The sequence below is a fragment of the Vreelandella aquamarina genome, assembly GCF_044805175.1.
GTDB classification, from domain to species: Bacteria; Pseudomonadota; Gammaproteobacteria; order Pseudomonadales; family Halomonadaceae; genus Vreelandella; species Vreelandella aquamarina_B.
In genome coordinates this window covers 2,635,587-2,692,906 of sequence record NZ_CP085232.1, presented here as the reverse complement: position 1 = coordinate 2,692,906, position 57,320 = coordinate 2,635,587, and the positions used below count along the sequence as shown (strand labels likewise).

Below are 57,320 nucleotides of genomic sequence, written 5' to 3'. Positions count from 1 at the left end.
GATCAAAAGTAATAATAGGGGAATGATTATGAAGAAAATCTCATCAACGTTGTTAGGCCTGAGCATGGCGCTAGCGGCGGCTTCCGCCCATGCAAACGACAAGCAGTTGGTCATTGGTACCAATAACTGGGCCGAAAATATTGCCGTCGCCAATATGTGGAAAATCGTGCTGGAAGAAGAGCACGGCTACGATATCGAACTCACCGATGTGGGCAAAAGCGTGCTGTACAGTGGGCTAGCCAATAATGATTTCGATATCTCACTGGAAATCTGGCTACCTACTACGGACAAAGATTTTCTTGCGCCCTATAAAGATGAGATCGATGTGCATGACGTGTGGTACGAAGGTACTGGCCTAGGCATTGTGGTACCTAGCTATGTTGAGATCGACACCATTGATGCACTGCGCGATAACGCCGAGCAGTTCTCTTATCAGGGTCGTCCCACCATCATTGGTATCGATTCCGGCTCGGCCATTGCCGGGCTGACCGACGATGCGATTGAAGCCTACGACCTGCCACTGCGCCAAATCTATAGCTCGGACCCAGCGATGATGGCCGCTCTGAACGATGCGTATCAGCGCGAAGAGCCTATCGCTGTGACACTATGGAATCCGCACTGGGCTTTTGCTGAGTATGATCTCAAGTACTTGGAAGATACCCAGGGCGTTTACGGCGAAAGCGACGATATTTTCTGGTTCTCTCGCAAAGGGTTTGCTGAAGACGACCCATGGCTCACTCAAGTGCTGAACGAGTGGCATATGGATGACGATACCTTGGGTAGTCTGATGGCTATGATTGAACAGCAGGGCGACCCTGTAGAGGGGGCGCGCAGTTGGATTAATGAAAACCGCGCGTTGGTCGATACCTGGCTGGCCGCTGGTGAATAGCCTGTTAATACAACCTTTTATAACGCCCTGACGCTGATGCGCGGGGCGTTTTGCTAAGTAGACACCTGAGGATAACTCACTGAGTTGCCAAGACCGACCTTCGATGGCTTCCTTTCGCTTGCTAACTGCCTACAATGGGCGTGTGCCTGTTGCCTTTCACTGGGCCGGGCATCTCATAAGAACCGCAAAAAGTATTGATAAAAAAGAACGGATAAAAAGGATCGACAATAATGACGCTGACACGCTCTATGGCTCGTTTAACCGCTGGCTTGGCTGGCGCTGCACTGCTCTCGGCTGCTTTTTCCGCGCAAGCCCGCGAACTCTCGGTCTCTACCGTGCTCTCAGACGCTTTCCCTTGGGGCCAAGCCGCTGAGAAGTGGGCGGAACTCGTCGAAGAGCGCAGCGGTGGTGAACTCACTTTGCGGGTTTACCCTAACTCGCAGCTGGTGTCGGGAGACCAGACCCGTGAGTTTTCTGCCATGCGCTCTGGGCTGATTGATGCCGCCGTGGGTTCAACGATTAACTGGTCGCCACAGGTGCCAGAACTCAACCTGTTCTCTCTACCGTTTTTTATTCCCGATGAAGCGGCGGTAGACGCTGTGACTGGAGGAGAGGCAGGTGAGATGGTGTTTGAAGCCATTGAGTCCCGTGGTGTTATGCCGCTGGCTTGGGGTGAAAATGGTTTCCGCCAACTCTCCAACTCCCGCGGCCCGATTAGCCAGCCGGATGATCTGGAGGGTCTAAAGATCCGCGTGGTAGGTTCGCCGCTGTTCCAGGATACGTTCTCCGTGTTAGGCGCTGACCCCACGCAAATGAGCTGGACTGATGCTCAGCCCGCCCTGACTACTGGCGCAGTGGACGGTCAGGAGAACCCGCTATCAGTATTTGATGTGGCGCGTATTGACCAGGTGGGGCAGGAACACCTGACCCTCTGGAACTATATGAACGACCCGCTGATTTTTGCTGTTAACCAGCAGGTATGGCAGTCATTAAGTGAAGAGCATCAGACCCTGCTGCGCGAAACGGCAGAAGAAGCGGGCGCGTGGGAAATCGCCATGACCCGTGAGCAGGAGAGCGAGCGCTTAGCTGCAATTCAAGAGCGGGGTGTGACGGTCACCGAACTCACCGATGAGCAATACCAAGCGTTCGTGGATGCCACTCAGTCCGTATATGAGAAATGGGCTCCGCGCATTGGTGAAGAGGTGGTTGAGGCCGCTCAAGCCGCTATCGACGCCCGTTAATAACTGAATGTTTCGACTGCCGCCTGCAAAGGGCGGCAGCTTGCCGATGTGAGGCTGCCATGAAAGGCTTTCCCGATGCGCGCCCCGAACGTTGGCTTGGCGCGCTCTCATTGATTGTAATTGCGCTGATTAGCCTGGGTAATGTGGTTACACGCTATTTAACAGGAGGCTCATTTTCGTTTACTGAAGAGTTTTCCGTATTTCTCCTGGTTGTGCTTACGTTTGCCGGAGCGTCAGTTGCCCTAAGGCGAAACCGGCATATTCGTATTGGCCTGCTAGAGCGTGCATTGCCTGAGCGCTGGCGGGGCGTGCTAATTCTCTTTCAAGCCCTGTGCGGGATGATCGTGCTGGGGTTGATTACTTGGTACGGCGGCAAACTGGCGTGGCAGGAGTATCAGTGGGAGTCGCTGTCGCCGGGCTTAGGGCTACCGCAGTGGTGGTACTTAGTGTGGCTGCCTATTTTGTCTGCTGCCATGATGTGGCGCTTGGTGCAGCAAACCCGTGACCGTTTGAAAGGGGAGCTGACCAGTGACAGCTGATATCTGGATGATTCTGGCGTTTGCCGGACTGCTGATTGCCGGCGTGCCGGTAGCATTTTCTTTGGCGCTTTCTGGGGCGGTGGGCATTGTCCTTGGGCTATCACCGGATATGCTGGCCACCCTGGGCACCAATACCTATAACAGCATTGCCAAGTACCCCTTGATTGCCATTCCACTGTTTATTCTCACCGGGCTGATCTTTGAACGGGCAGGCGTGGCGCTGCGTTTGGTGCGCTTTGCCCAGGCGCTGATTGGACCTCGGCACGGCGGGCTGGCGCTGGTCGCGGTGCTGGTATGTATGATCATGGGCGGCATGAGTGGCTCTGGCCCCGCCGATGCGGCGGCAGTTGCAATGGTTATGTTACCCAGCATGACCAAGGCAGGTTACCCCAAGCCGTTTTCTGCCACGCTAATTGCGGCCTCGGCCTCGACGGCGATTTTGATTCCCCCCTCCGTTGCGCTGATTCTCTACTCGATTGTGGTGCCGGGCGTTGATCTGCGTGCGCTGTTTGCTGCAGGACTCTTCCCAGGCGTACTGGCTGGGCTGGCGCTGCTAGTGCCAGCGATGATAGTCGCCAAGCGGTACGGCTGGGAAGGTACGCCAGCAGAAGGCGCTGAAACCCTAACGGTAAAGGGAACGTTTCGCGAAGCGCTGCCTGCGCTGTTTGCTCCAGTGCTGATTTTGGGGGGACTGCGCTCGGGGTTATTTACCCCCACCGAAGCGGCAGTCGTGGCGGTTGCCTATGGGGCGATTGTTGGTCTGTTTCTTACCCGAGAGCTGACACTTCGGGATGTGTGGGAGTTACTAGGCGAAGCAGCTATTATCTCTGGCGTAGTGATGCTGATTATTGCGCTGGCAGGAATTTTTGCCTGGGCAGGCACCATGCTTGGCACCTTCCGCCACTTAGCCGAGTGGATCATTAGCCTGACCGATAACGGCGTGTTGCTACTGATACTGGTGATGCTGGCGGTGCTGGTGGCGGGTATGCTGCTGGATGCGATCTCGATTTATCTTATTATGATGCCAATTCTGATTCCGGTGATGCAGCACTTTGAGTGGAACCCGGTATGGTTTGGCATTTTACTGGCGATGAACATTGCCATCGGCCAGTTTACACCTCCCGTGGCGGTGAACTTAATGGTAACCACCGAAGTGGCCAAGATACGCTTGGAGCATACAATTGGCTGGGCGCTGCTCTTTGTGGTTGCTATGGGGTGTGCCTTGGCACTGGTGGCAATATTTCCAAGCATTGCCCTGTGGCTACCCACGGTGTTGGGCTATAACGTCTAGTGGTCAAACGGGATAACCAATAAGCGATGGCCTATGCCAACATGGCATAGTGTTTAATGTTTACTAAACGTTACAGGCCACTAGACTGAGCCGCATGCGCGTGCGTAAGAGAAAATTGCGAGAGTTCTCAAGGGAAAGCTCTTAAGAAAAGCGCTTAGGTAGTCAGTAGGGCAGTGCTGTTGCGCTACAACAGGCATAAAATTATATCGTGTTTCGCCAATTAGCATTTTTTTCGCTAAAGTAGGAACAGTCGGCACTCAATGCCGAGGTTGATAACAGATTGTCTTGACAACGTTTTGGAACCGAAACACCTGAAGGGAACCGTTCTGCAGGTGGCTTCAAAGCGCATAACGCTCACAACATCAAGATAAAGAGGTGTGTTCATGAAACGCCATGTATTTTCTACCGCGGCCTTCTCAGGCGCGTTAATCGCTGCAGCAACTTTTGCCTCTCCGGCTGTTGCTCAGGAGCGCTACATTACCATCGGTACTGGTGGCCAAACCGGTGTTTACTATGTCGTTGGCCAGTCGGTATGCCGCATGGTGAACCGTGGCAGCGATGAGCACAACATCCGCTGTAACGCTCCGTCTACCGGTGGCTCCGTGGCAAACGTCAACGGTATGAAGAGCGGTGAGCTGGATATGGGCGTCGTACAGTCTGACGTTCAGTACCGCGCTTACCACGGTGAAGCCAACTTTGAAGAGGAAGGCGCTTGGGAAGATATGCGTGCTGTCTTCACTATGCATGGCGAGCCGCTGACCGTGGTTGCCCGCGCTGACTCTGGTATTGAGAACATCAGCGATTTCCCAGGCAAGCGTGTCAACATCGGTAACCCGGGTTCTGGCCAGCGCAACACCATGGATGTAGTGATGGATGCGTTTGGCTGGACAGAAGACACCTTCGCGCTGGCCTCACAGCTAGATGCTGCTGAGCAGGCGGCTGCCCTGTCAGACAACAACATCGACGCGATGGTATACGTGGTAGGCCACCCGAACGGTTCTATCCAGGAAGCCACCACGACCGTTGATGCGCGCTTAGTATCAGTGACTGGCGAAGAGATCGACGGCCTGATTGAAGAGTACCCCTACTACACCCGTTCTGTTATTCCGGGCGGTCTCTACCGCGGTAACGATGAAGATGTCGAAACCTTTGGTGTGGCGGCAACCTTCGTTTCTTCCACTGCCGTTGATGAAGACATCGTTTACGAAACGGTGAAAGCCGTGTTTGAAAACTTTGATCGCTTCAAGCGCCTGCACCCGGCGTTTGAGAATCTGAACGAAGAAGACATGATCTCTGACGGTCTGACTGCACCGCTGCATGATGGCGCGGCACGTTACTATCGTGAGCGTGGCTGGATCGAATAAGCTGTAGATAAAGTGACGCTATTGACGAAAGGTGAGTAGCGTCGCTTTGAGTTGCAAAGCGCGGGCACCTTGGGTGTCCGCGCTTCTTGTTGAGAGCGCTGATTGACAGCGCTGACCATTAGGCAGGGCAAGCGTATGCGTGATGACAAACAACCTTCGGCAGCCGCTGCGAACGACCTGGAGGATATGGTCGCTTCCAGCGATACAGGGGCACGGAAACCCCTAGGCGCACCCGGCAAGCTGCTTGTGAGTATTGCAGCGGTTTGGTCGCTGTTTCAGCTATGGATTGCGTCGCCACTTCCTTATATTGTTGGCTTTGGCGTGTTTAGCGCCACGGAAGCGCGCTCGATTCACTTAGCGTTTGCGCTCTTTTTGGCCTTTATGGCGTATCCCGCCTTCAAGCGCTCCCCCCGTGACCGCGTGCCCCTGGCGGATTGGGTACTGGCAGCGGTAGCGGCGTTTTGTGGCGCTTACCTGTTTATTTTTTATGCTGATTTGGCCCAGCGGCCTGGGTTGCCGATTACCCAGGACATCGTCGTGGGCATTATTGGCATTTTAATGTTGCTGGAAGCGACCCGCCGAGCATTAGGGCCACCTCTAATGATCGTTGCGGCAATTTTTATTGCCTATTCGCTGTTTGGCCCCTACATGCCAGGTATTTTGGCGCATCGTGGCGTCAGCCTGGGTGGTTTGATTAACCACCAGTGGCTGGGTACTCAAGGGGTCTTTGGCATTGCGCTAGGTGTCTCCACCAGCTTCGTTTTCCTATTTGTGCTATTTGGCGCACTGCTGGACAAAGCGGGCGCGGGTAACTACTTCATCAAAGTGGCGTTCTCCCTGCTTGGCCACTTCAAAGGCGGCCCGGCCAAAGCGGCAGTCGTTGCCTCTGGTATGACCGGCTTGATCTCGGGGTCGTCGATTGCCAATACCGTTACCACCGGCACCTTTACGATTCCGATGATGAAGCGAGTCGGCTTTAGTGCAGAAAAGGCAGGCGCGGTCGAAGTCTCCTCTTCGGTGAATGGCCAGATTATGCCGCCCGTGATGGGCGCGGCTGCGTTTTTGATGGTGGAGTACGTGGGCATTCCCTATGTCGACGTGATCAAGCACGCCTTCTTACCGGCGCTGATTTCCTATATTGCGCTGATCTACATTGTTCACCTGGAAGCGCTCAAGGCCAATATGAAAGGCCTGCCGTCCAGCAACCCGGCACGCCCGTTGCTGAACAAAGTGATCGGCTTTATGACCGGTTTGCTGCTGCTGATGGGGCTCTCCATCGCCGTCTACTACGGCCTAGGCTGGTTGAAGCCGGTGCTGGGTGAAGCGACCCCATGGGTGGTCTCCGTCGGCTTGGCGGTTGTGTATGTTGGCTTGCTGAAAGTCGGTGCTAACTACCCTGAGTTGGAGATGGACGACCCCAACTCCGAAGTGGTGAAACTGCCGCAAACCCGCCCGACGGTCATGGTCGGCCTGCACTATATTCTGCCGGTTGTGGTGCTGGTGTGGTGCTTGATGGTAGAGCGTCTTTCGCCTGGGTTGTCAGCGTTCTGGGCCACCATGTTCATGATTTTCATCATGGTCACCCAGCGCCCGATTATTGCGATTTTCCGTGGCCGCAGCCAGATGGCCGCTGATATCAAAGAGGGCTTTAAAGACCTGTGGGATGGCCTGGTGACCGGCGCACGCAACATGATCGGTATCGGCATTGCGACCGCCACCGCAGGGATTGTCGTAGGTGCAGTATCTCAAACCGGCGTAGGTTTGGTGTTGGCAGATGTCGTCGAGATCCTCTCCGGCGGCAACCTGATGATGATTCTGCTGCTGACAGCACTGCTCAGTTTGATTCTCGGCATGGGCTTACCCACGACCGCCAACTACATCGTGGTATCGGCGCTGATGGCCCCGGTGATCGTGCTGTTGGGCCAGCAAAATGGCCTGATCGTCCCGCTGATTGCCGTACACCTGTTTGTGTTCTATTTCGGCATTATGGCGGACGTCACGCCACCGGTGGGGCTGGCTTCTTTTGCTGCGGCAGCGGTATCTGGCGGCGACCCGCTGCGTACCGGCTTCCAGGCGTTTTACTATAGCCTGCGTACAGCGGCGCTGCCGTTCCTGTTCATCTTCAACACGGATTTGCTGTTGATCGATGTCACGGTGATGCAGGGCATTGTGGTGTTTATTGTCGCCACCATCGCCATGCTGATCTTTGCGGCAGGCACTCAGGGCTACATGCTGACTCGGAACCGCTGGTATGAGTCGCTGCTCCTGCTGTTAGTGGCCTTCACCTTGTTCCGCCCTGGCTTCTGGATGGATAAAATCCACGACCCCTACGAGTCGGTGCCACCTGCCCAGTTTGCTGAAGCGTTAGGACGAGTTGATGATGGTAGCAACCTGCGCGTGCAAATTGCCGGTGAGGATGATTTCGGCGCGCCCATGACCACCTATGTGCTGGTGCCTGTACCCCGCGGCGAAACAGGCGAAGAGCGCATGGCTAACCTGGGTATAGAGCTTTACGAAGATGGCGACCAGACCCTGGTTGACTTTGTAGAGTTTGGCAGCCAAGCAGCTGAGTTAGGCTTCGATTTCGACCAAGAGATTATCGAAGTGCTGGCCCCGGTAGATCGCTGGACCAAAGAGTGGATGTGGCTACCCGCACTGGGCATCTTTGCGCTTGTCGTCGTCATGCAGCAGCGTCGGCGTCGTCACGAGAAGCCCGATAAAACCGCCGCCGCTGCCTAATGGAGGTTGCTATGTACCATAAAGTGCTACTCCCCGTGGACTTAAACGAAGAGGCTTCATGGAAGAAAGCGCTGCCCACAGCGGTAACGCTGTGCCAAACCTTTGGTGCATCGCTGCATGTGGTCACGGTACTACCGGAATTTAAAATGCCCATGGTAGGGGCTTATTTTCCAAAAAACTTCTCCGAAAAAGCGCATGATGCGATGAAGGAGGCACAGCACAAATTCATTCAGGAGCATGTGCCTGAAGGAATTAAAACCCAGAGTGTGATTGTTGACGGCTCGCCGTGGGAAGCCATCATTAAGGTAGGCAAGAAAATTGATGCTGACCTGATTGTGATGGCATCCCATACCAAGCGTAAGTTCGTTGATTACGTGTTGGGCCCCAACGCAGAGCACGTTGTTCACCACGCTAAAGTGTCGGTGATGATCGTGCGCTAGACGGTGGTATAGGTTGAAAAGCTCCAGGCCAATGGTCTGGAGTTTTTTTGCCTAAAACATGCGTTTTTTCTAATGCATCGATTTAATTGCTGTTAACAGCGCTAAACAAAGATTTTTTGTACGGCTTGCCACCATAAGCACTCAACAAGCAGTGGCTCAGCTACATTAAAAGAACATTAAGCCATTAACGTTGGATTAATGGTGTCAACACACATGGTAGCTATTTACCTTGGTGCTTGGGTCAGTGACAGCGATTTGGGGTAAATCACAGGAGTTACGCCATGAATGCAACAACAAAAACACACGACCACTCAACCGGTGCGCCTAACGTCAAAATCATTATCAATAAGGTAGGAATGGACAGGCCACGTGCTTGGCTTGCCGCAGGTATGGAGGACTTTCGTCGTGCGTCCGCTATTAGCCTCGCATATGGCATGTTTTGGGTAGGGTTAAGTATTGCCATTACCTTAGGTGCTTATACGCTGGGCTACTGGCACTGGTTACTGCCAATGATTGCAGGCTTTATGTTTATTGGGCCACTGGTGGCCGTTGGCTCCTACGGTATTAGCCTGGCGCTTGAGCGTGGGCGAGTCCCCAATTTAGGTGATGCGTTTGGCAGCTGGCGACCCCACGCGGGGCAGCTAGCCATGATGGGGGTGATGATGATGATTTTCTTCCTCGCCTGGATACGGCTGGCCACGCTGCTATTTGCGCTGTTCTTCGGCTTTGAAGTACCTAGCCCGGCAACACTCTACACTACGCTGGTGACCACCCAGGAAGGCCTAAGTATGCTGGCGGTAGGCACCGTAGCAGGCGGTGTTTTGGCATTTGGAGCCTTTGCGATCAGCGTGGTCGCGATTCCCACGTTAATGGATCAAGATCTCACCTTTATGGAAGGTATTGAAGCCAGCGTGCGCTGTGTGGCTCGCAACTTCCGGCCTATGCTGCTCTGGGCGGCTATTTTGACCGGTTGCGTGCTAGTAGGTGTGATGACCTTCTACATTGGTCTAGCACTTATTCTGCCCGTGCTTGGCCATGCGAGCTGGCATGCTTACGAAGATCTAGTGCGATTTGAACCCGTTGAACAGTTGAAAACCTAACGGTTTATTGTCACGTACCTCTGTGTAATGTTACTCACTACTTACTAAAATCATCGTAATTAGCCTGACCGACGAATTGAGATGGCGTACCCTAAGCGTCATCTCTTTTTTATTGCTTTTGGCGCTCGCAGGTACCACTGCGTGTGTCTGGGGCGCTACGATATGAGGAATTTGTAGTGAAAGCGTTGTTATTGGGGTGGACGATGCTGGTGCTCAGCCTTCCCCATACGGGGCTAGCTGAGACATCAGATGCATTGGCAGCGCCAAGCGGGCCGGTGATTTTAAAAGTGGATGGTGATATTGCAGCGGCTAATGTGGGTGAAGAGGCCCATTTTGACCGCGCGATGCTTAGCGCGCTACCGCAGCATGAATTTACCACCGGAACACCATGGACAGAGGGGGCCAGCCACTACCGTGGGCCGCTGATGCGCACTCTTCTTGAGCATATCGGCGCAGAAGGCGAGGCCGTATACGTGTCGGCGCTTAACGGCTATGAAGCCGAGATCCCCGTAACAGACTTCTATGATTATGACGTTATTTTGGCCTTAGAGCGCGACGAGAAAGCCATTCCTATCCGAGAATATGGGCCTTTGTGGGTGCTTTACCCCTTTGATCATGATGAAGCGCTGTTAAGCGAGCGAATGCGCTTTAGATCCGTTTGGCAGGTAATGCATATTAATGTCCGCCAGTGAACCTATTGCACGGGCTCCTCGCCTGTTTCGCTATCCACGGCGTCTTAAACTGGTTGCGATCATCACCGTGCTGCTATTTGCGGCGGCGCTAGTGGTAGCAGCACTGTCAGCGTGGCGGCAGGATAATCTAACGCAAAGTTTGCGAGAAGATACCGCTTGGGTGGTCTATAAACTTGACCGTGACGCCATTCAGTTACTGAACCATCTGCTGGCGGAAACGCGGGGCTCGCTCTCTCCTAGCGCTCAAGACGCGCTTAACCTGCGTTTTGAGCTTCTCTACAGTCGTATCACGCTGTTGCGAGAAGGGGAGGTTAGTTCACTTCTGCAAAGTATTGGGCCAGCCAGTGAACTGCTTGACCAAATCCAGCAGCAGCTTGACACCCTAGACCCCATGTTCGAGCCCCATGATGAGTTGGCGCAGATGCCGGTCGTCGCTCTGGAAAACGAGCTTCATGCGCTAACACGGCTTACCGAACGTTTTGTCATTGCCATCAATGGTTACCTAGCCGAGTCCGCGACGGAAGAACGGGCTCTGCTTAGTACGCTTTATAAACTCTTGATGTCGCTGCTAATAGGCATGAGCCTGGCGGTGCTGCTGGTGATTATCTTCTTGGTGCGTGAAATGCGCGAAAGCGCCGCCGCACGCCGAGAACAAGAGCAGCTTAGTAAACAGCTGCAGGTAACGGCTAAGCAGGCACAAGCTGCTAACCATGCGAAATCCGATTTTCTGGCAATGGTGAGCCATGAAATCCGTACACCGCTGAACGGTGTGATCGGCATGAGCGAGCTGCTGCGTGAGCCGGCAACTCCTGACCAGGTAGAGGATTACGCACGCACTATCCACGACAGCGCCAACCAGCTGCTGGCAATGATTAACGAGATTCTCGATTTTTCCAAAATCGAGGCGGGCCACTTAACCTTAGAAACGTCGTCTACCGCCGTCACCCCGTTGGTAGAAGGAGTAATGGCGCTGTTTGAGCCGCGTGCCCAGGAAAAAGATCTGCAGCTCTCGCTATATATTGACCCGCTAGTGCCTGCCTGGATCATGGTCGATGCAGGTCGGCTGCGTCAGATACTGCTCAACCTGATTGCGAATGCGATTAAATTTACCGATCACGGCAGTGTCTCCATTCGCGTCACCTCAACGGTAGAGCATCTGCTGTTTGAAATTAGCGACACCGGCTGCGGGCTGAACAGCGAGCAGCAAGAGACGCTTTTCGAGCCGTTTCAGCAGGCGGATGAGAGCGTTGCCCGCCGTTACGGCGGCACCGGCCTAGGGCTAGCCATCTGCAAGCGGCTAAGCGATGCGATGCAGGGAAGGTTAGGGGTCACCAGCACACCCGGTCAAGGCAGTACTTTTTGGTGTGAGCTACCGCTAGTCGAAGCTAGTCCTGCCAACACGGCGTTGCCATCGGCAGAACCCGCTCGGAACTTTAGCGGCACGTCGCTGCTGTTGGTGGAAGATAACGCGGTAAACCGTAAAGTGGCGATTGGGCTACTGTCGCGGCTAGGGTGTGAGGTGGTGTGCGCTGAAAATGGCCACGATGCGCTCATGATGGTTCAGCGTCAGCCGTTTCATCTGATCTTTATGGATATTCAGCTGCCGGATATTGATGGTGTAACCGTTACCCAGAAGTTGCGTGCATTTGGCGATTGGTGCAGTGATGTGCCCATCGTGGCAATGACGGCAGGCGGTGCTGAAGGTGTTCGCAAGCGCTGTTTGGCCGCCGGGATGGATGACTACATCACCAAACCGCTCTCGCTGTTGGCGTTAAGCAACGTGCTAGCGCTGCAGCTGGCTCACACCCAAGGCAGCCAGCCGCCGCCTGAACTGAGCGAGCCGGCTTGCGGGCAAAGCCAGGCGGCGTTAGTGAATCACGATACCTTAGCGGCCTTAGTCAGCTCGCTAGGCGCTGATAGCGTTACTCAACTGATGACGCTTTATCATCAGCAACTGCGCGACTACCTCCACCAGATGGCTGACTATGTGATGCCCCAGGCGGGCACTGCAGCGGAGCAAGCGGCCCAACAAATAGCGCGCCTTGCCCACCAATTGCGAGGTGAGTCGCTAAGCATCGGTGCCGAGCAGCTAGCCGCTCAGGCAAAGCAGTTAGAGCAGCTGGCGGGTCAGCCAGCCGCCTTAACTGTTCAGCTTGAAGAGGCTTTTAGCGCGCTGCAACACTGTGCGGCACGCACCCAAGCTGCGTTGGAGCAATGGCGTTATGACCACCCGCTTAACTAACAAAAGTGGCCTGATAACCGCTGCAAGCCGCGCATCCGACCCTTATGTCGCGGCTAACGAGCTGGCGGCGTCGCTCTACCATGAGCATGCGGGCTTTGTGCTGTTTTTCTGTAGTGCAGAGTATCCGCTGGCCGCACTTGCCCAGGCGCTAAGCAGTGCGTTTGGCGAGCTGCCTATTAGCGGCTGCACCACCGCAGGCGAGCTAACGCCGGATGGCTATGACCGCGGCTCAGTGGTGGCGATCTGCTTTGATCAGCGCTTTTTTGCGGTAGAAACCGCGTTGATTGATGACTTGGAGCACTTTGATCTACCCACCGCGCAGCCCCTGGTGGATAAACTGTTAGAGCGCTGCCGTCGCCAAGCCGTTGCGCCGGTCAACGAGCACAGCTTTGCTCTGACGCTGCTGGATGGGCTATCCAGCCGTGAAGAGCAAGTGCTGGCAACGCTGGATGCGGCCTTGGGGCGCATTCCAAGCTTTGGCGGTTCCGCAGGGGACGATAACCACTTAACCCATACCCATGTATACGCTAACGGGCGCTTCCATACCCGTGCGGCGGTGGTGGTCATGATGAATACTCGGCTACCGTTTGAAGTATTCTCCACCCACCACCTTGAGCCACTTGAGCACAAGCTGGTGGTTACCGCTGCGGATCGTGAGCGCCGCCGCGTGCTGGAACTTAACGGTGTCCCCGCGGCCGAACTGTATGCCGCGCTGGTGGGCTGTTCGGTTGAGGCGCTTGCGCCTCCCATTTTTGCTCAGCACCCGCTGGCGGTACACCTGGGCGGCCAGCACTATATTCGCTCGATTCAACGGGTCAATGACGATGGCAGCCTAAGCTTCTACTGTGCGGTGGAAAATGGCATCGTGCTCACCGCCATGCAGCCCACGCCGCTGCTCACCGATTTAGCCCATATGCTGCAGCGAGTGGAAGCCCGCTTAGGGGAACCTGCCGCGATTATTGGCTGCGACTGCTTTTTACGCCGAATGGCACTGGAGTCGTTAGGGCAACTGGACCAAGCATCGACGCTGCTGCGCCAAGCCCGCGTCGTGGGGTTTAATACCTACGGTGAGCAGCACCACGGTATGCATGTAAACCAAACCTTTACGGGGGTGGCCTTTGGCGCTCTTCCAACTCCCTGATTCGCAGCAAGGCGACGATATTGCGGCCCTGCGTGAGGAGAACCACCGGCTACGCAAAGTGTGTGCGGCGTTAATGGAGCGAGTGGAGTCTGGCGGTAGCCCTAATGGCGCGCCCTATGCAGCCTTTGAGCGCTCGGTGCTGCTGGCAGAGCAGGTACGCGAGCGCACTGATGCGCTGCACCGCACCCTGGACGAGCTAAGCCAAGTCAATGCCCGTTTGCTGGCGGCGAATGCCGAAGCCCACGCGGCTAACGTCTCTAAAACCAAGTTTTTAGCCGCCGTGAGCCATGACCTTCTACAACCGCTCAATGCGGCACGGCTGTTTGCCAGCGCCCTGGAAACCCATGCGCTACCTGAGTCCTCCCAGGCACTTGTCGGCCACATCGGGCGCTCGCTGAAAGATGTCGAGGGCTTGCTGGGCACGCTGGTGGATATCTCCCGTCTGGATGCCGGAGTGCTTCACGCCGATAAGGCGCCCTTTGCCGTAAGTACGCTGCTGGATGCGTTGGCGGAGGAGTATCGCCAAGTGGCGGGGGTACGCGGGCTCACCCTTCACTATGTACCTTCGCGGGTGTGGGTGGAGTCCGATTTAGCGCTGCTGGCGCGGGTGGTGCGTAATTTCCTTAGCAATGCGGTGCGCTACACAGAGCACGGCCACCTGCTGTTAGGCTGCCGCCGCCGGGCCAATGGCCTGGAGATTATGGTGGGTGATACTGGCCCCGGTATTCCAGAGCCACAGCGCAAAGCCATTTTTCTGGAGTTTCGTCGCGCCAGCCAGCCCCAGGCCAACCACAGTCGCGGCCTGGGGCTGGGCCTAGCCATTGTCGATCGTATTAGTACCATGTTGGATCACCCCGTCACACTGGCATCACGGCTAGGTTATGGCTCGCTGTTTTCTATTTTGGTGCCTTACGCAGCCTCCTGCGGCGCAGTAGAAGGCGCACCCAGCCCGGTGCCATCCGCGCAGTGGGGCGATGACCCGCTGCAGGGCTGCGTAGTGTGGGTAGTGGATGATGACCCCGCCATTACCGAAGGTATGCAGGCGCTGCTGGGCAGTTGGGGATGTCGAGTGCGGGCCGCAGCAACGGTAAGTGCGCTGGAAGCGGCGAGCGATGGCGAGCGCCCGGCGGTGCTGCTGGTGGATTACCATTTAGGGGAACACCGCGAGAACGGCATCGACTTAGCTGCCCGGCTGCGCCGCCGCTATCCTGGGTTAGCCACAGTGGTGATTACCGCCAACCACGAAGCTTCGGTAAAGCGGGCTACCCGGGAGGCAGGGATGCACTGCCTACTAAAGCCGCTTAAACCACTGCGTTTGAAGATGCTGTTAGGTACGCTGTTAGAGGGCCGCTAACGCGCCATTCGCTTGGCGATATAGCCGTTTAAATCCTCCTCTCCGGCCATCACAATAGCGTGTACTCGGCTGGTGGCGTCCAGTTTTCGCAAAATAGCCGATACATGGGTCTTTACCGTGGTTTCGGCAATGTCCAGTTCTCGGGCTATCTGCTTGTTGGACATTCCCTGGCTCATGCAGCTCAACACGTCTAGCTGTTTGTCGGTGAGCTGGGGCAGGCGGCTCGGTTTATCCTCCGAATCTTCGCCTGCTGCTGTAGGTTTTGCCCGAGGAGGAGGGCGGCGCATGATATCGGCGGGCAGATAGAGCTGACCCTGGAGAATTTGCTGCAATGCGGCGAGAAGTTGCTCTCTAGGGGTGGATTTCGGGATATAGCCTACGGCCCCCAGAGTAATGGCATCAAGCACGAGCTGGCGCTCCTGGTGGGCCGAGACGATGGCCACCGGCAGCCAGGGGTATGTCTCGCGCAGGATTTTCAGGCCCTCTAACCCGTCGGCATCCGGCAGGCTTAAATCCAATAGCAACAGGTCCAGACCCTCCTGCGCCTCGATGCGTGCCATGGCCCCCGCTAAGCTGTCGGCCTCAAACAGTTGGGTATCGGGAAGCCCACTGCTAATGACCGCATGAAGCGCGTCGCGGAACAGTGGATGGTCATCTGCCACTAACAGCGAGTACATGGCGTCTCCTACCAAGGGATGAGGGTGCGTCCTGCCATCGGGCTATACCGTGAATGGCGTGGGTGGCCAACACTGGGTAGGCACCTTTTAATAATCATAATACCCAGGAGCAGTATCATGATCTACGCCAACCCAGGTGAAGCGGGTTCTGTCGTTTCGTTTGAAAAGCGCTATGGCAACTACATCGGCGGTGAGTTTGTACCCCCGGTGAACGGTCAATACTTCGACAACATTAGCCCAGTAAACGGCAAAGTGTTCTGTGAAATTCCCCGCTCCAGCGCTGAAGATATCGAGAAAGCGCTGGATGCCGCCCACAAAGCCGCCCCGGCTTGGGGGAAAACCTCGGTGCAAGAGCGCAGTAACATCCTGCTTAAAATCGCCGACCGTATTGAACAAAATCTCGAAATGCTGGCCGTCGCCGAAACCTGGGACAACGGTAAGGCCGTGCGTGAAACCCTGAATGCGGATATTCCGCTAGCCGTCGACCACTTCCGCTACTTTGCGGGTTGCCTGCGTTCCCAAGAGGGCACCGCCGCCGATATTGACGCCAACACCGTGGCGTACCATTTCCACGAACCGCTAGGCGTGGTGGGGCAAATCATCCCCTGGAACTTCCCGATTTTGATGGCCGCTTGGAAACTAGGTCCGGCGCTGGCAGCAGGCAACTGCGTCGTACTCAAACCCGCCGAGCAGACTCCCGCTTCCATTCTGAAAGTGGTCGAGCTGATTGGCGACCTGTTGCCCCCGGGCGTGCTCAATATCGTCAACGGCTTCGGCGCGGAAGCGGGCCAAGCGCTGGCGACCAGCAAGCGTATTGCCAAGATTGCTTTCACCGGCTCGACGCCCGTGGGCGCGCATATTCTCAAATGTGCGGCAGAGAATATTATTCCCTCCACCGTCGAGCTGGGCGGTAAGTCTCCCAACATCTACTTTGCCGATATTATGAACGCCGAACCAGCGTTTATTGATAAGGCGGTAGAGGGGCTAGTGCTGGCCTTCTTTAACCAGGGCGAAGTATGTACCTGCCCATCGCGGGCGCTGATCCAGGAGAGTATGTACGACGAGTTCATGGCAAAAGTCATCGAGCGCACCAAGACCATCAAGCGCGGTAACCCGCTGGATACTGACGTTCAGGTAGGTGCCCAGGCCTCCCAGGAGCAGTTCGACAAGATCATGTCGTACATGGATATCGCTCGGGATGAAGGCGCTGAATTCCTTACCGGTGGTAATAAAGAGACACTGGATGAAAGCATTAACAGCGGTTACTACATTCAGCCCACGCTGCTGAAAGGTAACAACCAGATGCGCGTGTTCCAGGAGGAGATCTTTGGTCCAGTAGTGGCGGTAACCACCTTTAAAGACGAAGAGGAAGCGCTGGCGATTGCCAACGACACCGAGTTTGGCTTGGGCGCAGGCGTGTGGAGCCGCGATATTAACGTGGCCTTCCGCATGGGGCGTGGTATTCAAGCGGGTCGCGTCTGGACCAACTGCTATCACCAGTACCCCGCACACGCCGCCTTCGGCGGCTACAAGAAGTCGGGGGTAGGCCGCGAAACCCATAAAATGGCGCTTGAGCACTACCAGCAAACCAAAAACCTGCTGGTCAGCTACGATATCAACCCGCTAGGTTTCTTCTAAGCGTTAACGATTAGTCATCGCTCTCATCGCATCCCGGCGATAAGCACATCGCCGGGATGTTTTTTTATGGCGTGGTACCTTTAGCGTGCGTGACCCAACCAGCGGCGCGCCATGCGCTCGGCGTGGGCGAGGTTGCTTACCACGGCCAATTTACCAACTTCACGATGAATGCCCGCACGCTTTATTTTCAGCGCCAACCGGGGCGGCAGCCCGACGAACATGACGCCTACACCTTGCTCACCCATTTCACGGCGTAGCGTATCCAGCGCCACCATGGCGGTGGTATCCAGGCTCGGTACATCGCGCATATCCAGAACCACAATTCTCACGTTGTGATCAATCACCCGCAATGTGGCAATGGCTTTCTCTGCAGCCCCGAAAAATAGCGGGCCGGTCATTTTGTAAAGCGCGACTTCCGGCGGGAAGTGCTCGCCTGAAGAAGGCGCGGTTAAGCGTTGTGTATGGGTCAACTGGGCCATACGACGAATAAACAGCGCCGCGGCTAGGCCAATACCCACGGCCACTGCGATGACCATGTCAAAAATGACTGTCAGCGCGAAGCAGATCACCAGTACCCACACATCGCTGGCGGGGGCACTCCTTAACGTATGCATAAAGTGGCGGGCTTCGCTCATGTTCCAGGCAATGACAAACAGTAGTGCAGCCAGGGCCGCCATCGGCACAAACCCTAACAGGCCTGCCAGCGCGACCACGGCCAGCAATACCACCAGCGAATGCACCACAGCGGCAATGGGCGAAAAGGCACCGCTTTTAATATTGGTGGCGGTACGGGCCATGGCGGCTGTCGCGGTGATGCCTCCAAAAAAGGGCACCACTAAGTTACCAAGCCCCTGGCCGATTAGCTCTGCGTTAGGGTCATGGCGGGTGCGGGTTAAACCATCCGCCACCACGGCACACAGCAGCGACTCAATGGCGGCGAGTAGTGCAATCGCTAAGGCGGGGCCTAATAGTGATTGAACAAAATGCTGCCGCATTCTGCGATTCGATTCTTTGAATGAATCGTCAGTCAAGGCAGCGCAAGGCGTTAGCCTTGCTTGTTTATGCTACTGGTTGGATATATAGTTTTCGTATGCCGATTATCCGCTCTGACACCCTCACCCTTCAGGTTACCAATGCCGAACAACAACAGGCGCTACAGGATACGCTGGCGCTGTATCGGCGGCTAGTGCGTGATCTGATGACGGTGGCTTATACCCACTGGCCGACGGTGGGGGCCTCGCAGGGCAACGAAGCAGTCAAGATCATTGAGGCGCTGATTCATCCAACGGCTAAGCGCCCGCATGTACGCTATACCTACTTTGCCAGCCGCTACTACAAATTTCCTTCCTATCTTCGCCGCGTGGCCATCATGGATGCAGTGGGCCAAGTCCGCTCGTTCGTCACGCGGTTCGATCAGTGGCGATGTGGCCGACGCAAGCACCCGCACGCGAAACCGCCGCGCTTAACGGCCAGCACCAAGACCTTTCCCAGCCTCTACGGCAGCCAGTGCGCCAAGCTCAACGCCGATGCCAGCCATGCCTTTATCAAGGTGCGTTGGCAGAATGACTGGATTTGGATGGGATTTGGGCTAAAGGGCACCTGCCGGTTCCGGGGAAAAGGCAAGGCGAAGTCACCGCTGCTGACGTACAACGGGCGGCAGTGGAAACTATCGCTGCCCGAGCAGTTCGACCCACCCAAACCCGTCAAAAGCGCACCGGAACGCGTGCTGGCGGTGGATGTGGGCATTAACACGACGGCCACCTGGGCGGTAGTCGATGCTCAAGGCACTGTCCACGCGCGGGGTTTTATCGCGCGCACGGATAAAGACCGGGAGTATCGACTCATGACCCGCATTCGCCAGGCCGCTAAAAAGCACACGCGCCACGGTAGCCGCTTACCCCCTGGCTTTTGCGGCCGCGACCACCAACGGCTGACCCGTCTCGCCGATAACCAGGCCCACCAGATCAGTCGGCAGTTGGTCAACCTCGCGCTCAATCATCACTGCCAGGCGGTCGTGGTCGAAAATCTGAAAGGCTGGCGACCCAAAGCGGGAAAAAAGCGTACTCCGATGAAGGCGCGGTTTCACCGCTGGTTTCATCGTCAGCTGGTAACACGCATCGGTAGCAAAGCCGTCGAGGAGGGGCTTCGCTATGTGGCGGTCTATGCCCGTGGCACGTCCCGCCAAGCCTTCGACGGATCAGGGCCGGTAAAGCGCGATAAGGGCAACTACAGCCAGTGCACGTTTAGCTCTGGCAAGCGCTACCACGCCGATCTGAATGCTGCCTATAACATCGCCGCCCGCGGCCATGTTTACTACCAGGGGCGGCGCCGCAAGGCAGCGCCCCGTGCCGGCTCGCAGAAGTCGACCGGTACACCGAGAACCCCGGTATCGCTCTCCTTGCTCTGGCAACAGAGCGCGTGAGAGGGGTAAGAATCCGCGATTCTATTCTTGGAATGAATCGTCGTAGGGTTCAATCAGGGCAAAGTTGATCTCAAGTGGTGTGCCGTCTGCCCCCGGAAAATGCCAGGGCGCGGTAAAGCTGGGCGCGAAAGGGGGGATGCCGGTGCCGCTTTCACCCTCGAACTCCCAGCTAAAGCGCGAGGCGATGGTATCTACTTCGATGCCGCCCCACAGTAATAGCGTGGCGGCCAGCGTGCCCACAGCTAAGCCAACCAGCGGTGCGGGAACCGGCGTTTTTAAGCGTGGCCACGTTAACAGCGCTGACAACGTGACAAGCCCTACACTGATTTCTGCTACCGACAACGTCGGCAGCGCTTGGCCAATCAACACGAGATTATGTAGGGTGCTGTCGCCGAGTGCGACGCCGCTTAAACCGAGAAAGTCAGGTAGTTGCAGCAGCGCAATCACCACGCCGATGCCTGCGGTGAAGCCAAGAATCACCGGGTAGGGAACGTACTGAATCAAGCTGCCTAGCCGGGAAAGCCCGAGCGCCACCAAAATAGCGCCTGCCATTAACGTGGCGATGAGCAGCCCGCCCAAGCCATGCTGGGCGACAATAGGAAAGAGAATAACCACGAAAGCCGCGGTAGGGCCTGAGATGTTAAACCGAGACCCGCCGGTTAGCGCAATCACGGCACCCGCGACAATAGCGGTGTAAAGCCCGTGTTGGGGTGGCACTCCCGTGGCAATCGCTAATGCCATGGAAAGTGGTACGGCGACCACGCCTATTGTTAGCCCCGCCATTATATCGCGCTTCAATTTGCCCAGCGTATACCCTTCACGCCAAGCGCTGAATAGTGCACTGCCTGGCATCGGGAGCACATATCCCGAGGAGCGATGGTTGCGGGACATGGGGCAAACCTCCTAAGTGAGAGGGAAAACAAGCTATTACGCTACTCCTGCTCTTGGATTCTCACAACAAGGCGTTAGTCGCGGCGTTGTGCTCGCACAAAAATCCCGGCACGCAGGCCGGGATTGTGTTTGCAGTTTAAATGCTGATGCCGCTACATCTGCGCGTCTTCCGGCGGCTCTCCGATGGTGCCGGGCATGGCCTGTACATGGCCCATCTGTTGGCCCGCCAGGGTGAGGAAGTGCAGGTGGCGTTCGTACTCGGCCACCAAGTCACCAATCACCTGACCGCGGGTGTAGCCATTCAGGTCTTTTTCCTGGCCGCCTTCGGCAAGGTACACATCCAGGCGCACGTAGAAGTCATCGTCTGCGGGGATAAAGCTGGGTGTCCGCATACGGTGCGGGCAGACCTGATAAACAAAGCTGGTGGCGTCGCCAAATTCAACCTGCAGCATTAGGTTAGGCAGGGATTCACCCTCGACCTGCTCTTCAGTGACGTTAGCGGTTTGGCCGCGGCTCTCCAGCTCTTGGGCAAACTGCGTCATCGCGGGGCGAATCGAGTGCTTAATGGTGGCTGCGGCACCTGCGCGGTTGGAGGTGTCCAGTGCGCGATCCAAACGCTCCCGCCAGTCGCCACCGGGGGCTCCACCGGCAATCATACGGCGTGCGTCGGCTTTGCTACCTTCCAGCTTCAGCGCTTTGTAAGTGCCCACCATAATGGCGAAGATCACCACTGAGAAGGGCAGCGCGGTAATGACAACGGCACTTTGCAGGGCGTTCAAGCCGCCCGCCATCAGTAAGGCAACGGTAATCAGGCCAATCACCGCCGACCAGAAGATACGCAGTTTCACTGGCGCATCGTGGTTCACGTCGCTCAAGATCGAGGTGAAGTTGGCTAGTACCAGCGCACCGGAGTCTGCCGAGGTAATAAAGAACACAATGCCTAGCACGGTCACCACGGCGGCGGTAATGCCCACATAGGGGTAGTACTCCAGCAGCGTATAGAGCGTGGTTTGCGGCGAATTCAGCGCCTGCTCACCCAGTTCGACAACGCCCTGGTTAGCGACCAGCTCGATGCCGCTATTACCGAAAATTGACATCCATACCATCATGAACGACAGCGGAATAAACAGCGCGCCGGCAACAAACTGACGAATAGTACGGCCACGGGAAATGCGCGCCAGGAACAATCCCACGAAGGGCGTCCAGGCGATCCACCAGCCCCAGAAGAAGATGGTCCACCACATTTTCCACTCTTGGGCGCCTTCATCGGCAAAGGCGTAGGTGTCGAAGCTGGCAGCGACGAAGCCAGAGAGGTAGTCGCCTGCGTTGTTGACCACTTTATCCAGCAGTACCAGGGTGTCGCCGGAGAAGAGCACGAACAGCATCAGCGCCAGGGCCAACAGCATGTTGAACTCGGAGAGACGGCGGATGCCTTTCTCAACGCCGGTCACCACCGAGATGGTGGCGAGCACGACCACCAGCACGATCAAAATCACCTGGACCGTCAGGGTTTCCGGCACGTCGAACATATAGTTCAAGCCGTAGTTCAGCTGAATCACCCCGATGCCTAGGCTGGTGGCAATACCGAACACGGTAGAGATAACGGCGGTGATATCCACTGCGTTACCAATCGGGCCGTGAATACGCTTGCCCAGTAGCGGGTAGAGCGCACTGCGAATGGCCAGCGGCAAGCGGTGGCGGTAGCTGAAGTAGGCCAGCGCCATGCCCATCAGCACGTACAGGCCCCAACCGGAAAGCCCCCAGTGCAAATAGGTTTGAACCACGGCGTTACGCATGGCCTCTTGGCTTTCAGGAGTTAGGTCGGGCGGTGCCAGATAGTGGGCAACCGGCTCGGCAACGCTGAAAAACAAAAGGTCAATGCCAATGCCTGCGGCAAACAGCATGGCCGACCAAGACAGCAGCGAGAACTCTGGGCGTGAGTGGTCTGGCCCCAGGCGGATGCTGCCATAGCGGGACATACCGATGAGCATGACGAATACCAGATACGCCACAATCGCCAACATGTAGTACCAGCCAAAAGTTTTGCTCACCCAGGCAAGGCCTGCATCGAAGAAAGCGCCTGCTTGTTCAGTGAACAGCATCGTCATGATTAAGAATACGAGAATACCCGCGACGCTGCCGTGGAAGACCACGGGGTTCAGGCGGTCTCGTGAGGGGAGGGTGGGATTGTCTTTCGCCATGGAGGCGGACTCCTGTTGTTAAGACAAGAATAGGGAAAATTCTTTATTTTTAAATGAACGTTCAAATAAAATACGCGGTTTATGGGTTTACTTCAAGCCAATAGGGAAAGCACAGAAGAGGGGCGGTGGGCGCAATAACGGAGTATAGAAACAAACGCGCCCAGCTAGGCTGGGCGCTTGGGGCGTGTTCGACGCTAAATAAACGCTTACTCTACAGCGGCTTCTTCGGCGTCCATTTCATTGGCTGAGTCGCTATGGTAGCCGCGCTTGCCGTGGCCACTATGGCCATGCTCCTGGCGGTATTCCACGTGCATTTCGTGCATGGCATCACGCAGCGCCTGCTGCTCCTCTTCCGAGAGGATCTCGGCCACGCGTGCCTGATGCTCTTCACGCAGTGCCAGAACGGCTTCACGGTGCTGAGCATGGGCTTCGTTCAATGCAGCTTGCTGCTCTTCGCTCAAGCCTGCACGTTGATAAACGGCTTGGCGACGCTCTTCCATGCGCTCCATCATGGCTTCACGATTCATTCTCTGGCCTTCATGTTCATGATGGCCTGCCTGGGCGGCAAACGCTAACGGCGTAAGAGCAACCGCAAGCAGAGCTGGGGCAAACAGTTGGCGGAGTGACATCTTCATGGCATACCTCATGGATGAATATATGATCGTTTGACGATGTCAGTATTTACGGGCTTGGTGTAAAACGTTTGCACAAAGTGTGCAACAACCGTGACCTTCTCAAAGAGAGCACAGGGTCGCGGAGGCAGGTATCGGTGAGGGGAATCATGACCTATCGTCTAAAAGGAGATAAGCATGCCAGATTTAAGTGGCCTACGCCGATTCGTGAGCCTTGGCACCTTGGCCTTGCTACTGAGCGGCTGTGGCACCACCCACCAAGTAAGCCAGGGGGCACCTGCCATTGAGCAGAGCGAGCTTCGCGAACCTCAACCGTTTACCCGCCTTGCTCCCCAGCGCTATACGCCTGACAACTGGCCCGAAGCCTTACGTGCCCACGTGTTGCTACCCGAGTCGCAAAGTGAGGGACTGCGCCCTGCCGCACTGGTGGTACATGGTGGAGGCTGGCGCAACCGTGGGCCGGAAGATATGGAAGGCATTGCTGAACAGCTAGCGGCCCAAGGGTATGTCACGATGAATATCGAGCACCGCTTTGCACCAGAGTACCGCTTCCCCACGCAGCTGCATGATTTACAGCAGGCCATGGCCTGGATACACAGTAACGCCGCCGCTTGGCAGGTCGATACCGACCGCATTGTCGGCGTGGGGTTTTCCTCCGGTGCACACTTGGTCAGCCTGCTGGCGCTTGCAGGCAGTGAAGGCCCGCTGGCAGAACCCTATGGCGGCGAACACGCCCGCTTGGCAGCGGTGGTCGCAGGCGGGCTGCCCAGCGACCTGCTGAAATTTAACGATGGCCGCCTAGTCGTTGATTTTATTGGCGGCACCCGAGCCGAGCGGCCTGAAGCCTATGCATTGGCATCCCCAGCACGGCAAATCACCGCGAACGCGCCGCCGTTTTTTCTGTTTCACGGCAGCTGGGATCAGCTTGTGCCGGTTGACCACGCCACCGACTTCTACGCAGCGCTAAAGGCCCAGGGCATTCCCAGCGAGCTGTACCTTCAGCGCGGCCGGGGTCATTTCACCAGTTTCTTGCTACGCGGCAGTGCCATTGAAGCGGGCATTGCGTTTTTGAACCGCCACGTACAGCCTGAGTAAGCGGCCCTTACCCCTCGGGCTGGTATTTATAGCCCACCCCATAGACCGAGCGAATAATCTCTTGGTCGGGGAGGGCTTCGGTGATTTTTTTACGCAGCTTCTTAATATGGCTATCAACCGTGCGCTCCGAGACGATGCGGTTGTCGCGGTACATATGATCCATCAACTGTTCGCGGCTGAAGATGCGCCCGGGTGACTGCATCATAACGCGTAACAGCTGAAACTCCACGGCGGTCAGGCCCAAATCGTGACCGTTGGCGAGCGCCTGCCAGCCCTCTTCATCTAGCGTGACCGGGGTGTGCTTGGCAGTGGTTGGGGCCTCGCCTTGGGCAGCGGCATGGCTTCTGCGCAGCACGGCCTTTACTCGCGCCACCACTTCACGGGGGCTGAAGGGTTTGCAGATGTAATCATCCGCGCCCAGCTCAAGCCCCAGTAGTCGGTCTACCTCTTCCACCTTGGCGGTCACCATGATGATCGGCAGCGTTGGCCACTGTTGGCGGATTTCCCGGCAGAGCGTTAGGCCATCCTTACCCGGCAGCATCACGTCGAGCAGCACCAAGGACGTGGCGTGTTGGGTAAGCCAGGGCATGACCTCGCTGCCGTGGCTGATAATGGTCGGGGTAAAGTTATTGCTTTGCAGGTAGTCGGCCATTAACCGAGCGATTTTGGGCTCGTCCTCAACAATTAATAGGGAAGCATCCTGGGGTAAGCCATCTTGGGGTAATGTGTCGAGATGTGAAGCACTCTGAGACATAGTCAGCTCTCTTAGGGTTTGGTTAAGAGGCGGTTAACAGCGGAAACCGTAGGGTCCAGGTCAAGCCGCCAAGCGTCGAAGCGCTGGGGGTGAGCGTGCCGCCATGGGCCGTGACCAGCGCGCTGGCAATGGAGAGACCCAAGCCGCTGCCGCCGCTGGCGCGGCTGCGGGAGCCTTCCACACGATAAAGACGCTCGGTCAGCCGGGACAGCTCCTCCTCGGGAACGCCTGGGGCGCTATCCTGCCAGGTAATCACTGCTTCGCTCCGCTCGCAGGTAAGGGAAACGTTCAGTTGTCCAGGCGGCTGGGTATAGGCGCAGCTGTTATCCAGCAGGTTGCTCCACAGCTGGCGCAGCCGCTGAGCGTCGCCGCGAATCATCACGTTGTCGGCCAGGGTGGTGGTGAGAGTGAGGCCACTCTCTTTCAACCAGCGGTCGGCATCGCTTAGGCGGCTCGCCAGGCTCTCGCTTAGGTTCATGGGGGCAAGCTGGATATCCAGTGCACCTGCATCGCTTTGGGAAAGTAGGCGTAGGTCCGCCACCAAGCGCTCTAACTGGGCCACTTCCTGGGCCAGTGAGCCCAGGTTTTCCTGGTTCAGCGGGCGGATGCCATCCTGCATAGCCTCAATTTCACCGCGCAGCACGGCCAGCGGGGTGCGTAGCTCGTGGGCGGTGTCCGAGACCCACCGAGCACGGGCTTCACGGCTGGCTTCTAGCGTGGCGGCCAGCACGTTGAAATCCCGGGCAAGGCGGGAAAGTTCATCTTTGCCACGCTCTGGCAGGCGGGTGTGGTAGTCGCCTTCGGTTAAGCGCAGCGTAGCACCGGCCAAGGCGCGGGTGCGTCGTCCAAGCCACCAGGAGAGCCCCCCCGCCAGCAGCAGCGAGGCAAGGCCGAGTGAGATTACAATGAGTACCAGATTGCGCTGCTGGCGCTCCAGAAAACGGCTCTCCATGCGCTCCATCATCTCTTGCGGCGGGCGGAACCCCAGTGTACCGATGGCTTCCCGCTGGCCGCTTGGGGTCAACTCGCTATACAACGTTAGCCAGCGCCAGCCCATCGAGCCGCGTGGTGCATCCACGGGGGGCACCACGTAGTCGCCTTCGCTATCGCGTAGGGCGAAATCTTGGGCTTCGCCGAGGGTAGAGGGGCGGTCGCGGTGCTCCTGGCCTAGCTCGAATCGTACAATATAGGGCCAACGCTCCGGTGATGCCCTTAGCCACGCCCAGTCGCCCTGGGTTTCCCAGCGGGTAATCAGTCCATCGGCGAGCAGCGTGGCCCGCCGCTCCTGGGCCTGATTGAGATACTCCAGAAAGCCGCGGTCAATGCTGTAAGAGACCGCCAGAAACACGCTGGCGGCAATCGCAACATTGACGCTGAGAATCGCTACAAACAGCTTTAGCCCCAGCCGCGAGGGCCGCCACTGGCGCAGTTGGGTCAACCGACTCATTGGCTCACACCCTGCTGGTTGGGCTGAGGTGGCGTGCGTAGCCGTTCACGCAGGTTTTCCAGCCCCAAATAGAGGCAGGGCACCACTAGCAGTAGAATCATGGTGGCGAAGAGCATGCCAAAGCCTAGCGAAATCGCCATGGGAATCATAAAACGCGCTTGGCGTGAGGTTTCCAGAATCATCGGCGCAAGCCCCAGGAACGTGGTCAGCGTGGTCATCATAATCGGCCGCAGGCGGCGGGTCGCGGCAGCCACAATGGCTTCCCGGGGGGCCATGCCTTCCCGGCGCTTGCGATTAGCGTAGTCGATCAACACCAGTGCATCGTTAATCACTACGCCGGAGAGCGCCAGCATACCTAACAGGCTAATGATCGACAGCCCAAAGCCCATCAGCATATGCCCGCCCACCGCGCCGACAATGCCAAACGGGATTGCGGCCATCACCAGTAGCGGCTGCAGGTAGCTTCTAAACGGAATGGCCAGCAGCGCATAGAGTGCCGCGAGCATTAGCCACATGGCGGTGCGTAGGGTGGCGAGGTTGTCAGCGGTGTCCTGCTGGCGGCCGCCCATGCTGACTTCAAGCCCCGGCCAGGTGTTGCTGAGCGTGGGAAAGACCTCTTCTTGCAGGGTGGCGAGCACTTGGTTAATCGCCAAGTCGCCTTCTGAGTCGGCGGTGACGGTGATAATGCGCCGCCCATCAATACGCTGCAGGCTACTGGAGGCTTGGCTAAGGGTGATGTTCGCCACGCGGGAGAGCGGCACGCTCATTCCATCGGGGGTTCTGACCGGCAGGCGATAAAGCTCGCTAAGGCTGCTCCGCGACTGCTCCGGCAGGCGCACTTCCACACTTACTTCCTGGCGGCCGATAAACTGCTCCACCGCTGTGGCTCCTTGCAGCGGGCCCCGCAGCGCCTGGGCGAGGTCGCTGCCGGTCAGCCCCAGCGAGCGCCCTTCGGCGGAGAGGCGCATCTCTAGCTGCGGCTTGCCATCGCCCAGGCCACTGTCGATATCGGTCAAGCCATACTCCCCCAGCCGTTCCGCCAAACTGGCGGCGGCGGCTTCCAGTACTTGGGTATTGGGGTGGGAGAGGCGCAGACTCAACGCCGCGCCGCTACCAGGCCCGCCAACGTCAGACTCAAAGCGTACCGACTGCGCGCCCAATAGATCCCCGGTGAGATCCCGCCACTCGCGGGCGATGCGTGACGGCGGCCAGGCATCCAGGCTTTCCGGCGCGATATCCAGGCGTACTTCCAGGCTTTCACCATCTAGGCTGCTGCGGGTGCTGCTGAAAGTGAGCGTCTCTTCCTGCTCGCTTAGCTGTTCGGCGGCATCAAGTAGCTGCTGGCTAAGCTCACGGCTCACGCTGATATGGCTGCCAATCGACAAGGTAACGGTGGCTTGCACCTGATCCGATTCGACCCGTGGCATCAGTGAGAACCCCAATCGCCCACTCATCGCCCAGGCCAGGGCCACGCAGAGAATGGCGACACCAATGGAAACGGTCAGCAGGCGCTGGTTGAGTGCGCGCTGTAGCAATGGCTCAAACTGTTGATAGGTGAAGTGATGCAAACCGCGCTGCATACTGAGGCGCACCGCTTCGATGGGGCGCTGCCAGGCGGGCGTTTGGCGTGGCTTGCTGGCGTGAGCCAAGTGGGCGGGCAAAATAAACAGCGCTTCCACTAGCGAGATAATAAACACCGTGACCACCACCACGGGTACAGTGGCAAAAATCAGCCCCAAAAAGCCCGGCAGGAATAGCAGTGGTAGAAACGCGACGATATTAGAAAGAATCGCGAAGGTCAGCGGGGTGGCGATTTCCTGGGCGCCTTTGACCGCCGCATCACGCAGCGAGTAGCCCTGCTCCCGGTAGCTGTAGATGTTTTCGCCCACCATGATGGCGTCATCCACCACGATGCCGAGGGCGATGATAAAGGCAAACATCGACATCATATTGAGTGACACGCCGACCCAGGGCAGAAACAGCATGGCTCCTAAAAACGCCGTGGGAATGCCGAGCGTGACCCAAAAGGCCAGCCGCGCCTCTAAAAACAGCGCCATTAAGATCAGTACCAGCGCCAAGCCCATCCAGGCATTTTTCAGCAGCAGGCTGAGGCGGTCTTCGTACACTTCCGAGCTATCCCGTGAAACGTCCAGGCTGATGCCATCGGGCAGGTTGGCACGCAGCCGCTCTAACTCGCCGTAAACCGCATTGGAAATACTCGTGGGCGTTTGGTCGCCGATTTGATACACATCCACCGATAGTCCTGGCTGGCCGTTGTAAAACTCCTCCCGGTCGGTTTCGGCAAAGCCTTCGCTCACTCTGGCAATATCGCCGAGCATAACGGGCGCGCCCTGGGCGGTGGTCAAGATGGGCAGTTCGGCAAACTCCTCGGCGCTGTTGCGCCGCCCCTGGTAGCGAATCAGCCACTCGCCTTCCGCAGTGGTGAGCTGGCCACTGGCTAAATCTAGCGCCTCTTCTGCAATGCGGCTGGCCAGCTGTTGATGATCCAACCCATAGCGCTCGATGGCCTCGTCATCCAGATGAACCTGGATTTCCCGCTCGCGGTTGCCGGAAAGCTCCGCGCGGGAAATACCGCTGGTGGCCTGCAGCTCGGCGCGCACGTTTTCAGCGGCGTCGTGGAGCGCGGCCAAGCCCACGTTGCCATACACCTGAAGGCTGACCACGCTGCGTGAGCGGCCTGCCAGGGTGAAGCGGGGTGGGTCGGCAGCGGCGGGCAGGGTGGTGATAGCATTCACGGACTGCTGAATATCTTGATACACCCGCATCACGTCCACACCATCAATCAGCGTGGCGCTCACCACGCCGCTGCCTTCGCTGGCGCTGGCGGTCAGCTCGTCGATGCCCTCGACATCGGCAATCGCGGCCTCCACCGGCAGTAGCAGGCTCTGCTCCACATCCTCGGGCGTGGCACCCGGGTAGCTAATGGTGACCTGAACGATTTCCATCTCGAATTCAGGAAACACCTCTTTCTTAATCGCCAGCGATGCCATTAACCCGCCGACGATAAACAGCACCATCAGTAGGTTGGGGGCAACGCCGTGATCCACCATCCACGCCAGCGGGCCTTTACGCATCATTGCGCCGCTCCCTCATTCTGGGCGAGGGTATCGCCACGCTGGCGAAGCCGCACTTCCTGGCCTTCCCGCGGCTGGGCAAGGCCAGCAATCACCACCCGCTGGCCGGGTGCTAGACCGCTACGTACCAGCACTTCCTCCTGGCCGCGATAGGCCAGAGTGACCTGGGTGCGCTGGAGGCGGTTCTCGTCATCCACCCACCATACTTGCTCGCCAGGGCGCAGCGCTGCCGAGGGTAGGGCAATCAGCGGTTCTTGGGCGGTGGTATGAAAGGCTACACGCAGTACATCGCCTAGGCGCAGGGCGGGGCCATCCTGGTTGAGCGCCAGTGGGTCATCCACAGAGATCAACAGCTGGGCCTGCAGGCCATTCTCTTCGAGGTTGGGCAAAATGGAGAGCAATGTGCCCTCACGAGAGGCACCTTCTGGCCAGCCTTGGCTGGTCAGCGTGACGCTACCGCCTGGCGAAAGCCAATCCAGCGTTTCGCCCGGCAGCGAGGCGCGCACCCAAAACTGCTCGACGCCTACCAGGCTCACCACGGCAGTGCCCTGGCTCAACAGGCTGCCAGCCCCCACCAACCGCTCCTGCACCATGGCCCGCCACGGGGCGGTTAAGGTCGCCCGCTCTAGGTTGAGGGCGGCTTGGTCGCGCACCACACGGGCTTGGGTCAGTTGGGCTTGGGCTTGGCGCAGCTGCGGTTCACGCAGTACCAGCGCGCGGCGTTCGGCGCTGAGCTGGCGGCCAAAGGATTCGTACTCGCTGCGGGCGCGCTGCTGCTCGGCCTGCTCTAAGGCGAGCTGCGCCTGGGCGTTCGCCAGCTGGGCTTCAGCGTCCTCCAATGCCAAACGCAGGTCGGCTTGGTCGATGTAGGCCACTGGCTCGCCCTGCTCCACTACTCGGCCAGGCAGCACGCTATCGCCAAAGCGCTCGAGCTGGCCTGCCACGCGGCTGGCCAGCTCGGTGAATTTCTCTGCCTCCACGCGGCCAAAGCCGTTGAGCGTGGGGGATTGCACCTGCTGTTCCGTGGTAATGACATCGACCACAGGCGGCGTTGGCGGCGGCGGCGGGCGGCGCTCGACCCGGGGTGGCTGGCTGATGATCCACCACGCCAGCGCCAAACCACCGGCAAACACCAGCAGCGCTGCCAATGCACCGAAGCCGATGCGACCTTGCTGAGAGAGAGCGTAAGAGCGAGAGGGGGTCATGGACGGGCGATATCCGTTGGCTGAGAGCGAAAATTCCAGAAAAAATGGCGTATCATGCTAGCATCACCGATTCCCAAGCAGTGATTAGGTAAGCTTTGTGCAAATAGCGTGCAACCCAAGGTGGCCGGCATTTTTGTTGCCAAGCGCTGACGGAGTACGTAATAGCTGCCATCATTCATGTGAAAGCCATAGCCCCCTGGTCTGTATGACGTTATGAAAAACACCGCCACCCGCGACAAACTCATTGATTCCGGTGCCGAGCTGATAGCCCAGCAGGGTTATAACGCGACGGGTATTAATGCTGTACTAAAAACCTGCGGTGTCCCCAAAGGCTCGTTTTATCACTACTTTTCCAGTAAAGAGGATTTTGGTCTAGCGGTGATTGAACGTTTCGCTGATCAGTACGATGCGGATCTAGCTGCACTGCTGGAAGACACTTCTCTAGCGCCCCTTGAGCGCCTGCGGCGCTATTTTGCGACTGGGCGTGCCTATATGCTGGACTGCGACCACACCACCGGCTGCCTAATCGGTAATCTTGGCCAGGAGCTCTCCGGCCAGAATGATACCTTCCGCGACGCCCTGAACTTGGTGTTTCAGCGCTGGGAAAAACGCTTTGTGACCTGCTTGAGCCAAGCCCAGGCCGAAGGCATGATTAATAACGCCGTCCCGCCCGAGGCGCTGGCCAGCTTTATTCTCTCCGGTTGGGAAGGGGCGATTCTACGGGCCAAAACGCTCAAATCCGTGGCCCCTATGGAACACTTTGAGGCTATTCTGTTCGATCAAGTGCTGGTGCCACGTTAGCAGGCAATGCATCAATGGCGAGCGCGGAAGTGGTAATCCCCGCTGGGCACGTCGTTGTTTACGGCGGCGAGCAGCGAGGCATCCAGCGACGGATCATCCAGTGCCACCAAACCGCACTGAGAGAGCGCGTCTCGTAGGCTAATTTGCTCATCCAGACGCTGATAAACCACCCGCACGCAGCAGGGCATGCGCTCGCTGTTATCCGCCACGCCTATTTTCAGGCCCGTTAACCGTGTGACTTGGCTCTGAAAGCTAGGAAACAGAATGGTCTGAGTGATTTCGTGGCCGTTGAGGGTTTCGTGGTCGACCAAAAACAGCCGGTCGGCCAGCTTAACCGCTGCCCCGACATAGCGGTTATGGCAGGGGCGCTTACCCGGCACCACCTGCATTCGCTCGGTGCGCTGATACACCACACCGCCTTCTCGCTCTTCCAAACATACCAGCGTGCGCATTAAATAGCCGGGGCGCGACATAGAGTGATAAAGCTCGAAATAGCGCCCTAGATAGCGCTCCATGCCTTCGCTACCGCGCTGAATTAGCGCGTTGGGCCAGGGCAGCGAGGTGCTCGCGGTTTCGGCATTAAGCTGGCCAGTTTGTACCAGCGCCCGAAAATCGTGGTGGGGAAGGGTAATATCGTCCGGCGTGACGCCAAAAAAGTGGCAAATCCGCTGGAGCGCGGCATGGCTGGGGTAGTAGCGTCCGCTGAGGTAGCGGTTGAACTGTGCCCGGTTGATGGGCAGGCGACGGCACACGTCGGCAATGGAGGGGTAGTAACTGCACAGCAGGCGCAAATTGGCCACAAATTCATCATGCATGGGCGAGACTCAAGGCTCTTGGGCGGTGGCGGTGCGGCTAATGTGCCGCCTTGCGTCCAAGAGTGCAACGGCTCGCCCCTGACACCCGCTTAAAATAAGCGGTGTGCATGGTTAGAACCCCTCTAACACCAGCTTACCCACGGTGCGGTTGCTCTCAATCAGCGCGTGAGCACGCGTTAGGTTGTCGGCATTGACAGTGCCGAGCACCTCGCTAAGCGTCATCGCCTATCGAATGGGCGGCAGCGCCCCGGCACTGCTGCTTCACGGCCAGCTGATGTGGGCGCCCAAGGCGCAATCGAAGCCTGCTTCGACGCCCTGTGTGAGTGGCGCAAGGTGGCCACGCTGGTAGACGGGAAGGCGCTGCCGTTCTTACTGGAGCCGCAATAAGCGATTCAAGCGACTACCCAAGACGAAGCGGGTAAAAAACTGGATAATGGCCGCCATTCGCCTGAAGCGCTGGCGCTCAGGCACACTCATTACTCCGGACGCCCGCTTATGGAAATCAAAGTTAACTATCTCGACAACCTCCGCCTGGAGTCCAAGTTCGACGATTTTACGGTCATCTCCGACCAGCCGATTCGCTATAAAGGCGACGGCTCGGCTCCCGGCCCGTTTGACTACTTCCTGGCGTCATCGGCCATGTGTGCCGCTTACTTCGTCAAGGTGTACTGCAACGCGCGTAATATTCCCACCGAGAACATTCGCCTGTCGCAAAACAACATCGTTGACCCAGAAAACCGCTACAAGCAGATTTTCAAAATCCAGGTCGAGCTGCCGGAAGATATTTCGGAAAAAGACCGCGAAGGCATTCTGCGCTCCATCGACCGCTGTACGGTGAAAAAAGTCGTCCAGACCGGCCCTGAGTTCCAGATCGAAGTGGTCGAGAACATCGACGAAGACGCCCAGGCGCTACTGATGGGCGCGCCGGAAGGTAGCTGCACCTACATCGAAGGCAAAGACCTGCCGCTGGAGCAGACCATCGCCAATATGAGCGGCATTCTTGCCGACCTCGGCATGAAGATTGAGATCGCCTCCTGGCGCAATATCGTGCCCCACGTGTGGTCGCTGCATATCCGCGATGCAGCCTCGCCCATGTGCTTTACCAACGGCAAGGGCGCGACCAAAGAGAGCGCGCTCTGCTCGGCGCTGGGCGAGTTTATCGAGCGCCTGAGCTGCAACTTCTTCTACAACGATCAGTTCTTCGGTGAAGAGATCGCGAACAGCGAATTCGTTCACTACCCCAACGAGAAGTGGTTCAAGCCAGGGCCGAATGACGAGCTGCCGGAAGGGATTCTCGATGAGCACTGCCTGGCGATTTACAACCCGGAAGGCGAGCTGTGCGGCTCGCACCTGATCGATACCAACTCGGGTCGTGAAGATCGTGGCATTGTCTCGCTGCCGTTTGTGCGCCAAAGCGATGGCGAAACGGTCTACTTCCCGTCCAATCTGATCGAAAACCTGTTCCTCAGCAACGGCATGAGCGCGGGCAACACCCTGGTGGAAGCCCAGGTGCAGTGCCTCTCAGAAATTTTCGAGCGGGCGGTGAAGCGGGAGATCCTCGAACAGGAATTGACGCTGCCCGACGTACCGCAAGAAGTGCTGGCCAAGTACCCGAGCATTGTCGAGGGCATTAACGCCCTGGAAGCCCAGGGCTTCCCCGTGCTGGTGAAGGATGCCTCCATGGGTGGGCAGTTCCCGGTCATGTGCGTGACGCTGATGAACCCGCGTACCGGCGGCGTGTTTGCCTCCTTCGGTGCCCACCCAAGCTTTGAAGTAGCGCTGGAGCGCAGCTTGACCGAGCTGCTCCAAGGCCGCAGCTTCGAAGGCTTGAACGACCTGCCGCTGCCAACCTTCAACTCGCAGACTGTTTCTGAGCCCAACAACTTCGTCGAGCACTTCATCGACTCGGTGGGCGTGGTCTCCTGGCGCTTCTTCAGTGCCAAGCCTGACTTCGAGTTCAGCGAGTGGGACTTCTCTGGCAGCAACGAAGAGGAAGCCGAGACCCTGTTCGGTATTTTCGAAGAGCTGGGCGCGGAAGTGTACATGGCGGTGCATGAAGACCTGGGTGCGCCGGTATGCCGCATTCTGGTACCTGGCTACTCCGAGGTGTACCCCATTGAAGACCTAATTTGGGACAACACCAATAAGGCGCTGGATTACCGCGAAGATATTCTCAACCTGCATCGCCTGGATGACGACCAGCTCACTGATCTCGTCGAGCGCTTGGAAGAGAGCCAGATGGACGACCATGCGGATATCATCACCTTGATTGGTATCGAGTTCGATGAGAACACCGTGTGGGGCCAACTGACCATTCTGGAGCTGAAACTGCTGGTGTATCTGGCGCTTGGCCGCCACGAAGAGGCGCTGGACTGCGTGCAGATGTTCCTCCAGTACAACGACAACACTGTTGAACGCGGCCTGTTCTACCAAGCGGTGAACGCGGTGTTGGAGATTGAGCTGGACGACGAATTGGAGCTGGATGACTACCTGCCCAACTTCAAGCGCATGTTCGGCGAAGCGACTATGGAGGCGGTCGTGGGTTCAGTAAACGGCAGCGTACGTTTCCACGGCCTCACGCCCACCAATATGCAGTTGGAGGGCTTGGATCGCCACCAGCGCCTGATCGAAAGCTACAAGAAGCTGCACGCAGCGCGAGCGGCAAAAGCGGGCATCTAACGGCGGTTATCGGTTAGCAACAACAACGGTGCGTGGCCTTCAATGGCCCGCACCGTTTTTTTATGTGGTGCACTCTGGTGCAGTGATTGGTGCAGTGAGTGCAACCAACTGCACCGCTGCGCCAAATTTCATTCCATGCTTGGCTTGGTACAACACTCTTCGCGCACCTGAATAGCAAAAAGACGCGGTCGTTAACGACGCAACTTCTAACATAACGCTAAACAATAACGCGGAGAGTATCCCATGCTCGATATGCTCAATGACCTCCTCTGGGGGAAGGTCCTACTCGTTCTACTGGTGGGGGTGGGGATCGGTTTTACCGTTGCCTCCCGCTTTGTGCAGTTTCGCTATTTCGGTGAAATGTTTCGCATCCTGGGCACAGGACAAGCCTTTAAGCGTAATCAGCACGGCCACTTAAGCTCCTTCCAGGCGCTGGTGCTATCGGTGGCTGGCCGTGTGGGCGGCGGCAATATTGCCGGTGTGGCCGTGGCGATTACGCTGGGCGGCCCTGGGGCAATTTTTTGGATGTGGCTGGTGGGCCTGATGGGTATGGCCACCAGCTTTCTGGAGTGTACGCTGGCGCAAACCTATAAAGAGGCCGAAGGCGACGGCACCTACCGTGGCGGCCCGGCGTACTACATCGTGAAAGGCCTGGGCAAGCAGTGGCGCTGGCTGGCGGCGTTCTACTCGGTGCTGCTGCTGATTACCTTCGGCTTTGCCTTTACGGCCCTGCAGTCCTATGCCGTTGCCACGTCGTTTGGCGACGCCTTTGGCGTGCCGGTGCTGTACAGCGGTATCGCGCTGGCCATGCTGGTGGGGTTGATTATCTTTGGCGGTATCAAGCGTATTGCCCGCATTTCTGAATTCCTGGTGCCATTTATGGCCGTAGGCTACATCGCGGTGGCGCTGCTGGTCATTGCGTTGAACATCACTGAGATTCCTGGCGTGATCGCGCTGATCGTGAAGAGCGCATTTGGCCTGGAGCCGCTAGTGGGCGGCGGTATTGGCGCGGCCATCATGATGGGCTTGAAGCGCGGCCTGTTCTCCAACGAAGCGGGCCTGGGCAGTGCGCCCAATGTGGCCGCCGTTGCCTACGTGCCGCACCCGGCCAACCAGGGCATCGTGCAGGCGTTCTCGGTGTTTATCGATACGGTGATTATCTGCTCGGCCACGGCGTTTTTAATTCTGCTCAGCGGCGTGTATGACCCGGCCGCCGGGGCGGGCGTAGAAGGGATCGCGCTGACCCAGGCTGCCCTGGCAGATCACGTGGGCGAGTGGGGCCGTACCTTTGTGAGTTTGGCGCTGCTGCTGTTTGCCTTTAGCACCATTCTTTACAACTACTACCTGGGCGAGAACAGCCTGAACTTCTTCAGTCGCGATAACCAGAACCTGTTCAACGCCTTCCGCGTGGCGATTGTTCTGCTGGTGTGCTGGGGCGCGACCACGGATCTAGGCACCGTGTTCGGCTTTGCCGACGTGACCATGGGCCTCTTGGCGGTGGTGAACCTCGTAGCGCTGATTCTGCTGTTCAAGTGCGGCCTGCGTATCATGAACGATTTCGATAGCCAGCGCCGTCAGGGCATCAAACAGCCGATTTTCGACGCTAATCAGCACCCGGATCTCGACCTGGACCCCAAAGCGTGGGAACTGGAGCCAGAAGAGGTCGAAGCGCTGAAGCAGCGCCTGGAAAGCGCGCCGGCGAAGTAAGTTCGTCTCGGTTCACGCGACTGTCGATACGACTGTACCTACGATAAGGAGCGCCCATGCCCCGCGTCCTCATGCTCTACACGGGCGGCACCATTGGTATGCAGCCATCGCCACAAGGGTATGTACCCAGCGCGGGGCTGGCCAAGCGCTTAGCGGCGCACTTGGCCCTGGGTGATCCTTATCGGCTGCCTGCCTTCGATGTAGTGGAGATGCAGCCACTAATCGACAGCGCCGAGCTGATGCCCGAGGCGTGGAATCGCCTCGTGGCCGTGCTGGAAAGCCACTGGCAGGCTTACGATGCGTTCATCATTCTGCACGGCACCGATACCATGGCCTACAGCGCTGCGGCGCTATCGTTTATGCTCGGTGCGATCAACAAGCCGGTGATCTTCACCGGCTCCCAAATTCCGCTGGGTGAGCCAAGAAGCGACGCGCTGAACAACGTGGTCAGCGCGCTACAGCTGGCTGCTCATCCGGCTACCCCCTGCGAAGTGAGCCTGCTCTTTCATGACCGGCTGCTGCGCGGCAACCGCGCCCGCAAGGTGCGCACGCAAGGTCTGGATGCCTTCGATTCTCCCAACTTCCCTTGGCTGGCCGAGATAGGCATTGGCATTACTTTCCCCCAACCGTCGGCGTTGCTCAGCGGGGAGCCCAGTTTTTCATCCCTTCAACTAGACGACGAAGCGGTGGCGGTACTGCCGCTGCATCCAGGAATGTCGCTAAGGCGCGCTAAAGCGCTGCTGGAAGATGCCACTCTCAAAGGATTGGTGATCTCAAGCTACGGCGTGGGCAATCCGCCAAGCTTTGAAGGTGAACTGCTAAACGCCATGAAAGCCGCTAACGAACGGGGGATGGCGCTGCTCAACGTCACCCAGTGTGCCCAAGGCGAAGTCGTGCAAGGCGCCTACGCCACGGGAGCGGCGCTCAATCAAGCGGGCGTGATCGCCGGGGGCGATATCACGCTGGAAGCTGCCGTAGCGAAGCTTACCGTGCTGATTGGCCAAGGGCTTTCGGGGCCAGCGCTGCGTAAGGCGCTAAGTGCGCCCATTCGCGGTGAGGCAGCGGCCCGTTAGCGGGATGTTACGCTCAGCGCGGTCACGGTCAGTAAGATAATCCCCATACCGACCATCTGAATCATCTCCAGGCTTTCACTCAGCACCGCCACCCCAAACAGCGTGGCGGTGACCGGCTCGACCATGGCCACCATGGACGCTAACGCCGGGGCGGCGTGTTTGATGCCTACCACATAGAGCAGAAACGACAGGCCCGCCCCCAAAATACCCAACGCCATAAACAGCGGCAGCTCCGGCGCGCTGATGACGCTAACCGCTTGGGAAATATCCATTGGTAGCAGCAGAATGAGCGATAGGACGGTGAAGGCAATGGAGAGAACCGCCGATGGCTTGCCGTGGGGTGCGGCGTACTTGAAGCCAAAAATAAACAGCGCATATGAGAGCCCGGCAAGCAGCCCGGTGGCTACGCCTATTAGCGATAGCCCGCTGGCGCCAATAGCATACAGCTTGGTTAATAGCACCACGCCCACCATCACCAGTGCGATAGCAAGCCACTTGGCGGGGCTGGGGCGCTCAAGCTTTAGAGCGAAAGAGACAAGATAGACAAATACCGGGGCGCAGTACATTAAGGTAGCCGCCACTGCCACGCTGCCGTGTTCGATACTGAGGAAGTAGAAGGTAAAGTTGCCCGCCACGCCTAGGCCCGCGAGTATCGACCAGAGCCACAGATGCCGGTTGGCCAAGCCGCGACCGCCCCGTTGCAGCACAAGCCAACCCAGCGCGAAGAGCAGGCCAACGAAGCCGCGATAAAACGAGACGACGGCAGCATCCCAGCCGCTATCTAACAGAATCCCCGCGATGCCTCCAGAAATACCCCAGAAGAGCGCCGCGAGCGCAATTAACATCGTGCTGGCGCCTGGCATGACTCACCTTTCGTCCATGAATGGTTTGGCGTGGCTTTGAAAGATAGACGCTGTCACCAGTGAACGAAAGCGTGGTAGTCACTTCTTAACCAAAGAACCAGTAGCACACCAAAATGGCGGTGGTAATGCCCGCTGCGTCGGCTACTAACGCGCAGCCCAGGCCGTGGCGAATGCGGGTGATGCCTACGGCACCGAAGTAAACCGCCAGCACGTAAAACGTGGTTTCGGTACTGCCTTGGAAAGTGGCCGCCAGTAGCCCAGGGAAGCTATCGGTGATTTTCAACCCAGTTGTCCAAATGGCTGCGCTTAAGCAGCCTGTTGATTACGCTCGATTTCGTGCATTTTTCCCGGGTTAAGCGAGACTGGGCCGGTGACTTCCCAGTTTCGAGTGTGGCCCGACCAGCGTTGCGGATGTCGCTGCTTCGCACGTTGGTATACCGCGTTCCGGCGTTCCAGGCGCTCTTGGTCTACGCCGCGATGACGGTCCGCTGGCGTGACATACTGGATGCCACTGTGCAGGTGCTGTTCGTTGTAAGCCCGCTCGAACGCTAGCATCCATTCTCGTACCGCGCCCAGCGATGCGAAGCCCTTGGTGGGCCACGCTGGACAGTATTTGACGGTACGGAACAGCGCTTCCGAGTAAGGGTTATCATTGCTTACTCTCGGCCGACTGTAAGACATCAACATGCCCAGCTCTGTTAGCCTCGCTTTGAGCGTATAGGAGGTCATCGGTGCTCCGTTATCAGAGTGCAGTACTGGCGGCTGATGCCAGCAACCTTCTCGCAGCAAGGCACGTTCCAAAAGCTGTTTAGCCAACTCGCCCGATTCCGTGTCGTGGACTTCCCAAGCAATGATTTTGCGGCTGTAGATATCCATGATCAGGTAAAGATACCAGTGCTGACCTCGCACAACGGAGGCACAATAACTGATGTCCCAGCTCCAGACCTGGTTTGGCCCTGTAGCCGTAAAGCTAGTCGGCTCGGGGACTGAACGACGTGGTTTCATACGGCCACGATGGTGCTGCTGATGATGCTTTTTCAAGACCCGATAAAACGACGATTCGGAGGCCAGATAGACGCCTTCGTCGGCCAATAAAGGAACGATTTGAGACGGCGGCAAGCTCTGATACTCGGGGCGATGGCACGTGTTCAAAATGGCTTGCTCTTCCTCATGCGTCAGCTGATGCGGCTGCCTGTGTTGCCCTGCATGTGGACGCTGATCCTCGACAATAGCGCCGCGCTCAGATCGCCACCGCTTCAGTGTGCGTTCGCTTATGCCGATCACGGCAGCCGCTTGATAACGGGACGCGCCACCCATAACCGCTTCGTCAAATAGCGCGATGAGCCTTGCACGTTCCTTGAGAGGCGTTAGTCGTCCTCGCCGCTGTCCGGATCCTCGCCGTACAAGGCTTCGAGCTTTTTTGAAAGCACTAGCAACGACGTTGTTTCTGCCAGCACCTTGTCTTTGCGCCGTACTTCCGCTTTGAGCTGCTTGATGGTCTTTCGGTCTTCTTTGCGCTGTTTCTGCGCTGCTTTTGCCTGCTCTTCTTGCCGACCAGCTCCTTCGAGACAAGCGGCTTTCCATTGCTGGATTTGCTCGGGATAAAGGCCTTTTTCACGACAGTAAGCGCCAAGCTCTGTTTCTGACATCGTCGCGGTTTCGATGACAACGGCTAGCTTGGCGTCAGGTGACCATTCGTTGTCGCCTTGGGTGTAACCCGGCACAGGGACTCCTTTTTCTCGACACTGTTTTAACCAACTATACAGCGTCGCGTTGGAGATGCCTTCTTCCGTTGCTACCGACGCCACACTGCGATTGTGGGGCGGCAATAACTTTTTCAGGATGGCGGCTTTACGCTCTTCAGAATAACGTGGCACATGAATTCCATACCGCTCCCTCTGGACTGAGTTTAGGCGATATCGCCAACCGGACAACTAGGCTGACAGAGGGGGACAGCGTCGCGTTGGAGATGCCTTCTTCCGTTGCTACCGACGCCACACTGCGATTGTGGGGCGGCAATAACTTTTTCAGGATGGCGGCTTTACGCTCTTCAGAATAACGTGGCACATGAATTCCATACCGCTCCCTCTGGACTGAGTTTAGGCGATATCGCCAACCGGACAACTAGGCTGACAGAGGGGGCTATCGACACCGTAGGTATTCATGGTTTCGATCATCATGGCGCGGGAGCCACTGCCGGAGAGGGGCTTCACAAAGGCAGTGGGCAGTGCCTAAGCCTCGCGTCCCCTCAATCACTTAGCGAGGCGATGCCATAGATGTTTTTATTAATTTAGTAGTGTAATTCGTCAATACTGATAAGGTCACAGTCAAATTGGTTGTCACCTAAAAATAATTTATAATTTTTTATTTTTTCATAGGCTTCTTCTTTAGTTGATATTGTATGATCAAATTTTCTTGATATTAATTTAGCAAACCTATTTTTTGCAACATCATGGAGAAGGTTTATTTCATGATTGTTGTCAAGCATTTTCATAGCATCTAAAAATGCTTTTCTGCCAGTGTTTCCTTCTTCTAAAGAAATTCTCTGTAGTTCTTCACGTATTGCATTAACTTTAAATATAGCTAGCATCCTTTCTTTGAATAAGATTTCGCTGAGTGGTAATTGAACCTGGATCTTTTTTTTGCTGACTCTTCCGCTCTCCTTTTTTAAGTACTCAAACTCAAGTCTGCTTAGTGGTTGTTTTAAAAAATTTTTTGTCTCTATTGAAATTTCATTCTCAGTGCAGGATTCTAAATCTATTATAAGAGGATTGTCTAATTCCTCGCTATATGATGATGACCAGTACCATTCAACTTCCTTTTCCCATCCTAGAAATTCAAAAAAACCTACTTCTTTTCGCAGTTTTTCATCTATTTTGTAAATAAAGTCAGAAATAAAAGTCTCAAGTCCTTTAGTGTTTGACACCTCTGCAGACGTAAACTATTCGGGGAATATTTGCATTTTCTTTTTTTTGCCGGTTGCTATGTCTTCTACTTCAATTTTAAAATGTTTTATGAAAGTTTTGTCATATCCATAAAATGAATCAAAACTTATATATTCATCTTTGAATTTGAAAATTACTGACATTTTTTACTCCTTGCTTTTCTATTAATAAAGCTAATTATTTTCTAGTTAGCTTGGGTTGATCGTATTATTTTATTTTAATATTAAAATAATTTCTATATGCAAGTAACTTCAAATATGGCCGAATTTCATTGAGGAGCAATTATCCAAAGAACCAGTAGCACACCAAAATGGCGGTGGTAATGCCCGCTGCGTCGGCTACTAACGCGCAGCCCAGGCCATGACGAATGCGGGTGATGCCTACGGCACCGAAGTAAACCGCCAGCACGTAAAACGTGGTTTCGGTACTGCCTTGGAAAGTGGCCGCCAGTAGCCCAGGGAAGCTATCGACACCGTAGGTATTCATGGTTTCGATCATCATGGCGCGGGCGCCGCTGCCAGAGAGCGGTTTCACAAAGGCGGTGGGCAGTGCATCCACAAAGCGGGTATCCCAGCCGACTCCCTCCACTAGCCAGCGGATGCCGCTAAGTCCGGCATCTAGCACGCCGCTGGCGCGCAGCACACCCACTGCGACCAGCATGGCAATCAGGTAGGGTAGCAGGGTGATGGTAAAACTTAGGCCCTCTTTGGCTCCTTCGATAAAGGCGTCGTACACCTTCACTCCGCGCAGTGCGCCAACCACCAGAAACATCATCACAATGCTAAACAGCGTCAGGTTACCGACCAGGGTCGAGGCTGCCGCCAGCGCCTGGGCGGACATACCGGCTAGCGTGGTCATTAGCACGCCCAGCGCCAGTGCGGCGGCTAGCAAATAGGCCAGCACCACCGGCTGCCACAGCTTCAGGCGTTGCATCACTGCCACGGCAAGCAGGCCTGCAAGGCTGGAAGCGGTGGTTGCCAGTAGGATGGGGAGAAATACTAGCGTGGGCTCTGCCGCTCCCTGCTGGGCGCGGTACATAAAAATAGTGACGGGCAGCAGGGTGAGTGATGAGGTATTCAGTACCAGAAACAGAATCTGCGCGTTGCTGGCGGTCTCGTGGCTGGGGTTAAGGCTCTGCAGCGAGTGCATGGCTTTAATGCCAATCGGCGTGGCGGCGTTATCCAGACCGAGAATATTCGCCGCAAAGTTCATGCTGATCAGCCCCATGGCCGGGTGGCCACGGGGCACTTCAGGCATCAAACGGCAGAACAGCGGATCAAGCACCCGCCCCAGCAGCCGTATTAACCCCGCCTTTTCAGCAATCGACAGGAATCCTAGCCACAGCGTCATGGTGCCAAGCAGCACTAGAATAATATCGACGCTTATTTCCGCCATATCGAACAGCGACTGCACCAAGCGGGCAAATACTTCGCTGTCGCCGCCCACCAGCCACTGCCAGAGCGATGCCGCAAAGGCGGCAATAAAGAAGCTTAACCAGATTCCGTTGAGCATGGCGGGTGGGCGTCCTTGGTCATAAAAGAGGGTATGCGCTTGCTGCGTATCCTAACCAAGGAGCGCCCGTGCGTGCTAACCCGAGAGCGAAAGAAAGAACAGAATCAGCGGTGGGGAGAGTAGCGATAGGATAAAACCGCTGACTACTGCGATGGGCACGCAGGCCACGCCGCCATGTTGTTGGATGACGGGCAGGGTGAAATCCATAGACGTTGCCCCGCCGTAGCCGATGGCGAGTGCGGTATGGCGATGAATCACCAGCGGAATCAGGATAAATGCCACCAGTTCGCGGGTGAGGTCGTTGAAGAACGCCACGCCGCCCATCAGCGGGCCAAGCTGGTCGCCAATCAAAATGGCGGAGAGCGAGTACCAGCCAAAGCCCGAGGCCATGGCAAGGCCCTCGTTCCAGCTCAGCGAGAGCAGTGGAGCGGCGGCCAGCCCCGCCAGCAGTGAGCTAACCGCGAGTGTGACGGCAATGGCAAGCCCCAAGCGGTTAAGCAAAATCTGTTTCAGCGGCATGCCGGAGTTGCGCAGTTGGCAGCCAATCAGCGCCAGCAGTAGATACAGTACCCACTCGGCTAGCCAGTCAGCCGTGGTGAATACTATTTCCCCTGTAATGGGGGCAAGTAATAAGCCGATGGTGACACCGGCGGCCACGACGCCTACCAGTAGTAGTGAACCCTGCATGGCAGCCAGCTTGCTGGTAGGAGCGTCTTTTACCACTGGCGAGCCGCCAGCGTTTAGGCGCACCCGCCGAGAAAGCCACCACAGCGCCACTAAGTTAAATAGCGTTGTGATGCTAAATAGCAGCAAGGCATTGCCGCCTAACCGGGAGAGCTGGCTGCCTAAGTTCTCAAGCCCGGCAAGACTTACACCCATAAACAACAGAATCAGGTAAACCGAACCATTAACGGCTCGGTTGATCAGTTCGAGTAGACGGGGTGAGTGGATGCGTACTAAGTAACCCAAAAATAGCGGCAGTAAAACGATCAACAGGCCAGAGAGCATTTAAGGTGCGTTACCCCCGGCGGGATTGAATTGGGTCATGGTCAGCGTGGTTTGCTTACGCCCCTCTTTTTGATACTCCGCTGAGAGTATCAGCCCTGGCCACTCGGGATGAAAGTTAATCAGCAGGTGACGGTCAGGCTTTTCGGCATCAACCAGCGTTACCTGTTTAGCATCGAACTCGCCCGCAGGAACGCTAATTGTCGTTGGCGCATTGACATAGTACTGAAAATGCTCATCACGACCGCGGTGGTCGACAAAAGCGAGGTCGCAGGGGCTAGTCTCAATGCAGCCCTCAAAGCCTGCTCGGCGGGAGAGGTCAAAGAGCGCGGCTTGGCGGTCAATGGAGCGTATATCACCTTCGGCTAGTTGATAGCTATCGCCTATGCCGAAGAGTGAGTAGCTACTACTGTAAAGCAAAGAGTGGGTGCCGCTTTCATCAAGCGAAAAGCGGCTACGCTCCTGACCGCGGGCGACCGCAATGGAAAAGCTCATATCGCTTAACCAGTGCGAGCCTTCATGAGTGAGCTTATGGGTAATGGTTGCCCCAGGCCAGCCGCGGATTTCAAGCCGATACTGAGCTTCAAACGGCTGGGGGATGGGGAGCGCTGAGCTGCTGATGGCAAGTGCAGTATTCCCTATCAGCAGGGCAGCAGCGCCTAAGAGAGCGCTCACTAACCCACGTTGAGCAGCAGTGGCGAAAAAGTGACGCAAAGGCCCTTCCTCCATTGAGTGTGTTTTCCTAAGAGCCTTTAGCGAGTGCTCGGTTCCTTGGGGGAGTATAACGAGCGTTACGTTACACGTCAGTAGCCTATATCAGGGTTAACGGTAGCCAGGGGTTCACCTGCTTCAAAGGCATGCAGGTATGAGATCACTTGATCAATGGCATCGTTCAATGGCGTCGGAGCTGCCATGTGCGGGGTAACAATAACCTTCGGATGCTGCCAGAGCGGGTTGTTTGCTGGTAGTGGCTCTTCATGAAACACGTCCAGCAGCGCCCCGCGCAGGTGCCCTGGCTGGCCGTCATGGCCGAGTGCATCCAGCAACGCCTGCTCATCAATTAAGCTGCCACGGCCAGGGTTGATCACGCTGGCACCTTTTGGCAGTTGCGCCAGCCGTTCGGCGTTAAGAATGTGCTGGGTAGCCGCTGTATCAGGGAGAATGGTGACTACGCTTTGCGCTTGGCTTAGCAGCTCATTTAAACCGTCATCGCCATGCAGGCAGTGAACGCCACTGATCTGTTTAGGGGTACGGCTCCAACCAATCACTGGAAACCCAGCCTGTTGAAGCGCGCTTGCCACATCGCTGCCGATAGCGCCTAGCCCCAGCACACCCACCGGCCAGTTCGCTTTGTCAGGCACGGCATGGGGCTGCCACTGGGCATGTGGCTGTTGCGCGGCGTAACGGTCCATGCTGCGGTAGAAGTGCAGTACGCCGTAGAGCACATAGTCGGCCATTAGCTCGCTCATTCCGGCATCGCGTAGCTTCACGATGGGCACATCCTTGGGGAGTCCTGGCGTCTTGAGCAAATAATCCACCCCAGCTCCCAAGTTAATAATGCCTTTTAGCTGTGTCTGCTCTTGGAGAAGATGAGCGGGCGCTTTCCAAACGGCTAAGTAGTCGGCGTTTACCCGCTCGTTTTCAGGGGCATCGCTGGTCAATACGGTGGCCTCTGGAAGCGCTTCTGCGATGGCTGATTGCCACTGAGCAGCGTCGTCAATATGCACCACGACTTTCATATTACCCCCTTGCTCTTAGTTGAGAATTCACCGTGACTATCATGGGGGAGAGGAGCTCAATACCGCAACTTAGACGCGTTAATTAAAGCACTGACACCACAGCGTTAAAATAAACGTTAACGAACCATGCAAATTTTGTCATAAAGCCTTTGACCAACAACCAAGGGAGAGTGCTAGTATCGCCGCTAAGACGACATTGGCGGGCCAACAGCGGCGGTGGCCAGGTCGATCCTGTGGCCCAGCGCAGTGATCCTTTAGGGGATGCGCTGGTTCTTAGTGATCTTTGATGGCGAGTTGCCCGATGACTGAGGTTTCCCTGCCTTTCACTCGTGAAGAGTATGCGAATCGACTGTGGAAGGTGCGTGCTGAGATGGCTGGTCGTGGTATTGACGTACTAATCGTCAGCGACCCCTCCAACATGGCGTGGCTAACCGGCTATGACGGTTGGTCTTTTTATGTTCACCAGTGTGTGCTGGTGGGACTTGAGGGCGAGCCGGTATGGTTCGGCCGTCGGATGGATGCCAACGGAGCCCTGCGCACCTGCTGGATTCATCCCGACAATATTACCTACTACCCGGACTACTACGTTCAGAACCCCGACATGCACCCGATGGAGTATCTGGCGCAGTCGATTATGCCTGATCGTGGCTGGCATACCGGTGTGGTGGGTATGGAGATGGATAACTACTACTTCTCCGCCAAAGCGTATCAAAGCTTGCTAAAAGAGTTGCCCCACGCACGCTTTATGGATGCTAACTCGCTGGTGAACTGGTGCCGGGCAATTAAGTCTCCCCAGGAAATTGCTTACATGCGGGTAGCGGCCAAAATTGTCGAAGGAATGCACTCGCGCATTCTTGAGGTGATTGAACCTGGCCTGCCCAAGAGTAAGCTGGTGTCGGAAATTTACCGCGTAGGTATTGAGGGCTTTGTCGATGAGAACGGCAAAGTGTTTGGCGGTGACTATCCCGCGATTGTGCCTATGCTGCCCACGGGTAAAGATGCTGCAGCGCCTCACCTCACCTGGGACGATACGCCATTTCGTACCGGTGAAGGTACCTTCTTTGAGATCGCGGGGGTGTTCAAGCGTTACCATGCGCCTATGTCGCGCACCGTGTTCCTCGGCACGCCACCGGCTGATTTTATCCGTGCGGAGTCGGCGCTGCTTGAAGGTATTGAAAACGGTTTGGCCGTTGCCAAACCCGGCAACCGCACGGCGGATATCGCCATGGCGCTGGGTGCCGCGATGGACAAGTACGGCTTTGACCGCGGCGGTGCCCGTTGTGGCTATCCCATCGGTATCTCTTATCCGCCTGATTGGGGCGAGCGCACCATGAGTCTGCGCCCCTCAGACGAAACGATTTTGCAGCCAGGCATGACCTTTCACTTTATGCCCGGCCTGTGGGTAGAAGATTGGGGCCTGGAAATTACCGAAAGTATTCTAATAACCGAAAATGGCTGCGAAACCCTGGCGAATTTTCCGCGCCAGCTATTCGTCAAATAGCCGCGTGACAACACAAGGGAAACACAATGACGCTCCAACCGAACCAACTGCGGCCAAGCCCCATTTCTGCCACCGTTGATTTCGACGCCGATGGCGTGCAGCACGGCTTTTTGAAACTGCCGATTTCCACCGATGAGTCCGCCTGGGGGGCGGTAATGATTCCGGTGACCGTGGTTAAAAATGGTGAAGGCCCCACGGCGCTGCTAACCGGCGGCAACCACGGCGATGAGTACGAGGGCATCACCTCGCTGTTGAAGCTCTCCTCAACGCTGAAAGCGGAAGATGTGACCGGGCGCGTCATTATCGTGCCCTGCATGAATACCCCAGCGGTGATGGCGGGTAAGCGCACCTCGCCCATGGATAAGGGCAACCTTAACCGCAGCTTCCCCGGTGACCCTAACGGTACGGTGACATCGCAAATTGCTGACTATTTTACCCGCGTCATGGTGCCCATGAGCGATGTAGTGCTTGACCTACACTCGGGTGGCCGCACGCTGGATATTCTGCCCTTTGGCGCTTCCCACGTGCTGGATGACAAAGCTCAACAGCAGGCGGCACTGGAAGGTGCAAAAGCCTTTGGTGCGCCTTACGCCATGGTGATGTTTGAACTAGATGCTGAAAAGCTCTTTGACACCGCCTGCGAGCGTCAGGGCAAGGTGTTTGTGGCGACCGAACTGGGTGGCGGTGGCACCTCCACGCCGCAAAGTATTGCGATTGCCGAGCGCGGCGTGCGCAACTTCTTGATCCACTACGGCTTGATAGAGGGCGAAGTGGAAATGCCCGAAGGCGGGCAGATGTATCTCGATATGCCGGATGCCAGTTGCTATGTGCAGAGCCAGCATTCAGGTGTGTTAGAGCTGCTGGTGGCACTGGGCGACGAAGTGAAAAAGGGCCAAACCATCGCCTATGTTTACGATATGACCCGCAGCGGCACCGCCCCGGTGGCGTACAAAGCCGAGCGTGACGGTGTTTTAATGGCGCGCCGAGCGCCAGCGCTGATCAATATGGGGGACACCCTGGCGGTGATCGCCGATGTTGTTGAACGTCTGGAGGCGTAGCCCCCGGTATGATGAAACTGGACCGCTACGATTTAAAAATTCTCGATATCCTCTCCCGGGATGGGCGGATTACCAAGTCTAAGCTGGCCGAAGCGATTAATCTTTCGGTCAGCCCTTGTTGGGAGCGGGTAAAGCGGCTGGAAAAAGCGGGAGTGATTGAAGGCTACACTGCGCGTATCAATGCGGATGTATTGGTACCGCGCAACCCGGTTTGGGTGCAGATCGAGCTCAAACAGCACAATGCCGAAAGCTTTGCCCGTTTTGAAGCGCTAGTGATGCAAACCCCTGAGGTAACCGAGTGCGTTGCAGTAGGCGGCGGCGTCGATTATCTAGTGAAGTTTGAAGCCCGCACCATTGATAGCTATCAGCGCTTGATAGATAAATGGCTGGTATCAGAGGCGGGTATCGAACGCTACTTTACTTATATCGTGACGAAAACCGTTAAGCACGCTCCCATCGGTATTGATATGGGGAGTAACACCGCTCTATAGCGTGTTGTCGCTGCTTGCGACACAAGGCCTAGAGAGATGAGGGCCGCAATCGGCATGTTGCGCATGGAAGCGCACACGATTGCGGCCCTCTCGCTTCGCTGCATATAAAGCTGCATCCGCCTCCTTAATAAACGTGTTGAGCTCTACATCTGGCTCAATAGGGCCCGCACACACACCCACGCTGATGGTAACTCGCCCCTCCTGGGTAGGCTGATGGGGAATCGCCAGCTCTGCAACCTCAGTACGTATTTTCTCCGCCAGTGTGAGGACATTAAAATCCTGGGCGCCTTGATCCGAACGCAAAATCAGAAACTCCTCCCCACCAAAACGGCACACCAAGTCCTCCTGGGTACAGGCAGCGCGAATAGCGCCTGCAACAGCGCGTAGGCAGTTATCCCCTTCCGCATGGCCGTAAAAATCGTTGAAGGCTTTGAAGTGATCTACGTCGATAAGAATGACCGCGATGCAGCACCGTGCACCTGATAGCTGCTGTAGGTCATCAGTAAAACGGGCTAACCCACGGCGGTTAGTTAACCCTGTTAAGGGGTCAATGTGCGAGATTTTTTCTAGCTCTGCATTGCGGGCAGATAGCTCCTCACGAAGCTGTTCCACGCTGATGTTTTTCAAATACAGCCGCAGTGACTCGGCGGAAAACCGATAGTTGGCGATTAACGTGAGCACTAGCACCGGTACGCCGAGCGCCAAGTGGTTAATGACATAAATGCTGGTCGCACCGTGTAAAAACCAAATAGTGGTGTAAAGGCAGGCAAATACAAACAGCGAGCTATAAAGGCTGTACTCAAAAGGTGGCGTTAAGACAATCGTCAGGACCATCAGAAACACCAGCCCGGCATAAAAATATTTGAGCACGCGTTCATTCTCAGAACCCAGCAGGATGACGCACCACACCACGGTGGCTAAACAGGCCACAAGCACGCCTGCTAGCTCCTTGCGGCGTATGGAGACTGGACGATTGTAATAGGCAAAAAGAAGCGCCGTGGCTGGAAGCATAATGATGCTGCGCAGTAACAGCGAGCGAGCAGTGATATCTGGCAGTAAATAGATATCTACCAGCGTGTAGAAGAAATAAAACGCCACGAGTAGTGAAGTAAGCAGCCGCAGTGAGCGCAGCTGCTCATCGTGGCGGTCAAGGTCGTACTTTTCACGCACGGTTGTGGTACCGATACGCTGTGACAACTGGTGGTAATACGGTAATCGATACACGGCACTGTCTCTCGGCTTGTGGAGCTGTATGCACTTAGCGATAGCTACTTGGTCGGTACGGTTACTCAGTAAAAATAGAGCCTTAGCTTAACCTGTAATCAGCAGCGAAAGGGGGGATAAAGCCATTTGTCACAATTATTTTACTTTTGTAAGGGGGTAGTAGCGCTTGCCCCGATACGAAAGAGCGCGCTACCACCAAAAAAAACCTGCCTAAATCGACGTTTCACAAAAAAAGTGCCGGGAATCCTCAGTGCTTTCAAAAACACTTCGTGGGCGTTCTCCCTTACTCTGGGCACATCAAAACAGCGCGGCAATGTCCTCTGCTGTTTTAAAGTGAATTTTAAAATGCAACGGTTTGTCGCCCACGATTGGCTTCACCGTGATTGGCTGCAACCTGCGGAGGTGCCCATGACTACACTATCGACCACGCTTGCTGAACGCTTGGAAGATCCGCGCCTGTTCCGGCAGTATGCCTACGTGAACGGCAAATGGACCCACGGTGAAGGCGGCCGCGAAGAGGCGGTATACGATCCCGCGACCAATGAAGCGATTGGCCATATTCCGCTGCTGGAAGCCGAGCAGATTACCGCCGCGGTGGATGCCGCCGAAGCGGCGTTTGTCCACTGGCGGGCACTGCGCGCCGACGAGCGCTGCGAACGCCTGCTGGCTTGGTACGACCTGATTCAAGCCAACCGTGAAGACCTCGCCACGATTATGACCTTGGAGCAGGGCAAACCGCTGCCCGATGCCCGTGGTGAAGTAGAGTATGGCGCAAGCTTCGTGCGTTGGTTCGCGGAAGAGGGTAAACGCACTTACGGCGAAACCATCCCGAGCCACATCCCCAATGCATCGCTTGGTACGATTAAAGAGCCAGTAGGCATTGCCGCGATGATTACGCCGTGGAACTTCCCGCTGGCGATGATCACACGTAAAGCCGCTGCCGCGCTGGCCGCAGGCTGCCCGGTGATTGTGAAGCCCGCCAACGAAACGCCGTTCTCGGCGCTGGCGCTGGCTGAGCTTGCTGAGCGAGCAGGCATTCCAGAAGGCATCTTTAACGTGGTGCTGGGCGAGCCTGCAGAAGTTTCCAAGATTCTGTGCAGCGAGCCGCGTATCCGTGCGCTCTCGTTCACCGGCTCTACCCGTGTTGGCCGCCTGCTTATCGAGCAAAGCGCTAACACCGTGAAGCGGCTTTCGCTGGAGCTTGGAGGTAACGCGCCGTTTATCGTCGGGCCGGATATGGACCCGAAAGAGGCTGCCTATGCAGCGGTAGCGGCCAAGTTCCAAACTGCCGGTCAAGATTGCCTAGCCGCTAACCGGATTCTGGTGCACGAATCGATTCACGATGCGTTTGTTGAGCAGTTTGCCGAGCGCATGGCGGCACTCACCGTGGGCAATGGCCTTCATGGCGAAGTCGATCTTGGCCCGCTCATTCACCGCCAAGCGGTGGAAAAAGCGGCAGCGATTGTGGATGACGCCATCTCCCAAGGCGCTACGCTGGTGGCGGGTGACCAAAGCCAAGCGCCGGGCGACAACTTCTTTATGCCCGTGCTACTGACCGGTGTAACGCCGAAAATGAAAGTATGGCGGGAAGAGAACTTTGCCCCCGTAGCCGGGATTACCGCTTATAGTAGCGACGACGAAGTGATCGAGATGGCCAACGACACTGAGTACGGCTTAGCTGCGTATATCTATACCCACGATATTCGCCGCATTTGGAAGCTGATGCGTGCGCTAGAGTACGGCATGGTAAGCGTCAACTCCGTGAAGATGACTGGCCCGCCCATTCCCTTCGGCGGCGTGAAGCAATCCGGCCTAGGCCGTGAAGGCGGCGCGACGGGTATCGATGAGTACCTGGAAACGAAGTACTACTGCCTGGGCGCACTGGGCTCGGTATCGGGTAGCTAATTGTAAAGAACAGCATCGCGCGCTGAAGCGCCCTCTCTGAACACCTATGCAGGAATTTGAGGGTGTTCTGTGGGAGGCCGGCTCTGCCGGGCGAAGGCACTATTAGGTGGCCAACATCTCGTCAGTCACCAAAGATAAAACACCCTCCCCAAGTATGGGGAGGCTTATCGTACAGAGAGAACGTTATGAGCTTGCACCAGGATCTGATCGAACGCGACCGCAAAGTCACCTTTCACGCCTCCACCCACCTGCGTGACTTCGCCCACGGCGATGCACCGGGCCGTGTGATTACCGGCGGTAAAGGCATCAACATCGTTGATAAAGATGGCCGTGAGTTCATCGATGGCTTTGCTGGCCTGTACTGCGTCAACATTGGCTATGGCCGCACTGAAGTGGCTGAAGCTATCTACAAGCAGGCGCTGGAACTCTCCTACTATCACACTTATGTAGGCCACTCCAACGAGCCGCAAATCGAGCTGTCTGAGCGCGTGCTGAAAATCGCCGGTATGAACATGTCCAAGGTCTACTACGGCATGTCCGGCTCTGACGCCAACGAAACCCAGCTCAAAATCGTGCGTTACTACAACAACGTACTGGGCCGCCCGCAGAAGAAAAAGGTCATCTCGCGTATGCGCGGTTACCACGGCTCCGGCATCGCGTCTGGCTCGCTCACCGGCCTGAAAGCGTTCCACGACCACTTCGATCTGCCGATTGAAACCATTCGCCACACGGAAGCGCCGCACTACTACCTGCGTGCCGCCGAGCAGCACGGCATGACCGAGCGCGAATTCTCTGCCTACTGTGCAGATAAGCTCGAAGCCATGATTCTGGAAGAGGGCCCGGACACCGTTGCCGCCTTTATCGGCGAGCCGGTACTTGGCACTGGTGGTATCGTGCCGCCGCCGGAAGGCTACTGGGAAGCCATTCAGCCCGTGCTGAAAAAGTACGACGTACTGCTGATCGCCGATGAAGTGGTATGTGGCTTCGGCCGTACCGGCTCCGACTTCGGCAGCCACCACTACAACATGCAGCCTGACCTGATCACCATCGCTAAGGGTCTGACCAGCGCCTACCAGCCGCTGTCTGGCGTAATTGTTGGTGACAAAGTATGGAAAGTGCTTGAGCAGGGTACTGGCGAGTTCGGCCCCATCGGCCACGGCTGGACCTACTCAGGCCACGCTCTGGGCTGTGCTGCAGGCATTGCGAACCTGGATATCATTGAGCGCGAAAACCTGGTGGGCAACGCGGCTGAAACCGGCGGTTACTTCCAAGAGCAGCTGAAGGCTACTTTTGAAGGCCACCCGCTGCTGGGTGACGTGCGCGGTGTTGGCCTGATGGCTGCGCTGGAGTTCTCTCCGGATGCCAAGCAGCGCCTGCACTTCGACCCCTCATTGAAGGTTGGCCCGCGTGTCGCGGCTGCCGCGCTGGAAGAGAACCTGATTGCCCGCGCCATGCCCCAAGGCGACATTCTTGGCTTCGCACCGCCGCTGACCATCAACCGTGGTGAAGTGGATGAGATGATTGCCCGCGCCAAACGCGCCATCGACCGCGTGACCGATGAGTTAGTGCGCTCTGGCGACCTGAAAACCGGCCAGCAAGAAGCCGCCTTTACGGTGTAATTGCCTGCTTTAGCTGGTTAAGCGCCGCTGCCGATGCAGCGGCGTTTTTGTTTTTGTTCGCGGCTGTTTTTGATCGCGGCGTCTATGCTGAATATAGTTAATAGGCACTGGATCGTTAAGGAGACGCCCACCATGCAACCGGTACTAGCCTTTGATGTATACGGCACGCTAATTGATACCCAGGGGGTAACCGTTGAACTGGAACGCCGCCTAAGCGATGCCACTAAGGCAGGCGAGTTTGCCAAACGCTGGCGGGAAAAGCAGCTGGAGTACAGCTTCCGCCATGGCCTGATGGGGGCTTATGTGCCCTTTACCGAGTGCACGCGTGAAGCGCTGGTATTCACCGACCGTGCGCTACAAACCGGCCTTTCCGATAATGACCACGACCACTTAATGGCCGTTTATGCGGAACTGCCTGCGTTCCCAGATGTGGTGCCTGCGCTGGACCAACTGCGCGATGCGGGCATCCGCTGCGTGGCTTTTTCCAACGGCACGGAAGAGGCTGTTAACCAGCTGTTGACCCGCGCAGGAGTCAAGAGCCACATGGATGCCGTGGTCAGCGTGGATGAAGTAAAGCGCTTCAAGCCCGACCCCGCCGTTTACGCCTACCTACGCACGCGGCTAGAAACGCGCCCGGAAAACACCTGGCTGATCTCCAGCAACCCCTTTGATGTGATTGGCGCGGCCCACGCGGGCTTGCGAAGCGCTTGGGTGCGCCGCCACTCGGATGCCCCCTTCGACCCCTGGGGGATTGAGCCGGATATGACGGTACCTGAATTAGAAACGCTGGCGGAACGGATGATGCGATAGGTTGGTATCTACCGCTATCGGCCCCATAATGGTGGGCAGAACCCTCCTTACATGGAACAAAACATGTCGAAAAAAATCTACTGCATCGCTAGCTTCAAGCCCAAGGCCGGTAAAGAGGAAGCCGTATTTAAAGCGCTGCAGAGCCTGGAACCTAATACCCATCGTGAAGATGCCTGCTTGCACTACACGGTGACCCGGCAAATTGATAACCCGTTTGCCCAGGGCACCAGCTACCCGATTGTGTTCCATGAAATTTGGGCCAGCCGCGAAGAGTTTGAAGCCCACTGCCAGCGCAAAGAAATTCAAGACTTCTTCGCCAAGCACGTTGAGTCGCCCGATGGCGACATTGAAGACGCCAATGTATGCGTTTACACCGATGAACCGTGGAATTTCGACGCTCCCAAGGTGTAACCAGCCTTCAACGTGTAGAATAGGCGAACGAAAGAGAGCGACGACGGAGCCACCATGACTGAAAAGAAAATGAACGTTGAAAGCTTTAACCTGGACCACACCAAGGTAAAAGCGCCCTATGTACGTTTGGCCGATATCAAAGAGGGCCAGAACGGCGACCGTATTCACAAGTACGACCTGCGGATCTGCCAGCCCAACAAAGAGCACATGGAGATGCCCGCGCTGCACTCCCTGGAGCACTTGATGGCGGAAATGTCGCGCAACCATACCGATAAAGTGGTCGATATCAGCCCGATGGGCTGCCAGACCGGCTTCTATATCGCGTTGATCAACCACGATGATTACGACGATGTACTATCAATCATCGAGAAAACCCTCAACGACGTACTGACCGCCACCGAAGTTCCCGCCTGCAACGAAATGCAGTGCGGCTGGGCCGCCAGCCACAGCCTGGAAGGCGCCCAGAAGCTCGCCAAAGGCCTACTGGCCAAGCGCAGTGAGTGGATCGAAGTGTTTGCGTAAGCAGCCTTGAGTCGGCTTAGAACGCAGAGCGCCCCCGTTATGGGGGCGTTTTGGTAGGGGGGCTTCTCATAAGTTGTGCGTGGCGATATATAGCGTTACTTATGCTGTTTGGCTGAAAGACTTGATAAAGTAGTTATAGAGCATGGAGTCATCGTGCCGAAGCCGTTCGTATACGCCTCGTTTGGCAACAACGATGGCTCTGTATTCAATCGATTGATGTTTTTGGCAGATTTCCGCCGCTTTTTCGCAGAACCATAGGCGAAGGCTATGCGGCATGTTGACCCACTTCATTTCTTCTTTTAGAGGCCATTTAGCTTTTTTCTTAACGTCCTTCACAGACCTGCAAAGGTATTTATTGGCTTCCAGACAAGTGAAAGCGCTGGCAATCGTTAGATGCTTTGAAGATCCACCTTTGCCAAAGGGTGCATCAAATTTCCAGCCTAAATCCCCGCTTTCATCAAGGTATATCAGTCGCTGCATAGGTGAGATCTAGTGCCGGAGAAAACAAAAGGCCACTGCGATAGCAATGGCCTTGAAATCAGGTGCAACCCCTGGGACCGGCGCACAAATCAGTACGCTTACGATGCTTACGCTGTCGCGGTTATCCAGGCCTTACTCGCACATATCAACAATCGCTGAATCCACAAATGTGGTCAAGCGTCGATAGTGTCTACGCCAGCCTTGCTGTTTATTGTCATATCACCTCACCAGCCGCCAGTGTTCGTCATCCTGCTGGGCTTGGTCGAGGGCGGCGAGGGCGGAGAGTACCTCGTTGACGCCTTTTAGCGGTTTGCGTTTGAACTGGGCGGCTAGGCTTTCCGCGCTGTGGGGGCTGGCGGCGAGCAGGGTGCTGACCAAACCTTACTGGCCGGGTCGGGCGTAGGTAGCTCAAGCAGCGCGCATAGCTCTGAAAGGAATAGCTGGTAGTTGGCCTTTTCGGTGCCGGTAGTGCCCTTCCAGCGGGCAATAAAGGTCTCAACGGCTTCAGGCGTAGCAACAGCAGCGGGCGCGTCAAACATCAGCAAGCATCCTTTCGGGCAGCAGTATTTAACAAGGTTATTTAACTAGATTAAGCGAGGTTAGATGTTAGCATGGGTATCTAAGTGAAAAAGCCCTTTTGTTGAACCGCCACTTGCTTCTGGCGGTCAGTGCCCCTATAACGCATTTATCATCAACTACATGAGCCTTCCATGTTCCTTCTTATCACGATTGCTACCTTCTCAATCGCGTTCTCCTTTCTTTGTTCTATTCTTGAAGCCGCGCTGCTGTCGATCACGCCGAGCTATATTGCCAAGCAAAAAGAGGATAACCCCAAACTACATGCGGCGCTGACCAAGCTGAAAACCAATATCGACCGCCCGCTGGCGGCGATTTTAACGCTCAATACTATTGCCCATACGGTAGGGGCAACGGCGGTGGGTGCTCAGGCAGCGGTTGTCTTTGGTGAGTCCTCCATTGCGATTGTCTCTGCGGTAATGACCATGCTGATCCTGATTCTCTCAGAGATTATTCCCAAAACGATTGGGGCGACTTACTGGCGTGGGTTGGCAC

General features: G+C 56.5%; 50 protein-coding genes and 2 pseudogenes (1 of these 52 only partly in view). 28 read left to right on the top strand and 24 right to left on the bottom strand.

Annotation, left to right across the window (positions count from 1 at the left end):
* Positions 1-28: 28 nt before the first annotated feature.
* The 12 genes from LG300_RS12520 to LG300_RS12465 all read left to right on the top strand — a co-directional run bounded on the left by LG300_RS12520 (position 29) and on the right by LG300_RS12465 (position 15,032).
* Positions 29-889: a glycine betaine ABC transporter substrate-binding protein gene (locus LG300_RS12520; protein WP_404375654.1), complete on the top strand. Its 861-nt coding sequence runs from the start codon at positions 29-31 to the stop codon at positions 887-889.
* Positions 890-1,119: 230 nt separating this feature from the next.
* Positions 1,120-2,130 (top strand): DctP family TRAP transporter solute-binding subunit, encoded by a 1,011-nt coding sequence (locus LG300_RS12515; RefSeq protein ID WP_404375652.1) that lies wholly within the window; start codon positions 1,120-1,122, stop codon positions 2,128-2,130.
* A 59-nt stretch (positions 2,131-2,189) separates the two neighbouring features.
* Positions 2,190-2,669, top strand: coding sequence for a TRAP transporter small permease (locus LG300_RS12510; RefSeq protein WP_404375651.1), 480 nt, complete (start codon positions 2,190-2,192; stop codon positions 2,667-2,669).
* The gene (locus tag LG300_RS12505; protein ID WP_404375649.1) at positions 2,659-3,960 is read left to right on the top strand and encodes a TRAP transporter large permease; all 1,302 of its coding nucleotides are present in this window, start codon (positions 2,659-2,661) and stop codon (positions 3,958-3,960) included. The genes LG300_RS12510 and LG300_RS12505 overlap by 11 nt, the downstream gene beginning before the upstream one ends.
* A 383-nt stretch (positions 3,961-4,343) precedes the next feature.
* Entirely contained in the window at positions 4,344-5,324 is a 981-nt protein-coding gene (locus LG300_RS12500) for a TAXI family TRAP transporter solute-binding subunit (RefSeq protein WP_404375648.1), read from the top strand.
* 135 nt (positions 5,325-5,459) lie between these two features.
* The gene (locus LG300_RS12495) at positions 5,460-8,063 is read left to right on the top strand and encodes a TRAP transporter permease (protein WP_404375647.1); all 2,604 of its coding nucleotides are present in this window, start codon (positions 5,460-5,462) and stop codon (positions 8,061-8,063) included.
* Between the two features lie 11 nt (positions 8,064-8,074).
* Positions 8,075-8,503, top strand: a complete 429-nt coding sequence (locus LG300_RS12490; RefSeq protein ID WP_404375646.1) for a universal stress protein — start codon at positions 8,075-8,077, stop codon at positions 8,501-8,503.
* Between the two features lie 281 nt (positions 8,504-8,784).
* On the top strand, positions 8,785-9,603 hold the full coding sequence (locus tag LG300_RS12485) for a DUF2189 domain-containing protein (RefSeq protein WP_404375645.1): 819 nt from the start codon (positions 8,785-8,787) through the stop codon (positions 9,601-9,603).
* A 203-nt stretch (positions 9,604-9,806) separates the two neighbouring features.
* The gene (locus tag LG300_RS12480) at positions 9,807-10,295 is read left to right on the top strand and encodes a molybdopterin-dependent oxidoreductase (RefSeq protein ID WP_404378036.1); all 489 of its coding nucleotides are present in this window, start codon (positions 9,807-9,809) and stop codon (positions 10,293-10,295) included.
* Complete coding sequence (locus tag LG300_RS12475) at positions 10,282-12,537, top strand: ATP-binding protein (RefSeq protein WP_404375644.1); 2,256 nt, start codon at positions 10,282-10,284, stop codon at positions 12,535-12,537. The genes LG300_RS12480 and LG300_RS12475 overlap by 14 nt, the downstream gene beginning before the upstream one ends.
* Complete coding sequence (gene nosP, locus LG300_RS12470; protein ID WP_404375643.1) at positions 12,518-13,678, top strand: nitric oxide-sensing protein NosP; 1,161 nt, start codon at positions 12,518-12,520, stop codon at positions 13,676-13,678. Before LG300_RS12475 ends, nosP begins: the two co-directional genes overlap by 20 nt.
* Positions 13,656-15,032, top strand: coding sequence for a NahK/ErcS family hybrid sensor histidine kinase/response regulator (locus tag LG300_RS12465; protein ID WP_404375642.1), 1,377 nt, complete (start codon positions 13,656-13,658; stop codon positions 15,030-15,032). Before nosP ends, LG300_RS12465 begins: the two co-directional genes overlap by 23 nt.
* On the opposite strand, the gene LG300_RS12460 is transcribed toward LG300_RS12465, so the two are convergent.
* Positions 15,029-15,709 (bottom strand): response regulator, encoded by a 681-nt coding sequence (locus LG300_RS12460; protein ID WP_404375641.1) that lies wholly within the window; start codon positions 15,707-15,709, stop codon positions 15,029-15,031. The two genes, LG300_RS12465 and LG300_RS12460, sit on opposite strands and share 4 nt — an antisense overlap.
* A gap of 117 nt (positions 15,710-15,826) precedes the next feature.
* Between LG300_RS12460 and LG300_RS12455 the strand changes: the two genes are divergently transcribed.
* Entirely contained in the window at positions 15,827-17,347 is a 1,521-nt protein-coding gene (locus LG300_RS12455) for an aldehyde dehydrogenase family protein (protein WP_404375640.1), read from the top strand.
* A gap of 80 nt (positions 17,348-17,427) precedes the next feature.
* Here the strand turns inward: LG300_RS12455 and LG300_RS12450 are convergent, their stop codons facing one another.
* Positions 17,428-18,342, bottom strand: coding sequence for a SulP family inorganic anion transporter (locus LG300_RS12450; protein ID WP_404375639.1), 915 nt, complete (start codon positions 18,340-18,342; stop codon positions 17,428-17,430).
* Positions 18,343-18,437: 95 nt separating this feature from the next.
* Between LG300_RS12450 and LG300_RS12445 the strand changes: the two genes are divergently transcribed.
* Positions 18,438-19,769, top strand: a complete 1,332-nt coding sequence (locus tag LG300_RS12445; protein ID WP_404375638.1) for an IS200/IS605 family accessory protein TnpB-related protein — start codon at positions 18,438-18,440, stop codon at positions 19,767-19,769.
* Between the two features lie 21 nt (positions 19,770-19,790).
* Here the strand turns inward: LG300_RS12445 and LG300_RS12440 are convergent, their stop codons facing one another.
* From LG300_RS12440 to LG300_RS12430, 3 genes are all read right to left on the bottom strand, one after another.
* Entirely contained in the window at positions 19,791-20,660 is an 870-nt protein-coding gene (locus tag LG300_RS12440) for a SulP family inorganic anion transporter (RefSeq protein WP_404375637.1), read from the bottom strand.
* A 152-nt stretch (positions 20,661-20,812) separates the two neighbouring features.
* The gene (gene betT / locus LG300_RS12435; RefSeq protein ID WP_404375636.1) at positions 20,813-22,861 is read right to left on the bottom strand and encodes a choline BCCT transporter BetT; all 2,049 of its coding nucleotides are present in this window, start codon (positions 22,859-22,861) and stop codon (positions 20,813-20,815) included.
* Positions 22,862-23,067: 206 nt separating this feature from the next.
* The gene (locus tag LG300_RS12430) at positions 23,068-23,496 is read right to left on the bottom strand and encodes a hypothetical protein (protein WP_404375635.1); all 429 of its coding nucleotides are present in this window, start codon (positions 23,494-23,496) and stop codon (positions 23,068-23,070) included.
* A 174-nt stretch (positions 23,497-23,670) separates the two neighbouring features.
* Between LG300_RS12430 and LG300_RS12425 the strand changes: the two genes are divergently transcribed.
* Entirely contained in the window at positions 23,671-24,588 is a 918-nt protein-coding gene (locus tag LG300_RS12425) for an alpha/beta hydrolase fold domain-containing protein (RefSeq protein WP_404375634.1), read from the top strand.
* A gap of 7 nt (positions 24,589-24,595) precedes the next feature.
* On the opposite strand, the gene LG300_RS12420 is transcribed toward LG300_RS12425, so the two are convergent.
* The 4 genes from LG300_RS12420 to LG300_RS12405 are packed head-to-tail and all read right to left on the bottom strand — an operon-like array spanning position 24,596 to position 31,089.
* A complete protein-coding gene (locus LG300_RS12420) occupies positions 24,596-25,342 on the bottom strand; it encodes a response regulator (protein WP_404375633.1) in 747 nt (248 codons plus the stop codon).
* Between the two features lie 22 nt (positions 25,343-25,364).
* Entirely contained in the window at positions 25,365-26,789 is a 1,425-nt protein-coding gene (locus tag LG300_RS12415) for an ATP-binding protein (protein WP_404375632.1), read from the bottom strand.
* Complete coding sequence (locus LG300_RS12410; protein ID WP_404375631.1) at positions 26,786-29,887, bottom strand: efflux RND transporter permease subunit; 3,102 nt, start codon at positions 29,885-29,887, stop codon at positions 26,786-26,788. The genes LG300_RS12415 and LG300_RS12410 overlap by 4 nt, the downstream gene beginning before the upstream one ends.
* On the bottom strand, positions 29,884-31,089 hold the full coding sequence (locus LG300_RS12405) for an efflux RND transporter periplasmic adaptor subunit (RefSeq protein ID WP_404375630.1): 1,206 nt from the start codon (positions 31,087-31,089) through the stop codon (positions 29,884-29,886). The genes LG300_RS12410 and LG300_RS12405 overlap by 4 nt, the downstream gene beginning before the upstream one ends.
* 213 nt (positions 31,090-31,302) lie before the next feature.
* Between LG300_RS12405 and LG300_RS12400 the strand changes: the two genes are divergently transcribed.
* Entirely contained in the window at positions 31,303-31,890 is a 588-nt protein-coding gene (locus tag LG300_RS12400; protein WP_404375629.1) for a TetR family transcriptional regulator C-terminal domain-containing protein, read from the top strand.
* Between the two features lie 11 nt (positions 31,891-31,901).
* Here LG300_RS12400 and LG300_RS12395 read toward each other — a convergent pair whose 3' ends face one another.
* On the bottom strand, positions 31,902-32,705 hold the full coding sequence (locus LG300_RS12395; RefSeq protein WP_404375628.1) for a helix-turn-helix domain-containing protein: 804 nt from the start codon (positions 32,703-32,705) through the stop codon (positions 31,902-31,904).
* Between the two features lie 495 nt (positions 32,706-33,200).
* On the opposite strand from LG300_RS12395, the gene LG300_RS12390 reads away from it, so the two are divergent.
* The 3 genes from LG300_RS12390 to LG300_RS12380 all read left to right on the top strand — a co-directional run bounded on the left by LG300_RS12390 (position 33,201) and on the right by LG300_RS12380 (position 38,164).
* Positions 33,201-35,384: an OsmC domain/YcaO domain-containing protein gene (locus LG300_RS12390; RefSeq protein ID WP_404375627.1), complete on the top strand. Its 2,184-nt coding sequence runs from the start codon at positions 33,201-33,203 to the stop codon at positions 35,382-35,384.
* A gap of 243 nt (positions 35,385-35,627) precedes the next feature.
* Positions 35,628-37,091: an alanine/glycine:cation symporter family protein gene (locus tag LG300_RS12385; protein ID WP_404375626.1), complete on the top strand. Its 1,464-nt coding sequence runs from the start codon at positions 35,628-35,630 to the stop codon at positions 37,089-37,091.
* 56 nt (positions 37,092-37,147) lie between these two features.
* Positions 37,148-38,164 carry an asparaginase gene (locus tag LG300_RS12380; protein ID WP_404375624.1) on the top strand — a complete coding sequence of 339 codons (1,017 nt, stop codon included), beginning with the start codon at positions 37,148-37,150 and terminating at the stop codon, positions 38,162-38,164.
* On the opposite strand, the gene LG300_RS12375 is transcribed toward LG300_RS12380, so the two are convergent.
* The 11 genes and pseudogenes from LG300_RS12375 to LG300_RS12325 all read right to left on the bottom strand — a co-directional run bounded on the left by LG300_RS12375 (position 38,161) and on the right by LG300_RS12325 (position 46,228).
* A complete protein-coding gene (locus tag LG300_RS12375; protein ID WP_404375622.1) occupies positions 38,161-39,027 on the bottom strand; it encodes a DMT family transporter in 867 nt (288 codons plus the stop codon). The two genes, LG300_RS12380 and LG300_RS12375, sit on opposite strands and share 4 nt — an antisense overlap.
* Before the next feature lie 85 nt (positions 39,028-39,112).
* Positions 39,113-39,298: pseudogene (locus LG300_RS12370) on the bottom strand (hypothetical protein); the annotation flags it as partial.
* Positions 39,299-39,333: 35 nt separating this feature from the next.
* Entirely contained in the window at positions 39,334-40,611 is a 1,278-nt protein-coding gene (locus LG300_RS12365; RefSeq protein ID WP_404375620.1) for an IS3 family transposase, read from the bottom strand.
* Between the two features lie 209 nt (positions 40,612-40,820).
* Positions 40,821-40,904 (bottom strand): annotated as a pseudogene (locus LG300_RS12360) (hypothetical protein); the annotation flags it as partial.
* A complete protein-coding gene (locus LG300_RS12355) occupies positions 40,888-41,094 on the bottom strand; it encodes a hypothetical protein (protein WP_404378063.1) in 207 nt (68 codons plus the stop codon). The pseudogene LG300_RS12360 and the gene LG300_RS12355, both read right to left, overlap by 17 nt.
* 223 nt (positions 41,095-41,317) lie before the next feature.
* Complete coding sequence (locus LG300_RS12350) at positions 41,318-41,953, bottom strand: hypothetical protein (protein ID WP_404375619.1); 636 nt, start codon at positions 41,951-41,953, stop codon at positions 41,318-41,320.
* Between the two features lie 15 nt (positions 41,954-41,968).
* Complete coding sequence (locus tag LG300_RS12345) at positions 41,969-42,115, bottom strand: hypothetical protein (protein ID WP_404375618.1); 147 nt, start codon at positions 42,113-42,115, stop codon at positions 41,969-41,971.
* 139 nt (positions 42,116-42,254) lie between these two features.
* Positions 42,255-43,484 (bottom strand): nucleoside recognition domain-containing protein, encoded by a 1,230-nt coding sequence (locus LG300_RS12340; RefSeq protein ID WP_404375617.1) that lies wholly within the window; start codon positions 43,482-43,484, stop codon positions 42,255-42,257.
* A 75-nt stretch (positions 43,485-43,559) separates the two neighbouring features.
* Complete coding sequence (locus tag LG300_RS12335) at positions 43,560-44,492, bottom strand: lysine exporter LysO family protein (RefSeq protein ID WP_404375616.1); 933 nt, start codon at positions 44,490-44,492, stop codon at positions 43,560-43,562.
* The gene (locus LG300_RS12330; protein WP_404375615.1) at positions 44,493-45,203 is read right to left on the bottom strand and encodes a hypothetical protein; all 711 of its coding nucleotides are present in this window, start codon (positions 45,201-45,203) and stop codon (positions 44,493-44,495) included. It lies immediately after the preceding gene.
* An 89-nt stretch (positions 45,204-45,292) separates the two neighbouring features.
* A complete protein-coding gene (locus tag LG300_RS12325) occupies positions 45,293-46,228 on the bottom strand; it encodes a 2-hydroxyacid dehydrogenase (protein ID WP_404375614.1) in 936 nt (311 codons plus the stop codon).
* 301 nt (positions 46,229-46,529) lie between these two features.
* On the opposite strand from LG300_RS12325, the gene doeA reads away from it, so the two are divergent.
* The 3 genes from doeA to LG300_RS12310 are packed head-to-tail and all read left to right on the top strand — an operon-like array spanning position 46,530 to position 49,278.
* Positions 46,530-47,729, top strand: coding sequence for an ectoine hydrolase DoeA (gene doeA, locus LG300_RS12320; protein WP_404375613.1), 1,200 nt, complete (start codon positions 46,530-46,532; stop codon positions 47,727-47,729).
* Between the two features lie 26 nt (positions 47,730-47,755).
* Positions 47,756-48,787 (top strand): N(2)-acetyl-L-2,4-diaminobutanoate deacetylase DoeB, encoded by a 1,032-nt coding sequence (gene doeB / locus LG300_RS12315; RefSeq protein ID WP_404375612.1) that lies wholly within the window; start codon positions 47,756-47,758, stop codon positions 48,785-48,787.
* An 8-nt stretch (positions 48,788-48,795) separates the two neighbouring features.
* Positions 48,796-49,278 (top strand): Lrp/AsnC family transcriptional regulator, encoded by a 483-nt coding sequence (locus LG300_RS12310; protein WP_404375611.1) that lies wholly within the window; start codon positions 48,796-48,798, stop codon positions 49,276-49,278.
* On the opposite strand, the gene LG300_RS12305 is transcribed toward LG300_RS12310, so the two are convergent.
* A complete protein-coding gene (locus LG300_RS12305; protein WP_404375610.1) occupies positions 49,273-50,502 on the bottom strand; it encodes a GGDEF domain-containing protein in 1,230 nt (409 codons plus the stop codon). The genes LG300_RS12310 and LG300_RS12305 overlap by 6 nt on opposite strands.
* 408 nt (positions 50,503-50,910) lie before the next feature.
* Here LG300_RS12305 and LG300_RS12300 point away from each other — a divergent pair, with 408 nt between their 5' ends.
* The 5 genes from LG300_RS12300 (at position 50,911) to LG300_RS12280 (ending at position 55,769) form a co-directional block, all read left to right on the top strand.
* Complete coding sequence (locus tag LG300_RS12300) at positions 50,911-52,407, top strand: NAD-dependent succinate-semialdehyde dehydrogenase (RefSeq protein WP_404375609.1); 1,497 nt, start codon at positions 50,911-50,913, stop codon at positions 52,405-52,407.
* A gap of 185 nt (positions 52,408-52,592) precedes the next feature.
* On the top strand, positions 52,593-54,026 hold the full coding sequence (locus LG300_RS12295) for an aspartate aminotransferase family protein (RefSeq protein ID WP_404375608.1): 1,434 nt from the start codon (positions 52,593-52,595) through the stop codon (positions 54,024-54,026).
* A gap of 132 nt (positions 54,027-54,158) precedes the next feature.
* Entirely contained in the window at positions 54,159-54,836 is a 678-nt protein-coding gene (locus LG300_RS12290; RefSeq protein ID WP_404375607.1) for a haloacid dehalogenase type II, read from the top strand.
* 63 nt (positions 54,837-54,899) lie between these two features.
* Entirely contained in the window at positions 54,900-55,247 is a 348-nt protein-coding gene (locus LG300_RS12285; RefSeq protein ID WP_404375606.1) for a putative quinol monooxygenase, read from the top strand.
* Between the two features lie 54 nt (positions 55,248-55,301).
* The gene (locus LG300_RS12280; protein ID WP_404375605.1) at positions 55,302-55,769 is read left to right on the top strand and encodes an S-ribosylhomocysteine lyase; all 468 of its coding nucleotides are present in this window, start codon (positions 55,302-55,304) and stop codon (positions 55,767-55,769) included.
* 99 nt (positions 55,770-55,868) lie between these two features.
* Here the strand turns inward: LG300_RS12280 and LG300_RS12275 are convergent, their stop codons facing one another.
* Positions 55,869-56,249: a DUF3800 domain-containing protein gene (locus LG300_RS12275; RefSeq protein ID WP_404375604.1), complete on the bottom strand. Its 381-nt coding sequence runs from the start codon at positions 56,247-56,249 to the stop codon at positions 55,869-55,871.
* A 329-nt stretch (positions 56,250-56,578) separates the two neighbouring features.
* Positions 56,579-56,788 carry a hypothetical protein gene (locus LG300_RS12270; protein WP_404375603.1) on the bottom strand — a complete coding sequence of 70 codons (210 nt, stop codon included), beginning with the start codon at positions 56,786-56,788 and terminating at the stop codon, positions 56,579-56,581.
* A gap of 171 nt (positions 56,789-56,959) precedes the next feature.
* Here LG300_RS12270 and LG300_RS12265 point away from each other — a divergent pair, with 171 nt between their 5' ends.
* On the top strand, positions 56,960-57,320 hold the 5' portion of the coding sequence (locus LG300_RS12265) for a CNNM domain-containing protein (protein ID WP_404375602.1). It continues 677 nt past the right edge of the window; only the first 361 of its 1,038 coding nucleotides appear in the window; its start codon is at positions 56,960-56,962; the stop codon falls past the right edge of the window.

Excerpts from the sequence above, each read along its gene's own strand:
- LG300_RS12345 (WP_404375618.1), bottom strand. The coding sequence starts at position 42,115 with ATGTCAGTAATTTTCAAATTCAAAGATGAATATATAAGTTTTGATTCA.
- LG300_RS12385 (WP_404375626.1), top strand. The coding sequence starts at position 35,628 with ATGCTCGATATGCTCAATGACCTCCTCTGGGGGAAGGTCCTACTCGTT.
- LG300_RS12400 (WP_404375629.1), top strand. The coding sequence starts at position 31,303 with ATGAAAAACACCGCCACCCGCGACAAACTCATTGATTCCGGTGCCGAG.
- LG300_RS12295 (WP_404375608.1), top strand. The coding sequence starts at position 52,593 with ATGAGCTTGCACCAGGATCTGATCGAACGCGACCGCAAAGTCACCTTT.
- LG300_RS12480 (WP_404378036.1), top strand. The coding sequence starts at position 9,807 with ATGCTGGTGCTCAGCCTTCCCCATACGGGGCTAGCTGAGACATCAGAT.
- LG300_RS12515 (WP_404375652.1), top strand. The coding sequence starts at position 1,120 with ATGACGCTGACACGCTCTATGGCTCGTTTAACCGCTGGCTTGGCTGGC.
- LG300_RS12285 (WP_404375606.1), top strand. The coding sequence starts at position 54,900 with ATGTCGAAAAAAATCTACTGCATCGCTAGCTTCAAGCCCAAGGCCGGT.
- LG300_RS12375 (WP_404375622.1), bottom strand. The coding sequence starts at position 39,027 with ATGCCAGGCGCCAGCACGATGTTAATTGCGCTCGCGGCGCTCTTCTGG.
- LG300_RS12415 (WP_404375632.1), bottom strand. The coding sequence starts at position 26,789 with ATGAGTCGGTTGACCCAACTGCGCCAGTGGCGGCCCTCGCGGCTGGGG.
- LG300_RS12390 (WP_404375627.1), top strand. The coding sequence starts at position 33,201 with ATGGAAATCAAAGTTAACTATCTCGACAACCTCCGCCTGGAGTCCAAG.
- LG300_RS12365 (WP_404375620.1), bottom strand. The coding sequence starts at position 40,611 with ATGGAAAGCCGCTTGTCTCGAAGGAGCTGGTCGGCAAGAAGAGCAGGC.
- LG300_RS12310 (WP_404375611.1), top strand. The coding sequence starts at position 48,796 with ATGATGAAACTGGACCGCTACGATTTAAAAATTCTCGATATCCTCTCC.
- LG300_RS12340 (WP_404375617.1), bottom strand. The coding sequence starts at position 43,484 with ATGCTCAACGGAATCTGGTTAAGCTTCTTTATTGCCGCCTTTGCGGCA.
- nosP (WP_404375643.1), top strand. The coding sequence starts at position 12,518 with ATGACCACCCGCTTAACTAACAAAAGTGGCCTGATAACCGCTGCAAGC.
- LG300_RS12300 (WP_404375609.1), top strand. The coding sequence starts at position 50,911 with ATGACTACACTATCGACCACGCTTGCTGAACGCTTGGAAGATCCGCGC.
- LG300_RS12380 (WP_404375624.1), top strand. The coding sequence starts at position 37,148 with ATGCCCCGCGTCCTCATGCTCTACACGGGCGGCACCATTGGTATGCAG.
- LG300_RS12275 (WP_404375604.1), bottom strand. The coding sequence starts at position 56,249 with ATGCAGCGACTGATATACCTTGATGAAAGCGGGGATTTAGGCTGGAAA.
- LG300_RS12475 (WP_404375644.1), top strand. The coding sequence starts at position 10,282 with ATGTCCGCCAGTGAACCTATTGCACGGGCTCCTCGCCTGTTTCGCTAT.
- LG300_RS12425 (WP_404375634.1), top strand. The coding sequence starts at position 23,671 with ATGCCAGATTTAAGTGGCCTACGCCGATTCGTGAGCCTTGGCACCTTG.
- LG300_RS12395 (WP_404375628.1), bottom strand. The coding sequence starts at position 32,705 with ATGCATGATGAATTTGTGGCCAATTTGCGCCTGCTGTGCAGTTACTAC.
- LG300_RS12490 (WP_404375646.1), top strand. The coding sequence starts at position 8,075 with ATGTACCATAAAGTGCTACTCCCCGTGGACTTAAACGAAGAGGCTTCA.
- LG300_RS12410 (WP_404375631.1), bottom strand. The coding sequence starts at position 29,887 with ATGATGCGTAAAGGCCCGCTGGCGTGGATGGTGGATCACGGCGTTGCC.
- doeB (WP_404375612.1), top strand. The coding sequence starts at position 47,756 with ATGACGCTCCAACCGAACCAACTGCGGCCAAGCCCCATTTCTGCCACC.
- LG300_RS12450 (WP_404375639.1), bottom strand. The coding sequence starts at position 18,342 with ATGCGGCAGCATTTTGTTCAATCACTATTAGGCCCCGCCTTAGCGATT.
- LG300_RS12510 (WP_404375651.1), top strand. The coding sequence starts at position 2,190 with ATGAAAGGCTTTCCCGATGCGCGCCCCGAACGTTGGCTTGGCGCGCTC.
- LG300_RS12290 (WP_404375607.1), top strand. The coding sequence starts at position 54,159 with ATGCAACCGGTACTAGCCTTTGATGTATACGGCACGCTAATTGATACC.
- LG300_RS12420 (WP_404375633.1), bottom strand. The coding sequence starts at position 25,342 with ATGTCTCAGAGTGCTTCACATCTCGACACATTACCCCAAGATGGCTTA.
- LG300_RS12270 (WP_404375603.1), bottom strand. The coding sequence starts at position 56,788 with ATGTTTGACGCGCCCGCTGCTGTTGCTACGCCTGAAGCCGTTGAGACC.
- LG300_RS12325 (WP_404375614.1), bottom strand. The coding sequence starts at position 46,228 with ATGAAAGTCGTGGTGCATATTGACGACGCTGCTCAGTGGCAATCAGCC.
- LG300_RS12280 (WP_404375605.1), top strand. The coding sequence starts at position 55,302 with ATGACTGAAAAGAAAATGAACGTTGAAAGCTTTAACCTGGACCACACC.
- LG300_RS12455 (WP_404375640.1), top strand. The coding sequence starts at position 15,827 with ATGATCTACGCCAACCCAGGTGAAGCGGGTTCTGTCGTTTCGTTTGAA.
- LG300_RS12440 (WP_404375637.1), bottom strand. The coding sequence starts at position 20,660 with ATGTCCCGCAACCATCGCTCCTCGGGATATGTGCTCCCGATGCCAGGC.
- LG300_RS12335 (WP_404375616.1), bottom strand. The coding sequence starts at position 44,492 with ATGCTCTCTGGCCTGTTGATCGTTTTACTGCCGCTATTTTTGGGTTAC.
- LG300_RS12445 (WP_404375638.1), top strand. The coding sequence starts at position 18,438 with ATGCCGATTATCCGCTCTGACACCCTCACCCTTCAGGTTACCAATGCC.
- LG300_RS12485 (WP_404375645.1), top strand. The coding sequence starts at position 8,785 with ATGAATGCAACAACAAAAACACACGACCACTCAACCGGTGCGCCTAAC.
- LG300_RS12430 (WP_404375635.1), bottom strand. The coding sequence starts at position 23,496 with ATGAAGATGTCACTCCGCCAACTGTTTGCCCCAGCTCTGCTTGCGGTT.
- betT (WP_404375636.1), bottom strand. The coding sequence starts at position 22,861 with ATGGCGAAAGACAATCCCACCCTCCCCTCACGAGACCGCCTGAACCCC.
- LG300_RS12405 (WP_404375630.1), bottom strand. The coding sequence starts at position 31,089 with ATGACCCCCTCTCGCTCTTACGCTCTCTCTCAGCAAGGTCGCATCGGC.
- LG300_RS12520 (WP_404375654.1), top strand. The coding sequence starts at position 29 with ATGAAGAAAATCTCATCAACGTTGTTAGGCCTGAGCATGGCGCTAGCG.
- LG300_RS12460 (WP_404375641.1), bottom strand. The coding sequence starts at position 15,709 with ATGTACTCGCTGTTAGTGGCAGATGACCATCCACTGTTCCGCGACGCG.
- LG300_RS12500 (WP_404375648.1), top strand. The coding sequence starts at position 4,344 with ATGAAACGCCATGTATTTTCTACCGCGGCCTTCTCAGGCGCGTTAATC.
- doeA (WP_404375613.1), top strand. The coding sequence starts at position 46,530 with ATGACTGAGGTTTCCCTGCCTTTCACTCGTGAAGAGTATGCGAATCGA.
- LG300_RS12495 (WP_404375647.1), top strand. The coding sequence starts at position 5,460 with ATGCGTGATGACAAACAACCTTCGGCAGCCGCTGCGAACGACCTGGAG.